The 56,126-nt window shown below is 58.0% G+C and carries 55 protein-coding genes, 1 other RNA gene and 1 other annotated feature (2 of these 57 running past the window's edge); of the genes, 22 read left to right on the forward strand and 34 right to left on the reverse strand.

All coding sequences use genetic code 11. The features are described from left to right. Nucleotides 1–331, forward strand: partial view of a pyruvate kinase PykF gene (gene pykF, locus AS136_RS13655; RefSeq protein WP_012541397.1) — the final stretch only. The gene continues 1,082 nt to the left of window position 1, outside the view; the window shows 331 of its 1,413 coding nt (coding positions 1,083–1,413); its start codon lies off the left edge, out of view; its stop codon occupies nt 329–331. A 312-nt stretch (nt 332–643) separates the two neighbouring features. Then, the gene (locus tag AS136_RS13660) at nt 644–880 is read left to right on the forward strand and encodes a major outer membrane lipoprotein (RefSeq protein WP_007374746.1); all 237 of its coding nucleotides are present in this window, start codon (nt 644–646) and stop codon (nt 878–880) included. A 61-nt stretch (nt 881–941) separates the two neighbouring features. Here AS136_RS13660 and ldtE read toward each other — a convergent pair whose 3' ends face one another. From ldtE to AS136_RS13700, 8 genes are all read right to left on the reverse strand, one after another. Further along, nucleotides 942–1,928, reverse strand: coding sequence for a L,D-transpeptidase LdtE (gene ldtE / locus AS136_RS13665; RefSeq protein ID WP_012541396.1), 987 nt, complete (start codon nt 1,926–1,928; stop codon nt 942–944). Nucleotides 1,929–2,028: 100 nt separating this feature from the next. Continuing rightward, on the reverse strand, nt 2,029–2,445 hold the full coding sequence (sufE, locus tag AS136_RS13670) for a cysteine desulfuration protein SufE (RefSeq protein WP_023322835.1): 417 nt from the start codon (nt 2,443–2,445) through the stop codon (nt 2,029–2,031). Between the two features lie 11 nt (nt 2,446–2,456). Next, nucleotides 2,457–3,677, reverse strand: coding sequence for a cysteine desulfurase SufS (gene sufS / locus AS136_RS13675; RefSeq protein WP_016161294.1), 1,221 nt, complete (start codon nt 3,675–3,677; stop codon nt 2,457–2,459). Beyond that, nucleotides 3,674–4,948: a Fe-S cluster assembly protein SufD gene (sufD, locus tag AS136_RS13680; RefSeq protein WP_016161295.1), complete on the reverse strand. Its 1,275-nt coding sequence runs from the start codon at nt 4,946–4,948 to the stop codon at nt 3,674–3,676. The genes sufS and sufD overlap by 4 nt, the downstream gene beginning before the upstream one ends. Further along, nucleotides 4,923–5,669, reverse strand: a complete 747-nt coding sequence (gene sufC, locus AS136_RS13685; RefSeq protein ID WP_004184415.1) for a Fe-S cluster assembly ATPase SufC — start codon at nt 5,667–5,669, stop codon at nt 4,923–4,925. The genes sufD and sufC overlap by 26 nt, the downstream gene beginning before the upstream one ends. Before the next feature lie 16 nt (nt 5,670–5,685). Beyond that, nucleotides 5,686–7,173, reverse strand: coding sequence for a Fe-S cluster assembly protein SufB (sufB, locus tag AS136_RS13690; RefSeq protein ID WP_016161296.1), 1,488 nt, complete (start codon nt 7,171–7,173; stop codon nt 5,686–5,688). A 2-nt stretch (nt 7,174–7,175) separates the two neighbouring features. Next, nucleotides 7,176–7,553 carry a Fe-S cluster assembly scaffold SufA gene (gene sufA / locus AS136_RS13695; protein ID WP_008804464.1) on the reverse strand — a complete coding sequence of 126 codons (378 nt, stop codon included), beginning with the start codon at nt 7,551–7,553 and terminating at the stop codon, nt 7,176–7,178. 473 nt (nt 7,554–8,026) lie between these two features. Continuing rightward, entirely contained in the window at nt 8,027–8,224 is a 198-nt protein-coding gene (locus AS136_RS13700; RefSeq protein ID WP_004203090.1) for a hypothetical protein, read from the reverse strand. 379 nt (nt 8,225–8,603) lie between these two features. Between AS136_RS13700 and lldD the strand changes: the two genes are divergently transcribed. Next, nucleotides 8,604–9,788 carry an FMN-dependent L-lactate dehydrogenase LldD gene (gene lldD / locus AS136_RS13705; RefSeq protein ID WP_032741146.1) on the forward strand — a complete coding sequence of 395 codons (1,185 nt, stop codon included), beginning with the start codon at nt 8,604–8,606 and terminating at the stop codon, nt 9,786–9,788. Nucleotides 9,789–9,843: 55 nt separating this feature from the next. On the opposite strand, the gene AS136_RS13710 is transcribed toward lldD, so the two are convergent. The 4 genes from AS136_RS13710 to AS136_RS13725 form a co-directional block, all read right to left on the reverse strand. Further along, the gene (locus AS136_RS13710; RefSeq protein WP_044612661.1) at nt 9,844–12,945 is read right to left on the reverse strand and encodes an efflux RND transporter permease subunit; all 3,102 of its coding nucleotides are present in this window, start codon (nt 12,943–12,945) and stop codon (nt 9,844–9,846) included. Next, nucleotides 12,942–14,051, reverse strand: a complete 1,110-nt coding sequence (locus AS136_RS13715; RefSeq protein WP_063266802.1) for an efflux RND transporter periplasmic adaptor subunit — start codon at nt 14,049–14,051, stop codon at nt 12,942–12,944. Before AS136_RS13715 ends, AS136_RS13710 begins: the two co-directional genes overlap by 4 nt. A 74-nt stretch (nt 14,052–14,125) precedes the next feature. Beyond that, nucleotides 14,126–14,740: a TetR/AcrR family transcriptional regulator gene (locus AS136_RS13720; protein ID WP_004143215.1), complete on the reverse strand. Its 615-nt coding sequence runs from the start codon at nt 14,738–14,740 to the stop codon at nt 14,126–14,128. Between the two features lie 95 nt (nt 14,741–14,835). Then, nucleotides 14,836–15,831 carry an NAD-dependent epimerase/dehydratase family protein gene (locus AS136_RS13725; protein ID WP_048330413.1) on the reverse strand — a complete coding sequence of 332 codons (996 nt, stop codon included), beginning with the start codon at nt 15,829–15,831 and terminating at the stop codon, nt 14,836–14,838. A 96-nt stretch (nt 15,832–15,927) separates the two neighbouring features. On the opposite strand from AS136_RS13725, the gene AS136_RS13730 reads away from it, so the two are divergent. From AS136_RS13730 to eitD, 5 genes are all read left to right on the forward strand, one after another. Then, nucleotides 15,928–16,839, forward strand: coding sequence for a LysR family transcriptional regulator (locus tag AS136_RS13730; protein WP_012541385.1), 912 nt, complete (start codon nt 15,928–15,930; stop codon nt 16,837–16,839). 158 nt (nt 16,840–16,997) lie between these two features. Beyond that, the gene (gene eitA, locus AS136_RS13735) at nt 16,998–17,996 is read left to right on the forward strand and encodes a siderophore ABC transporter substrate-binding protein EitA (protein ID WP_012541384.1); all 999 of its coding nucleotides are present in this window, start codon (nt 16,998–17,000) and stop codon (nt 17,994–17,996) included. Beyond that, nucleotides 17,996–19,033: a FecCD family ABC transporter permease gene (locus AS136_RS13740; protein WP_023322838.1), complete on the forward strand. Its 1,038-nt coding sequence runs from the start codon at nt 17,996–17,998 to the stop codon at nt 19,031–19,033. The genes eitA and AS136_RS13740 overlap by 1 nt, the downstream gene beginning before the upstream one ends. Continuing rightward, nucleotides 19,033–19,794 carry a siderophore ABC transporter ATP-binding protein EitC gene (eitC, locus tag AS136_RS13745; RefSeq protein ID WP_023322839.1) on the forward strand — a complete coding sequence of 254 codons (762 nt, stop codon included), beginning with the start codon at nt 19,033–19,035 and terminating at the stop codon, nt 19,792–19,794. The genes AS136_RS13740 and eitC overlap by 1 nt, the downstream gene beginning before the upstream one ends. Before the next feature lie 11 nt (nt 19,795–19,805). Next, the gene (gene eitD / locus AS136_RS13750; RefSeq protein WP_023322840.1) at nt 19,806–21,038 is read left to right on the forward strand and encodes an MFS transporter EitD; all 1,233 of its coding nucleotides are present in this window, start codon (nt 19,806–19,808) and stop codon (nt 21,036–21,038) included. Nucleotides 21,039–21,122: 84 nt separating this feature from the next. On the opposite strand, the gene AS136_RS13755 is transcribed toward eitD, so the two are convergent. Further along, entirely contained in the window at nt 21,123–22,154 is a 1,032-nt protein-coding gene (locus AS136_RS13755; RefSeq protein WP_063266803.1) for a methionine synthase, read from the reverse strand. Between the two features lie 23 nt (nt 22,155–22,177). Continuing rightward, complete coding sequence (locus tag AS136_RS13760; RefSeq protein WP_008804452.1) at nt 22,178–23,158, reverse strand: DUF1852 domain-containing protein; 981 nt, start codon at nt 23,156–23,158, stop codon at nt 22,178–22,180. Nucleotides 23,159–23,766: 608 nt separating this feature from the next. On the opposite strand from AS136_RS13760, the gene AS136_RS13765 reads away from it, so the two are divergent. Then, a complete protein-coding gene (locus AS136_RS13765) occupies nt 23,767–24,087 on the forward strand; it encodes a hypothetical protein (protein ID WP_023322843.1) in 321 nt (106 codons plus the stop codon). Between the two features lie 97 nt (nt 24,088–24,184). Here AS136_RS13765 and AS136_RS13770 read toward each other — a convergent pair whose 3' ends face one another. The 3 genes from AS136_RS13770 to ydiJ all read right to left on the reverse strand — a co-directional run bounded on the left by AS136_RS13770 (nt 24,185) and on the right by ydiJ (nt 28,100). Beyond that, on the reverse strand, nt 24,185–24,433 hold the full coding sequence (locus AS136_RS13770) for a GlsB/YeaQ/YmgE family stress response membrane protein (RefSeq protein WP_002909014.1): 249 nt from the start codon (nt 24,431–24,433) through the stop codon (nt 24,185–24,187). Nucleotides 24,434–24,636: 203 nt separating this feature from the next. Next, nucleotides 24,637–25,047, reverse strand: coding sequence for a 1,4-dihydroxy-2-naphthoyl-CoA hydrolase (gene menI, locus AS136_RS13775; RefSeq protein WP_008804450.1), 411 nt, complete (start codon nt 25,045–25,047; stop codon nt 24,637–24,639). Beyond that, nucleotides 25,044–28,100, reverse strand: a complete 3,057-nt coding sequence (ydiJ, locus tag AS136_RS13780) for a D-2-hydroxyglutarate dehydrogenase YdiJ (protein WP_012541378.1) — start codon at nt 28,098–28,100, stop codon at nt 25,044–25,046. The genes menI and ydiJ overlap by 4 nt, the downstream gene beginning before the upstream one ends. A gap of 218 nt (nt 28,101–28,318) precedes the next feature. Between ydiJ and ydiK the strand changes: the two genes are divergently transcribed. Then, nucleotides 28,319–29,431 carry an AI-2E family transporter YdiK gene (gene ydiK / locus AS136_RS13785; protein ID WP_023322844.1) on the forward strand — a complete coding sequence of 371 codons (1,113 nt, stop codon included), beginning with the start codon at nt 28,319–28,321 and terminating at the stop codon, nt 29,429–29,431. A gap of 189 nt (nt 29,432–29,620) precedes the next feature. Continuing rightward, an RNA gene (gene rprA / locus AS136_RS13790) (antisense sRNA RprA) lies at nt 29,621–29,728 on the forward strand. Nucleotides 29,729–29,814: 86 nt separating this feature from the next. Here the strand turns inward: rprA and ppsA are convergent. Further along, the gene (gene ppsA / locus AS136_RS13795) at nt 29,815–32,193 is read right to left on the reverse strand and encodes a phosphoenolpyruvate synthase (RefSeq protein WP_012541376.1); all 2,379 of its coding nucleotides are present in this window, start codon (nt 32,191–32,193) and stop codon (nt 29,815–29,817) included. 75 nt (nt 32,194–32,268) lie between these two features. On the opposite strand from ppsA, the gene AS136_RS28680 reads away from it, so the two are divergent. From AS136_RS28680 to hemP, 4 genes are all read left to right on the forward strand, one after another. Next, the gene (locus tag AS136_RS28680; protein WP_012541375.1) at nt 32,269–32,388 is read left to right on the forward strand and encodes a hypothetical protein; all 120 of its coding nucleotides are present in this window, start codon (nt 32,269–32,271) and stop codon (nt 32,386–32,388) included. Nucleotides 32,389–32,532: 144 nt separating this feature from the next. Next, nucleotides 32,533–33,366: a posphoenolpyruvate synthetase regulatory kinase/phosphorylase PpsR gene (gene ppsR, locus AS136_RS13800; RefSeq protein WP_002909061.1), complete on the forward strand. Its 834-nt coding sequence runs from the start codon at nt 32,533–32,535 to the stop codon at nt 33,364–33,366. A gap of 154 nt (nt 33,367–33,520) precedes the next feature. Beyond that, complete coding sequence (aroH, locus tag AS136_RS13805; RefSeq protein ID WP_023322845.1) at nt 33,521–34,567, forward strand: 3-deoxy-7-phosphoheptulonate synthase AroH; 1,047 nt, start codon at nt 33,521–33,523, stop codon at nt 34,565–34,567. 155 nt (nt 34,568–34,722) lie between these two features. Further along, nucleotides 34,723–34,902, forward strand: a complete 180-nt coding sequence (gene hemP, locus AS136_RS13810) for a hemin uptake protein HemP (RefSeq protein ID WP_012967843.1) — start codon at nt 34,723–34,725, stop codon at nt 34,900–34,902. 29 nt (nt 34,903–34,931) lie between these two features. Here hemP and selO read toward each other — a convergent pair whose 3' ends face one another. From selO to AS136_RS13830, 4 genes are all read right to left on the reverse strand, one after another. Beyond that, complete coding sequence (gene selO / locus AS136_RS13815; protein WP_023322846.1) at nt 34,932–36,374, reverse strand: protein adenylyltransferase SelO; 1,443 nt, start codon at nt 36,372–36,374, stop codon at nt 34,932–34,934. A 113-nt stretch (nt 36,375–36,487) separates the two neighbouring features. Next, a complete protein-coding gene (locus AS136_RS13820; protein WP_002909082.1) occupies nt 36,488–36,952 on the reverse strand; it encodes an NlpC/P60 family protein in 465 nt (154 codons plus the stop codon). Nucleotides 36,953–37,033: 81 nt separating this feature from the next. Next, on the reverse strand, nt 37,034–37,783 hold the full coding sequence (gene btuD / locus AS136_RS13825) for a vitamin B12 ABC transporter ATP-binding protein BtuD (protein WP_016161308.1): 750 nt from the start codon (nt 37,781–37,783) through the stop codon (nt 37,034–37,036). Beyond that, entirely contained in the window at nt 37,783–38,334 is a 552-nt protein-coding gene (locus AS136_RS13830) for a glutathione peroxidase (RefSeq protein ID WP_008804442.1), read from the reverse strand. The genes btuD and AS136_RS13830 overlap by 1 nt, the downstream gene beginning before the upstream one ends. Before the next feature lie 236 nt (nt 38,335–38,570). On the opposite strand from AS136_RS13830, the gene AS136_RS13835 reads away from it, so the two are divergent. Further along, on the forward strand, nt 38,571–39,371 hold the full coding sequence (locus AS136_RS13835) for a MetQ/NlpA family ABC transporter substrate-binding protein (RefSeq protein ID WP_002909085.1): 801 nt from the start codon (nt 38,571–38,573) through the stop codon (nt 39,369–39,371). A 36-nt stretch (nt 39,372–39,407) separates the two neighbouring features. On the opposite strand, the gene btuC is transcribed toward AS136_RS13835, so the two are convergent. Together btuC and AS136_RS13845 are read right to left on the reverse strand one after the other, a co-directional pair. Continuing rightward, a complete protein-coding gene (gene btuC, locus AS136_RS13840; RefSeq protein ID WP_008804441.1) occupies nt 39,408–40,394 on the reverse strand; it encodes a vitamin B12 ABC transporter permease BtuC in 987 nt (328 codons plus the stop codon). A 123-nt stretch (nt 40,395–40,517) separates the two neighbouring features. Next, nucleotides 40,518–41,951, reverse strand: coding sequence for a gluconate:proton symporter (locus AS136_RS13845; RefSeq protein WP_008804440.1), 1,434 nt, complete (start codon nt 41,949–41,951; stop codon nt 40,518–40,520). Between the two features lie 277 nt (nt 41,952–42,228). On the opposite strand from AS136_RS13845, the gene admX reads away from it, so the two are divergent. The 3 genes from admX to AS136_RS13860 are packed head-to-tail and all read left to right on the forward strand — an operon-like array spanning nt 42,229 to nt 44,796. Beyond that, the gene (gene admX, locus AS136_RS13850) at nt 42,229–43,143 is read left to right on the forward strand and encodes an HTH-type transcriptional regulator AdmX (protein WP_063266804.1); all 915 of its coding nucleotides are present in this window, start codon (nt 42,229–42,231) and stop codon (nt 43,141–43,143) included. Nucleotides 43,144–43,192: 49 nt separating this feature from the next. Further along, entirely contained in the window at nt 43,193–44,446 is a 1,254-nt protein-coding gene (locus tag AS136_RS13855; RefSeq protein WP_008804438.1) for a D-amino acid dehydrogenase, read from the forward strand. Further along, nucleotides 44,443–44,796, forward strand: a complete 354-nt coding sequence (locus AS136_RS13860) for a RidA family protein (protein ID WP_008804437.1) — start codon at nt 44,443–44,445, stop codon at nt 44,794–44,796. The genes AS136_RS13855 and AS136_RS13860 overlap by 4 nt, the downstream gene beginning before the upstream one ends. Before the next feature lie 52 nt (nt 44,797–44,848). On the opposite strand, the gene ihfA is transcribed toward AS136_RS13860, so the two are convergent. The 10 genes from ihfA to AS136_RS13905 form a co-directional block, all read right to left on the reverse strand. Continuing rightward, the gene (ihfA, locus tag AS136_RS13865) at nt 44,849–45,148 is read right to left on the reverse strand and encodes an integration host factor subunit alpha (protein WP_002909098.1); all 300 of its coding nucleotides are present in this window, start codon (nt 45,146–45,148) and stop codon (nt 44,849–44,851) included. A 4-nt stretch (nt 45,149–45,152) separates the two neighbouring features. Further along, the gene (pheT, locus tag AS136_RS13870) at nt 45,153–47,540 is read right to left on the reverse strand and encodes a phenylalanine--tRNA ligase subunit beta (RefSeq protein WP_023322847.1); all 2,388 of its coding nucleotides are present in this window, start codon (nt 47,538–47,540) and stop codon (nt 45,153–45,155) included. Nucleotides 47,541–47,555: 15 nt separating this feature from the next. After that, on the reverse strand, nt 47,556–48,539 hold the full coding sequence (pheS, locus tag AS136_RS13875; RefSeq protein WP_008804435.1) for a phenylalanine--tRNA ligase subunit alpha: 984 nt from the start codon (nt 48,537–48,539) through the stop codon (nt 47,556–47,558). A 63-nt stretch (nt 48,540–48,602) separates the two neighbouring features. Further along, nucleotides 48,603–48,727: a sequence feature (Phe leader region), on the reverse strand. Next, nucleotides 48,678–48,722: a pheST operon leader peptide PheM gene (gene pheM / locus AS136_RS28480; RefSeq protein ID WP_001386830.1), complete on the reverse strand. Its 45-nt coding sequence runs from the start codon at nt 48,720–48,722 to the stop codon at nt 48,678–48,680. Its footprint overlaps the feature before it by 45 nt. A gap of 118 nt (nt 48,728–48,845) precedes the next feature. After that, on the reverse strand, nt 48,846–49,202 hold the full coding sequence (gene rplT / locus AS136_RS13880; protein ID WP_000124850.1) for a 50S ribosomal protein L20: 357 nt from the start codon (nt 49,200–49,202) through the stop codon (nt 48,846–48,848). A 50-nt stretch (nt 49,203–49,252) separates the two neighbouring features. Next, nucleotides 49,253–49,450, reverse strand: a complete 198-nt coding sequence (gene rpmI, locus AS136_RS13885; protein ID WP_001124225.1) for a 50S ribosomal protein L35 — start codon at nt 49,448–49,450, stop codon at nt 49,253–49,255. Nucleotides 49,451–49,546: 96 nt separating this feature from the next. Then, nucleotides 49,547–50,089, reverse strand: coding sequence for a translation initiation factor IF-3 (gene infC / locus AS136_RS13890; RefSeq protein WP_012967832.1), 543 nt, complete (start codon nt 50,087–50,089; stop codon nt 49,547–49,549). A 3-nt stretch (nt 50,090–50,092) separates the two neighbouring features. Beyond that, nucleotides 50,093–52,021, reverse strand: coding sequence for a threonine--tRNA ligase (gene thrS / locus AS136_RS13895; RefSeq protein ID WP_008804433.1), 1,929 nt, complete (start codon nt 52,019–52,021; stop codon nt 50,093–50,095). A 432-nt stretch (nt 52,022–52,453) separates the two neighbouring features. Continuing rightward, entirely contained in the window at nt 52,454–52,687 is a 234-nt protein-coding gene (locus AS136_RS13900) for a YdgH/BhsA/McbA family protein (RefSeq protein WP_012541368.1), read from the reverse strand. A gap of 270 nt (nt 52,688–52,957) precedes the next feature. Beyond that, complete coding sequence (locus tag AS136_RS13905) at nt 52,958–53,716, reverse strand: DUF481 domain-containing protein (RefSeq protein ID WP_008804431.1); 759 nt, start codon at nt 53,714–53,716, stop codon at nt 52,958–52,960. Nucleotides 53,717–54,070: 354 nt separating this feature from the next. Here AS136_RS13905 and pfkB point away from each other — a divergent pair, with 354 nt between their 5' ends. From pfkB to AS136_RS13920, 3 genes are all read left to right on the forward strand, one after another. Continuing rightward, nucleotides 54,071–55,003: a 6-phosphofructokinase II gene (pfkB, locus tag AS136_RS13910; protein ID WP_008804430.1), complete on the forward strand. Its 933-nt coding sequence runs from the start codon at nt 54,071–54,073 to the stop codon at nt 55,001–55,003. Between the two features lie 92 nt (nt 55,004–55,095). Beyond that, nucleotides 55,096–55,380 carry a type V toxin-antitoxin system endoribonuclease antitoxin GhoS gene (ghoS, locus tag AS136_RS13915; RefSeq protein ID WP_008804429.1) on the forward strand — a complete coding sequence of 95 codons (285 nt, stop codon included), beginning with the start codon at nt 55,096–55,098 and terminating at the stop codon, nt 55,378–55,380. Nucleotides 55,381–55,485: 105 nt separating this feature from the next. Next, a protein-coding gene (locus tag AS136_RS13920) for a fructosamine kinase family protein (protein ID WP_012541366.1) crosses the window boundary here: on the forward strand, nt 55,486–56,126 show its 5' portion. Its footprint extends 232 nt past the window's final position; the window shows 641 of its 873 coding nt (coding positions 1–641); the start codon lies at nt 55,486–55,488; its stop codon lies off the right edge, out of view.

Here is a 56,126-nt window from a genome sequence, read left to right on the forward strand (position 1 = left end):
CGCGGTAGAAACCGCTGAGAAACTGGAAGCGCCGCTGATCGTTGTCGCCACCCAGGGCGGTAAATCCGCACGCGCTGTGCGTAAATACTTCCCGGACGCCACCATCCTGGCCCTGACCACCAACGAAACCACCGCTCGCCAGCTGGTGCTGAGCAAAGGCGTTGTGCCGCAGCTGGTGGAAGAGATCGCCTCTACCGATGACTTCTATCATCTGGGCAAAGATCTGGCGCTGAAAAGCGGCCTCGCGCGTAAAGGCGACGTGGTGGTGATGGTTTCCGGCGCATTAGTGCCGAGCGGTACCACTAATACGGCTTCCGTACACGTGCTGTAATAATTTACAGGTTAATTGGTTTTTTTTAATAAAGCGCCTCTCGGGGCGCTTTTTTTTATTCATTGATTAGCTCTTCCTATTAAAAATGCAAATCGGAATTTACTATTTAATAAGAGATTATCTAAGATGAATCCGATGGAAGCGCGCTGTTTTCACTCGCCTTTTTCAGCGATTTTGTCCAATTCGATGCTTCTTTGAGCGAACGATCAAAAATAAGTGCGTTCAGGTAAAAAAAATATTCTCATCCCAAAAAACTTTGTGTAATACTTGTAACGCTACATGGAGATTAACTCAATCTAGAGGGTATTAATAATGAATCGTACTAAACTGGTACTGGGCGCGGTAATCCTGGGTTCTACTCTGCTGGCTGGTTGCTCCAGCAATGCTAAAATCGATCAGCTGTCTTCTGACGTTCAGACTCTGAACGCTAAAGTTGACCAGCTGAGCAACGACGTGAACGCAATCCGTTCCGACGTTCAGGCTGCTAAAGACGACGCAGCTCGCGCTAACCAGCGTCTGGACAACCAGGCTCACTCTTACCGTAAGTAAGAGTTCTGGTAATAAAAATGGCGCACTCTGTGCGCCATTTTTTTTGCCCTCAGCATGAGGGCTACTGGGTAAGCAGGCTGTTGTCTGACGGCGTGTTCTGCGCCGACAGCGTAGCTGGCGCACTCCCCGTCCCCGTGGACACCACCACCGGATATCCCGCCCTTCTCGACATCGCTTTTTTCAGCTGTGCATCATCGACCGCTTTATCCTCTGCGAAGGCGTGAAACGCCGCAGGCAGCGTGTAGGCGATGGTCCGGGTGTTTTCCCCTTCCGTCTGCGAAAGCGGCCTGTGGACCTCGACATAGCGTTTACCATCCGGTTCGACGGCAAACTTCACCGGCTGATTGATAATCCGTACCGGCGTCCCGGTTTTCACCTGGTTGAACAGCGCTTTGATGTCATCGGCGTTCATTCGCATACAGCCTGAGCTGACGCGTAAACCGACGCTGTCCGGCGCGTTGGTGCCATGAATCAGATATTCGCCGTTGCCATAGGCCAGACGCAGCGCGTAGCGCCCCAGCGGATTGTACGGCCCGGCCGGGACCACCGCTGGTAACGTCACCCCTTTCTCCAGCGAACGCGCCCGAATGCCCGCGGTGGGCGTCCAGGTCGGGTTGGGGATCTTCTGCCCGATGCGGGTGGTCATCTCAGGCGTTTCCAGCCCTAACTGGCCGATACCCAGCGGATAGACCTGCACCTGATTCTCTCCCGGCGGGAAGTAATACAGCCGCAGTTCCGCAAGGTTGACGACAATCCCCTCTCGCGGTACGTCGGGGAGCAGCATCTGGGAGGGGATCAGGACCTGAGTACCTGGCTTCGGCTGCACCGGCGCGATGGTATCGTTGGCTTCGAGGATCAGCATCGCCGCGGTATCGAAATGGCGGGCGATCGCCTGCAGGTTGCGGTCTCCCTCCTGTACGGTCCAGTACTGGTTCTGGCCAATCAGCCGGCTGTTGGCGGGAGGAAGCGGGTAGTCGACGGCCCAGGCGGCCGAGGAGGCGCCAAGCGCGCTGAGAAGGGCTAAGGTGATCATCGTTTTGCGTTTCATACTGAGATTCCTTCTTTCGCTGATAAAACGCCAGGAGACTGAACGGCGGCAGGAGCAGAACCCCTACCGGACGTAACAGAATGAAATCTACCTGTTTATTCTAGCTAATATTTGCGGCTTTCGCGCGGATCGCACGGATCATGGCTTCAAGCCCTTGCGAGCGGGAAGGCGTCAGGTGTTGGGTGAGCGCCATTTTTTCAAACCACGGGCGCACATCGAACTCAGTGATGTCCTGGGCGGTCATCCGATCATAAAGGATAAACACCACCGCAATCAGCCCTTTGACGATCGCCGCATCGCTGTCACCGCGCAGGGTGATAACGCCGGAGGGGTCCTGCGCCATCACAATCCACACCTGGCTTTGGCAGCCCTGAATAATGTTCTGCACGCTATGTTCTTCCGGGCTTAGCGGCGCCAGCCGCTGGCCCAGCTCAATGATATAGAGATACTTCTCTTCCCAGTTGGCGCAACGGCTAAAATTGCGCAACAGTTTGTCTTTGTCTGGTAGTGTCGCCATCGTCACGTCCTTTACCCTAATAATTTGTGGATCCGCTGCAGGCCGGCCACCAGGCGGTCCACCTCTTCCGTGGTATTGTACATCGCCAGCGAGGCCCGACACATAGCCGGTACCTGATACCGGGCCATCAGCGGCATGGCGCAGTGGTGCCCGGTTCGCACGGCGATACCGTAGTTGTCGAGGAAGCTGCCGACGTCATAGGCGTGATGCTGGCCGAGGTTAAAGGCGATCACCCCTTTGCGCTGCGCCGGCCCGTAGAGGATCAGATCCGGCACGGCGCGCAGAGCCTCCAGCGCATAGCGCATCAGGGTCTGCTCGTACTCCGCGATCTGCGTCAGCCCCAGTTGGCTGACGTAGGTCAGCGCCGCGCCGAGGCCAATGATCCCCCCGGTATTCGGCGTACCGGCCTCAAAGCGCCACGGCGCCCGGTTCCAGGTGGTGCCTTCCGTCAGGCTGACGGTGGCGATCATCGACCCGCCGCCTTCCCATGGCGCCATCGCCTGCAGTAGCTCGGAACGGCCATAGAGCACGCCGATCCCGGTCGGGCCATACAGCTTGTGTCCGGAGAAGACGTAGAAATCGCACCCCAGCGCCTGCACATCTACCGGGTGGTGCATCACCGCCTGAGCGCCATCCACCAGCACTTTCGCGCCATGCTGATGCGCAAGGGCAATCAGCGCCGCCAGCGGGTTTTCCGTCCCCAGCACGTTGGAGACCTCGGTTATCGCCAGCAGGCGGGTGCGCGTGTCAAACAGTCCCGGGACAACATCCAGTTGCAGGGTGCCGTCCGGGTTCAGGGGGATCACCCGCAGCTCAGCCCCGACGCGGGCGCACAGCATCTGCCACGGCACAATGTTGGCGTGGTGCTCCATTTCGCTGATGATGATGTTATCCCCGGCGCCGACGTTGGCGTTTCCCCAGCTGTTGGCCACCAGGTTGATACCCTCGGTGGTGCCGCGGACGAACACCACTTCCTCCGCCGACCCGGCGTTAAGGAAGGTGGCCGCCTGCTGACGCACGGCTTCCATCCGCGCGGTGGCTTCCGCGCTGAGGGTATGGATGCCGCGGTGCACCGCCGCGTAGCCGTGGCGATAGAATTCCGCTTCGGCGCCGATCACCGCCTCCGGCTTCTGGGCACTGGCGGCGCTGTCGAGATAGGCCAGCGGCTGACCGTTGACCTCCCGGTTCAGTACCGGAAAATCGGCGCGAACCCGTTCTACTGAAAATGTCATACAGTGCCTCCCGGCAAACGCAGTCCAATCCGCGCCAGCACCTGCTCTCTGAGCGCATCGCTGCGGATAGCCTCGGTGAGCTCGGCGGCGAAGGCGTAGAGGATCATCTGCTGCGCCGCCTGCTGTTCGATACCGCGCGAGCGCAGATAGAACAGCTGTTCTTCATCAATGCGCCCGACGGTCGCCCCGTGGCTGCATTTCACGTCATCGGCGTAAATCTCCAGCTGCGGTTTGGTGTCGACCTCCGCCAGCCGCCCAAGCAGCAGATTGTTATTGGTCATCTGGCCGTCGGTTTTCAGCGCGTGCGGCGCGACGTTGATCAGCCCGTTAAACACCGCCCGCCCCTTATCGCTGACGATGGTTTTGTGCAGCTGGCGGCTGTTGCAGTAGCCAACCTGATGGTCGAGCCAGGTGCGGCTGTCGCAGACCTCATTTTTCACCGGCATCGCCAGCGAATTGAGGCGCAGATTGCTGTTTTCACCGCCCAGGCGGGTGCTGGTGTGATGACGCAGCACCTGCCCGCCGAGCAGGAAACTGCTGCTGAAAGCCGAGGCGTCGCGGCCCAGCAGCAGGTCGTTATGGGCGAAGTGGTAGCTGAGCGCGTTCTCAAACGCCAGCTTGATATGCTGGAGGTGCGCGTTATCGGCCACCGTCATGGTCAGTCGCCCGCCGGTGAAGTGCGGCTGCTCATTGAGGCTCAGGTAATGTTCGACCACGGTCGCCTCCGCCCCGCTTTCCAGCGCCAGGTGATGGCGATAGTGGGCGGTATTCAGCGCATCGCCGGCCAGACCGCGGGTGATATGCATCAGCAGCAGCGGCTTATCCAGGCGGCGGTTGCGCGGTACGCGAAGGCGGGTCACCGTCTGCGCCAGGCTTTCGGTCAGATGGAGAAACACCTCCGGATGCAAAGCATCCGGCAGATGCTGGCGTTGGTTATCGACGCTGACCTCCACGCCGCTGGCGGCGAGATCGTCGCTCAGCTCAGGATGATAGCGGCCATCGATAAACACCAGCCGCCAGGCGTCCAGCGGCAGCGCCAGCGCATCACGCTGTTCAGCGCTGAGCGATGCCCCCTCGTCGGCGACAAAGTGACCGTTCAGTAGCGCATCCAGCGGGGTGTATTTCCAGTCCTCGTGCTTACGTGTCGGCAGCCCCAGGCGCAGCAGCTGCTGCAGATGCTGGGTGGCCTCCGCCGTACGCTGGCCGCCCTGCGCTTCAAACAGGTGGTGCCATTGCTGCAGCGCGTTACTGCTGTTCGGTAAGCCAGCCATAGCCCTGCTCCTCCAGCTGTTTGACGAGGGTGAAATCCCCCGACTTCACGATCCGCCCCTGATACAGAACATGGACGTAGTCCGGCTTGATATAGTCAAGAATGCGCTGATAGTGGGTGACAATGATGAAGGCGCGTTTGCCGTCGCGTAGCGAGTTGACACCTTCCGAGACAATCTTCAGTGCATCAATATCCAGCCCGGAATCTGACTCATCAAGAATGCACAGCTCCGGCTCCAGCACCGCCATTTGCAGAATATCGTTACGCTTTTTCTCACCGCCGGAGAAGCCAACGTTCACCGAGCGGGTCAGCAGATCTGCCGGCATCTGCAGCAGCCTGATTTTCTCTTCCATCAGATCCTGGAAGTCGAAGCGATCCAGCGGCTCCTGGCCGCGATAGTTGCGCACGGCATTCAGCGCGGTCTGCAGGAAGAACTGGTTGCTGACGCCGGGAATTTCCACCGGATACTGGAAGGCCATAAAGATACCTTCTCCGGCGCGATCTTCCGGGGCAAGTTCCAGCAGGTCTTTACCCTTAAATTCGACGCGCCCGCCGGTCACCTCGTAATCCTCACGCCCGGCCAGGGTGGCCGAAAGCGTACTTTTCCCCGAGCCGTTTGGCCCCATAATGGCGTGGACCTCCCCCGGGCGCACCTCAAGGTTCAGCCCGCGCAGGATCGCTTTATCTTCGACGGCGACGTGTAAATCTTGAATACTTAACATCTTTTTTCCTTAATTATCAGCCGACGCTATGTTCAAGGCTAATGGCCAGCAATTTTTGCGCTTCGACGGCGAACTCCAGCGGCAGTTCGGAGAAGACGTCTTTACAGAAACCGTTGACGATCATCGAGATGGCATCGTCTTCGCTGATCCCACGCTGCAAACAGTAGAACAGCTGATCTTCGCCAATACGCGAAGTGGTCGCTTCATGTTCCAGCTGGGCGCTGTTGTTGCGGCATTCCACATACGGGAAGGTATGCGCCCCGCAGTCCGGGCCGATCAGCATCGAATCGCACTGGGTGTAGTTGCGGGCGTTAGTCGCGGTCGGCATGATTTTGACCAGCCCGCGATAGCTGTTCTGGCTGTGTCCGGCGGAGATCCCTTTCGAGATGATGGTCGAGCGGGTGTTCTTGCCGATATGGATCATTTTGGTGCCGGTGTCCGCCTGCTGGTGACCGCTGGTCAGCGCTACCGAGAAGAATTCGCCGATCGAGTTATCGCCGCGCAGGATGCAGCTGGGGTATTTCCAGGTGATGGCCGAGCCGGTTTCCGACTGGGTCCATGACATCTTGCTGTTCTCCCCTTCGCACAGCGCGCGCTTGGTGACGAAGTTGAGAATGCCGCCGGTGTTGTTGTCGCCGGGGAACCAGTTCTGCACCGTGGAGTATTTCACTTCCGCATCTTTATGAATGATGACTTCAACGACCGCCGCATGCAGCTGATAGCTGTCGCGCACCGGCGCCGAGCAGCCCTCAATATAGCTGACGTAGCTGCCTTCATCGGCCACCAGAATGGTGCGTTCAAACTGCCCGGTCTTTTCGGCGTTGATGCGGAAATAGGTCGACAGCTCCATCGGGCAGCGGACGCCCTTCGGCACATAGATAAAGGTGCCATCCGAAGCCACCGCGGCGTTCAGCGCGGCGAAGAAGTTGTCATTGCCTGGCACCACGGTACCCAGATACTTTTTCACCAGTTCCGGATGGTCGTGGATCGCCTCGCCGAAAGAACAGAAGATGATCCCCTGCTCCGCCAGCTTTTCGCGGTAGGTGGTCGCCACCGACACGGAGTCGAATATGGCGTCCACCGCCACCTCGCGCCCTTCACGTACCGGCACGCCCAGCTGGTTAAAGGCTTCTTCCACCTCGCTGGTCAGGAAGGTGTTGGCCCCGGTCTGCTGCACCGCGCCCGGCTCTGAAGCGCAGGTCTCATCGCAGTTGCCGCAGGAGGGGGCGGAATAGTAGCTGTAGTCCTGATAATTCAGCTTATCGTAATGCGCCTTCAGCCAGTGCGGCTCCTCCATCTCCAGCCATGCCCGGAAAGCATTGAGCCGAAACTCCAGCATCCACTGCGGCTCATTGCGACGGGCGGAAATGGCCCGGACCACCTCTTCATTAATCCCTTTGGCCAGCTCATCGGTCTGCAGCCGGGTGAAAAAGCCCTCTTTATAATTGAGCGGGCCGCCGGTCCAGGTTTTGACATCGTCAGTTGCTTCAGTATTACGCGACATAGTTACTCCGCCTGCACCCCAAAACTTTCGCCACAGCCGCACTCGTGCTGCGCTTTCGGGTTATGAAATTTAAAGATTTCATTTAAACCTTCCCGGACGTAATCGAGCTCCGTGCCGTCAATGAACGGCATCGCCTGCAGCGGCGCCCACAGTTTCGCCCCGTCATGTTCAAAGAGCAGATCGTCGGCTGCCGGCTCGGCAATCATTTCGAGCACATAGCCAAAACCGGCGCAGCCGCTGGTTTTTATCCCCAGCCGCAGCCCTTTTTTGTCCGGTTGCTTGCGCATCAGATCGCGAATATGCGCGGCAGCGGCCGGCGTCATGGTCAGTCCCTGCCAGCTAAAATCGGCGGGATTAAAGGTTCCTGCTTGTACTTCCATCGATAGACCTCCAGGTTGGCGCCATCAAGGCATACCGCCATGTTAGTGATAATGATTATCACTTCAACCCATCTGCAGCAGGGGTATTGCCCCATTTAGCGCTTTTTATAAGCATAGACCCTCGCCCGGGGATTATCAGGGTGTGCAGGGTGAACTTAATCTTTTGATTTATAATATGTTATTCTGAAATCGTTCTATATTCGCACGCAATGGTAAAGATGTATCGAAAATACCGATTTATGCAATAGCAGATGACCCGGTTCCTGTTTATCGCACAGCCTGGAGAAGGAAAAATGACAGTGTCACCTAAAGGCCAACAAGGCCGAGAAGGCGCAGGTCCGGTGGTCAGGATAAGAAAGCGCCAGTCCGTGACGCTTTCGGAAAGCAACAATCGCCGCTCGCCAGGCCGCGATCCAGGGAATGAAAACTGTGATGAAACGGGTAAATGGATTGCCAGGCAGGGTCGCGGTTGGCTAGGTGCCTTTTCTGACCAGCCGGGCGGCCTGAACAAAAACCTCATCTTCCACCCCGTCCCCCTTCTGTCTGCCCAGTCTCACCAGTTCATCCACGATACTCCCCTGATTAATCTGCTTCTGTGTAGCCACTAAGCTAATGACCGCCGCGCCGATGGCCATGCCAATCAATGCCGTTTGTTCATCTTTATCTTTCATGGTGTCGCTCCGTCTGTCCTCCAGAGAAAGGCTAGCAAAAGATACCACCAGCTCAATTTCAAATTCATCTTCTTTACACCTCCCGGAAAACGCAGGCGCCGCGCTGACCTCTCCTTCCCCCTGGTGGCGATGGCGCAAAGCGCTGTCGCCTCATACCGGGTCTTTATTTTGCCAGCTTCACGTTGCGCGGAAATAAATAAAAATAACGCGCGCGCCGAAGAGTAAAAAAAGGAAATAACAGCCTCAGCGATAAAACCAGATTATTCCAGCAGGGAATAGCTGGGATGCTAATATTTCATTTCCCCACCGGTTTTTAGAAGCCTATAGTTTTTTTGCCTGCAGAACATCCACTTAGGTTAAAAGACATAAGGACATAATAATGATTGTTTCAGCCCCCAGCGATTATCGCGAAGCCGCTCGTCGCCGTCTGCCCCGCTTCCTTTTTGATTATATTGACGGTGGCGCGGTGGCGGAAAATACCATGAACGCCAACGCCACCGAGCTTGCCTCGGTAGCCCTTCGCCAGCGCGTGCTGTGCGGGGCGGGCGAACCGACGCTGGCCACCACGATCCTTGATGCTTCATGGGCGATGCCCGTGGCGCTGGGGCCCGTCGGCGCCACCGGGATGTACGCCCGCCGCGGCGAAGTTCAGGCGGCCCGCGCCGCCTCCCGCGCCGGGATCCCGTACACCCTGTCCACGGTGTCGGTCTGCTCGATTGAAGAGGTGGCGAGCCAGGCCAGCGGCGCACTCTGGTCCCAGCTGTACGTGCTGAAAGATCGCGGCTACATGCGTAATGCGCTGGAGCGCGCGTGGGCCGCCGGCATGAAAACCCTGGTATTCACCGTCGATATGCCGATCCCCGGCTCGCGGTATCGGGATAATCGATCAGGCATGTCCGGGCCGCACGCCACCCTGCGACAGTATCTCCAGGCCTGTACTCATCCACGCTGGGCAATGAGCGTCGGGCTGGCGGGCAGGCCCCTGTCGTTCGGTAATATCGAAGCCTACACCGGCCACAAAATGACCATGGACGACTACATGGGGTTCATCAGCAACAACTTCGACCCGTCCATCGCCTGGCACGATCTGGAGTGGATCCGCGACAGCTGGCAAGGGAAATTAATCATCAAAGGGATCCTCGATGCCGACGATGCGCGCAATGCCGTGCGCCTCGGTGCCGATGGCATTGTGGTGTCGAATCATGGCGGCAGACAGCTCGATGGCGCCATCCCCACTGCCCGGGCGCTACCAAGGGTGGTGGATGCGGTCGGCGACGATCTGACGGTGCTTGCTGATTCCGGGGTGCGCTCCGGCGTGGACGTCATTCGCCTGCTCGCACTCGGCGCGAAGGGTGTGCTGCTCGGGCGGGCCTATATTTATGCCCTGGCCGCGGCGGGCGAAGCGGGCGTGGCGCATCTGCTGCGCTTATTTGCCGAGGATATGAAGGTCACCATGACCCTCACCGGCGCGACCTCGCCATCGGCCATCAGCCTCGATTGCCTTGACCGCCTCGAACAGGATCAACATCGCACTCATGCGGTGCCGGTATCCTTACCCGCCTGACGCTGCCCGGGGCCGGGCCTGACCGCGTTTATCGGCCAGGTCCGGCAAGAGGGAATTACCCCTGCGGGTGCAGCGCCGGCTGTTGCACTGCGTCAGCCGGGTGCTGAGGTCGGATGCGGAACCAGATCGCGTACATGGCCGGCAGGAAAATAAGGGTCATGATGGTTCCCCCCAGCGTCCCGCCAATCAGCGTATAGGCGAGCGTTCCCCAGAAGACCGAATGGGTGAGCGGAATGAACGCCAGGATCGCCGCCAGCGCGGTCAGCAGAACCGGGCGGGCGCGCTGCACCGTCGCCTCCACCACCGCGTGGAACGGATCGAGCCCTGCCTGTTCGTTGTGGTGGATTTGGCCAATCAGGATCAGCGTATTGCGCATCAGGATCCCCGACAGGGCGATCAGGCCCACAAGAGCATTGATGCCAAACGGCTGATTGAACAGCAGCAGTGTCGGCACCACGCCAATCAGCCCCAGCGGCGCGGTCAGGAAAACCATGACCATCGCCGACAGCGAACGCACCTGCAGGATAATGATCAGCAGCGTGAGGGCGATCATGATGGGAAATAACGGCACCATCGCCCGCGTGGCTTTGCCTGACTCCTCGATCGACCCCGCCGTCTCGATGCGATACCCCGGCGGCAGCGAGTCGATAATGGGCTGCAGCGATTTCATCAGCGCGGTGGAGACATCCGGCGGCTGCAGGGTATCCGCGACATCTCCGCGGACGGTGATGGTCGGCGTGCGATCGCGACGGCGAAGCAGCGGGTCCTCCATTCTGATCGACACGTCGCCAATCTGTGACAAGGGAACCCGCTGCCCGCCGCTGCCCACCAGGGTGAAGTCGGCGATTTTCGCCGGATCCAGACGGATATCGCCCGCCGCGCGGCCGATGACCTGCACGGCGCGAATATCTTCCCGAACAGTGGTGATGGGGATCCCTGACAGCAGGAACTGCAGCTGCTGGGCGACGGACTGGGAGCTGAGTCCGCTCGCCTGCAGCCGGTCCTGATTGAGGCTGAAATGCATCACCGGCACCCGCGAACCCCAGTCGCTATTGACGGTGCGCATCAGCGGACTGGCCTGCAGCACCGATTTAACCCGTTCGGCGATGTCGAGCAAGGTGTGCGGATCGGGCCCCATCACCCGCCAGGCAACCGGATAGGGCGAATAAGGGCCAAAGACCAGCTGAGTGACGCGCACCCGCGCTTCCGGCGCCAGGCCATTGGCCACCGCCTCCCGCAGCCGCCGCTTGAGCGCCTCGCGGGCGTCCTGACCGTCGGTCAACACCACCAGTTTGGCAAAGGAAGGATCGGGCAACTCCGGGGCCATCGCCAGGTAAAAGCGCGGCGCGCCCTGGCCGATATAGCTGGTGACAATCTTCGCCTCCGGCTGCTGCTGCAGCCAGTGCTCAATTTTCGCCGTCGCGGCGCTGGTCTGGATAATCGACGACCCGTAAGGCATCTGTACTTCAACCAGTACTTCCGGACGATCGGAGGTGGGGAAAAACTGCTTTTTCACCACGCTCATTCCCAGTATCGCCACCATAAACAGCACCACCACGCTGGCGGCCACGCGCCATTTGCGGGCGATAACCCGGGTCAGCAGCCGACGGAAACGCTGATAGCGTGGGGTGTCATACAGCGCGGCGTGGCCTGCCGCCGCGGGCTTTCTGTCCGGCAACAGGTGCACCCCCAGCCAGGGGGTAAAAATCACCGCCACGATCCAGGAGGCAATCAGCGCGATACCGACGATCCAGAACACGTTGCTGGCGTACTCCCCGGCGGTAGACTGCGCAAATCCATTGGGCATAAAGCCCACGGCCGTCACCAGGGTACCGGCCAGCATGGGCGCCGCGGTATGGCTCCAGGCATAGGCGGAGGCTTTGAGGCGGTCGTACCCCTCCTCCATTTTGACCACCATCATTTCGATGGCAATGATGGCATCATCCACCAGCAGGCCCAGGGCGAGGATCAGCGAGCCGAGAGTGATGCGGTCGAAGTTTTTGCCGGTCGCCTCCATCACCACAAACACCACGGCCAGAGTTAAAGGCACCGCCGCCGCGACCACCACCCCCACGCGCCACCCCATGCTGACAAAGCACACCGCCATCACCACCAGCAGGGCGACAAAGAATTTGATCATGAACTCATCGACTGCGGCGCTGATATTCACCGACTGATCGGTCACTTTGGTCAACGACATGCCGAGCGGCAGGCTCTGATTGATGCTGGCCGTTTCGGCGTCGAGCGCTTTCCCCAGCGCCAGACCATTCCAGCCCTCGCGCATCACCACCCCCAGCAGCAGCGCCGGTTCGCCCTGATTGCGGATCAGGAAGGTCGCGGGATCTTCATACCCTCGCTCAACCGTGGCGACATCGGCCAGTTTCAGCGTTCTGCCCCCGGCAATAATCGGCGTGTCGCGGATCTGCTGCAGGCGGTCGAACGCCCCGTCGAGGCGGATAAAGATCTGCCCGCCCCGGGTCTCAATGGCCCCGGCGGCGGTCAGCACATTCTGGCTGTTCAGCGCGGCAAAAATCGCCTCTGGCGAAAGGCCCAGGGTGGCGAGACGATCATGAGAAAAGGAGAGATAAATGCGCTCCGCCTGTTCGCCGAGGATATTCACTTTTTTCACTCCGGGTACATGCAGCAGCTGCTGGCGCAGGGCTTCAGCGTCACGCACCAGCTGCCGCGGCGGCTCTCCCCGCGCTTTCAGAGCAAAGAGGGCAAAGGTGACATCGGCGAATTCGTCATTCATCATCGGGCCGGAGACGCCGGCAGGCAGGTTTTTCGCCTCATCCCCGAGCTTTTTGCGCGCCTGATAAAACTGCTCCGGCACCTCGGACGGCGGGGTCTGATCCTGCAGCGATAACGTGATCAACGCCATACCAGGGCGGGTATAGGTCTCCGTGCGATCGTACCACTTCAGCTCCTGGAGCCGTTTTTCCAGCGGCTCGGCGACCTGATCCTGCATCTCCTGCGCGGTGGCGCCGGGCCAGACGGTAATGACCGTCATTTGCTTGACCGTGAAGGGCGGATCTTCCGCCCGCCCGAGTCCGAAGAACGCCACCAGCCCGGCGACGGAGATGAGGATAATCAAAAACAGGGTCACCGACCGCTCGCGGACGGCCAGCGCGGAGAGATTAAAACGCCCGGCGCTCATGGCTGGCTCCCGGCGGCATTATGCTCGCGTCGTTCCGCCAGACGCACCGCCTCGCCCTGGTGCAGAAGATGGGCGCCCAGGGCGACGATGGGCTCGCCGGGCTTCAGCGGGCCGGTCACCCGCGCCGTTTCATCATTCAGGCCGAGCACGGTCACCGGTTGCCAGGAGACGGTGGCCGGACGCGAGGCAATGCGCCAGACGCCAGGGCCGTTGCCCGGATCGTAGACCGACGCCAGAGGCACCTCCAGCACCTGGCCTGGCGCCTGGTCGCTGCCGATACGCAGGGTCACGGTAGACCCCAGCGGCGCATTCGCCAGCGCCCCGTTCAGCACATAGCGCGCTTCAAAGGTGCGGGTGGTGGCGTCAGCCGCGTCCGAAAGCAGTCGCAGGGTCGCCGTGACCGGCTGAGATTCGCTGCCATAGCGTGTCGCCAGCGCCTCGCTGCCGACCGCCGGGCGCAGCGTCTCCGGAAGCTGCACCCGCGCTTCGCGCTGCCCCGCCCGCGCCAGGCGGATCACCACCTGTCCGGCGCTGACCACCTGCCCCGGTTCGGCAAGCGTTTCCACCACCACGCCGTCAGCGTCCGCCAGCAGTCCGGCATAGCCGGTGGCGTTTTGCGCCACATTGGCCTGCGCCTGGGCCGCGCTGAGGTCGGCTCTCGCCGCCTCTGCCGCTGCGTTAACCTGGTCGAATTCCGCGGCCGAGACGGCGCCGCTCGCCACCAGGCCGCGATAGCGGGCCAGATCGTTGGTCGCCTTTTTGGCTCGCGCCCGCGCGGCATCCACGGCCCGCTGTTGAGACTGCGCCTGCAAGGTTAAATCAGCCGGATCCAGACGCAGCAGCAGTTGACCGCGCTTGACGCTCTGCCCGGTCTCCACCAGTCGGGCAAGGATTTTTCCCGATACCCGGAAGCCGAGATCGCTTTGGGTACGAGCGACCACCACGCCGGTAAAGGCCCGCGCGCTGGCCTCCGCGCGCTCGACGGTCGCCACCCGGACCAGCGGCGGCCGGGTGCGGGGATCGTCATGATCGGCAGGTTCGCCGCAGCCCGCGAGGGCCAGCGGCAGGAGGCAGACGGCAAGATGGACGGCATTGAGCCTGAGCATGGGTCACCTTAATGAAAAGACCGGACAGTGACCGCATTCTCAGACGAGTGACCAATAAAGTCAATAGTCACTAATCAGGGGGAGAGGCTTCTCAGGATCAGGGAGGCAAGCAGCACCGCCGCGGTGGGCGCAGTGTCGAGATTGTATTGCAGTTGCACCGGGTTGATGAAAGGACACATCACCATATAGACCGCCAGGGTTGCCTCATCCAGCGGGGTTTTGCGCTCGAACTCACCCGCCTGGCGGCCTTCGACAAGGATTTGACCAATCAGCTGCTGCAGATGACCGGCATACTGTTCCGTTGAAGGCCATTTATCGCGCGCTGCGACGGCGGCGATGTCGTACAGTTTGCGATCCTCGAAAAACAGTTCACTGCCGGCCTCGGTCAGTGCCCGGAACAGGCGGCGCAGTTTCTCGCTGGCGGACGGCGCATCGGCGATAGCCGCGCTGACGGCCACCATGATCTTCTCCAGCCGGCTGGCGCAAATCGCCTCGCCAATCGCCTGCTTGGAGTCAAAGAATTTATAGATATAGGCTTTGGAAAAGCCTATCGCTTTGGCGAGATCGGTGACCGTCGTTTTCTCATAGCCATAGCGACTAAAGTGCGCCATGGCCGCGTCAAGAATCTGGTCCCGAACGCTGTGGTCATGGGGACCACGGCTTGCAGGGGTGGGGGTATTTTTCGTCATCCGTTTAGCTTAATGCGATCGCTATCGTTTGACAACGAGTGACGTTATTATGATTTGGTCACAATAACACCCCGCTCTGTGATCCTCTTGCCGCGTTACGCCTCACCCGCCTCTTGGTTTATCGCGCCGGCGGGCAGACAACCCATGCCTTGCAGCGTCTGAAGCACCGCGCTGTCGAGTGGGGTATGCGGCTCCGCACCTAAAAAATCAACCAGTTTATCGTTGCGCAGGCGTACCGGCAGACGCCAGAGATAGTGCATCTCGACCATTTCCCGCAGGGTGGCGTTAAAGGGCGCCGCCAGCTTTACCAGCCACCAGGGAAAAGACTTCACTGCCGCTCGGCCGCCATAGCGGGCGACCACCCGCTGGATCGCCTGACTCATTTCGCTGCCGTCCGGGTCCCAGTGGCCCTGCATATGAAAACGAGCAAACGGCTCAAGCTCATGCCTGCGGGCCAGCAGCGCGGCGATGGTGTCGGCGACGTCGGGCAGATAAGCCCACTGATGCCCGACGCCGATCGCCCCCGGGCGGCTAATGACGCGGGGAAGCTGACCAGGCTTGACCAGCCCCTGAGAAAACCAGTTATTTCCGGCGCGTGGACCAAAAAAATCGCCCGCCCGAACAATCAACGCCCGGCCACCACGCTGCACGTAATCCTCCAGCGCCTGCTCCATCTCTACCCGAATAGCGCCTTTACGGGTCACCGGTTGCTGAGGGGCCGCTTCATCAATCAGCGGAAAGGCATCCGGTCCATAGTTGTAGACCGTGCCGGGCAGAACAACTAACGCCCGCTGTTGTTCGGCGGCCTGCAGGGTGTTGTGCAGCATGGGCAGTACCTGCTGCCGCCAGTGCCGGTAGCCCGGCGGATTGACCGCATGGACGATAACGTCGCAACCGGCAGCCGCCGCGGCAACCTGCCCGGCATTCAGCGCGTCGCCGGCTATCCACTGCATGCCATCTGCGGGACCGCGAATCTGAGCGCCGCGCTTCAGCGCCCGAACCTGCCAGTTGTCCGCCACCAGCCGGCGCGCCACTTCCCCGCCAATCCCCCCGCTTGCTCCCAGAATAAGTACTTTGCCGCTGCTGTTCATCCTCTTTCCCCGTTCGCTAATGGATGCTTGACAGCCTACCTGCCGCTCATATCAAATGAAATTGCATACCATCATCGAGCAGCTATACATTTTTGTATGAATACCTCTATTCCCTGGGAGTGGTACCGAACCTTTCTCGCCGTCCTGCAGGAAGGTTCCTTATCGGGCGCATCACGCACCCTGAACATCACCCAGCCGACGGCGGGGCGCCATATTGCCGGGCTGGAGGCCGCGCTCGGCCAGGCCTTATTTACCCGCTCGCAGACCGGCCTGCTGGCGACCGACGCGGCGCTGGCGCTGCGGGTGCACGCCGAGGCGATGGACAATACCGCCCGGGCGCTGGAACGCACGGCGGCTAACTTTAGTCGCGACCGAACCGAACTGCGTGGCGTGGTGCGGGTGGCCGCCAGCGAGGTGGTCGGCGCCGAGGTGCTGCCGCCGCTGGTTGCCCGGCTCAGGCAGGCGTGCCCGAATATCGTCATCGAACTGATGCTCTCCAATCGGTTTCAGGATCTGCTTCACCGGGAGGCGGATATTGCGGTGCGGATGGTCGCCCCGCAGCAGGAGCAGCTTATCGCCCGCCGTCTCGGCAGGATCGAGCTTGGGTTACATGCCACCGCCGCCTACCTGACGCGCCAGGGCCTGCCCGCTACCCTCGACGATCTGGCCAGCCACGCGCTAATTGGTTTCGATAGCGCCACCCCACTTGTTCGCCGGGCCCTGCAGGCTTACCCCCGTTTTCAGCGCGAAGCCTTCGCGATGCGGACCGATAGCGACCTCGCCCAGTTGAGCCTGATCCGCGCCGGGGCGGGGATCGGCATCTGCCAGGTGCCCCTTGCGGATGGCATTATTCCCCTGCAGCGAGTACTGGCGGCCGACTTTTCCCTGAATCTCGATACCTGGCTGGTAATGCATGAGGATCTGCGCCACAGCCCTGCCTGTAAGCGGGTATTTGATTTTCTCGCCCAGGGGTTGCAGGCGTATATTCGTGGCCCACTGGCGAGCTGACCCGCCCCATCGCGCGGGCATTTCATTGCCTGCCGAAATAGTCACTCATTGACACTGTAAATATGGCATTGTATAAAACCCCGCCCCAATAATGAGTTTCATTTGCATTACTCCCATTTGCTGGTCATCCACTCGCCTGTTTACAAGGATAGCGTTTAATGAAGAAGGTCCTCTGCGCGTTAGGCTTGATGTTCACCGCCGTCAGTTCCGCGCTGGCAACAACCTACCCCCTGACGATTGAAAACTGTGGCTATCAGGAGACCTTCACCCGGCCGCCGGAGCGCGTGGTCGCGCTGGGGCAAAATACGGTCGAAATTCTGCTGCTGCTCGGGCTGCAAAAGCAGGTGGTCGCCAGCGCCTTCTGGCCGACCAGCGTTTTACCGCAGCTGGCTGAGCAAAACGCGAAGATTAAAACCCTGACGGTGGAAATTCCGAGCCTGGAATCCGTGCTGGCGCAAAATCCCGATTTCGTTCCCGCCCAGTTGCCGCTGCTGCTGGGGCCGGAAAGCAAAGTCGCCAGGCGTGAAGATCTCGCTACCGTCGGCGTAAACAGCTACGTCTCACCGGGGATGTGCGCCACCAAAAAGGCCACCGGCGATATGTACGGCAGCCGGCAAAAGCTGTGGGATATGACCTGGCTGTATCAGGAAATTAGCGATTTTGCCCGCATTTTCAACGTCGAAGATCGTGGTCAGGCGCTGATTGCCGATTTCAAAAAACGTGAAGCCGACCTGCGCCAGGAGTTTGGTAAAAGCAAAAAGGATCTCTCCTTCGTCTTCTGGTTCTCCAGCGCCTCACCTTCGGCCGATGCCTATGTTGGCGGCAAAAACAGCGCCTCCGGATTTATCGCCAGTGTGCTGGGCGGACATAATGCGATTACCTCCGAAACCGAGTGGCCCACGGTGAGCTGGGAGAGCATTATTGCCGCCAACCCGGATGTGATCGTGGTCTCCAGCCTGGATCGTAACCGCTGGGCGCTGGATAAGGCCGAGGAGAAGATCAAATTCCTCAAAAGCGATCCCGCCGTCAGCCAGCTGGAGGCCGTGAAAAAAGGCCATATCGTGGTCATGGACGGTCAGGCGATGAACCCGACCATCCGCACGCTTTATGGCGCGGAACAGGTGGGCGAACAGCTGAGAAAAATGGGGCTGAACTGATGAGCGTCGCCGTGCTTCAGACGCGCCGCAGCATGCTGCTCACCGGCTGGTGTTTACTGGCCGTGATCGTGCTGGCGCTGGTGATAGCGGTGGGCGTCAGCGTCGGCGAGCTGGCCATCCCGCTGCAGAATGTCTTTTACGCTATCAGCAACAGAACCGGCTTAACCGCTGAGCCTCTCAACCGTATCTATGAGAGCGTGATCTGGGATTTCCGCCTCAGCCGCGCGCTGGTCGCCGCCTGCTGCGGCGCAGGCCTCGCTATCTGCGGCGTCGTGCTGCAAAGCCTGCTGAAAAATGCCCTCGCGGAACCCTACGTCCTCGGCGTCTCCGCCGGGGCCTCCACCGGCGCGGTGTCGATCGTGGTGCTGGGCCTTGGCGCTGGCGCGATTTCCCTCTCGGCTGGGGCCTTTGCCGGGGCCTTCGCCGCCTTCGCCTTTGTCGCCTTGCTGACTAACGGCGCGCGCGGCGGCAATGAGCGTACGATTCTGGCGGGCGTTGCCGCATCGCAGTTATTTAACGCCATCACGGCTTACACCATCAGCACCTCCGCCAGCGCGCAGCAGGCGCGCGATGTGATGTTCTGGCTGCTGGGCAGCTTCAGCGGCGTCCGCTGGCCCGAATTCCAGCTGGTCATCGTGGTGGTGCTCGCGGGCCTGGCGGTCTGTCTGTGGTATGCCCGGGCGCTGGATGCATTCACCTTCGGCGATGATGCCGCCGCCTCGCTGGGGATTGCCGTGCCACAGGTACGCCTGATCCTCTTCACCACCGCGGCGCTGATCACCGCCACCATCGTCAGTATGGCCGGCTCGATCGGCTTTGTCGGCCTGGTGGTGCCGCACGTGATGCGCTTCTTCTTTGGCCCGCTACACCGGACGTTGCTGATCGCCAGCGCGCTGGCAGGGGCGATCCTGATGGTGCTGGCGGACATTGCGTCGCGCCTGCTGATTGCCCCGCAGAGTCTGCCCGTTGGGGTGGTAACCGCCCTGTTTGGGGTGCCTTTCTTTGCCGTGATTATCTACCGCTCAAGGAATAAGTGATGAGTATTTGCGCTGAAAATATCACCTGGAAGGCAGGCAAAAAGGTCATCGTCAATAATGTCTCGCTGCGGGTGTCGCGCGGCGAAACGGTCGGACTGCTGGGGCCCAACGGCTGCGGCAAATCCTCGCTGCTGCGCGTTCTGGCGGGCCTGCGCCGCCCGGATGCGGGTCGCGTCACCCTCGACGGCCAGGACATCACCCGGATGGCGAAAAAGCAGCTCGCCCGCCGCGTGGCTTTCGTCGAGCAACACGGCATGACCGAGGCCAATATGCGGGTGCGCGACGTCGTGCGCCTGGGGCGCATTCCCTACCACTCCCCGTTTTCAAACTGGAGCGCTCAGGATGATGAGGCGATCACCGCCGCGCTGCAGCGGGTGGCGATGCTGGAAAAAAGCGAGCAGGGATGGTTAAGCCTCTCCGGCGGCGAGCGGCAGCGGGTGCATATCGCCCGCGCGCTGGCGCAGAGCCCGAGCGAAATCCTGCTGGATGAGCCTACCAACCATCTGGATATACACCATCAGATGCAGTTAATGCAGTTGATCAGCGAGCTGCCGGTGACCAGCATTGTGGCCATTCACGATCTTAACCATGCCGCGATGTTCTGCGATTCGCTGATCGTGATGCAGCAGGGGCAGATCCTCGCCAGCGGGACGCCGGAGGAGATTTTGTCCGAAGCGCTGCTGTGGGACGTTTTCCGGGTGAAAACCAAAATCGAGATCTCCCCTTACCACGGTAAAAAACACATTCATTTCATCGTTTAGGTTGGGCGGATATGCCTCTCTTCTCCCTGCGCCCTGCGGCAACCCTCTGGCCTCCCGTGTTACTGGGAAGTCAGTTCGTTTTTAATATTGGCTTTTACGCGGTCGTTCCTTTCCTCGCCCTCTTCCTGCGCGACGACATGCTGCTCTCGGGGGGACTTATCGGCCTGATCCTCGGGCTGCGCACCTTCTCTCAGCAGGGCATGTTTATCATCGGCGGGACGCTGGCCGACCGCTATGGCGCTAAGGCCATCATCCTCGCCGGCTGCGTCGTTCGCGTCGCCGGTTATCTGCTGCTGGCGTGCGCTACGTCGCTGTGGCCCATTATCCTCGGCGCCTGCCTGACCGGCGTCGGCGGCGCTCTGTTTTCCCCGTCGATCGAGGCCCTGCTGGCGCGGACCGGTACCCACAGCCAGGCCAACGGGAAACGCAGCCGCGCCGAGTGGTTTGCGCTGTTTGCGGTGTGCGGTGAGCTGGGGGCGGTTATCGGCCCGGTGGCCGGAGGGCTGCTGAGCGGGATCGGCTTTCGGCATATCGCCCTCGCCGGCGCGGGAATCTTTCTCCTGGCGCTGCTGGTGCTCTTTTTCTGTCTGCCCGCCGACGGGCACACGACAACAACGCGCAGACGAGTCCCATGGTGGACGCCTTTGCGCCAGCCGCGCTTTGTCGCGTTTATTCTCGCCTACAGCTCCTGGCTGTTGAGCTACAACCAGCTGTACCTCGCCCTGCCGGTGGAGATCCAACGTTCCGGCGGTCGTGAGCAGGATCTGGCGCCGCTCTTTATGCTGGCCTCGCTGTTGATTATCACCCTGCAGCTCCCTCTCGCCCGCTTCGCCCGACGAATTGGCGCCGTGCGCATCCTGCCGGTGGGCTTTCTGCTGCTGTCGGCTTCTTTTGTCAGCGTGGCGTTATTTGCCGCCACCCCGCCCGCCGAAGGCTGGCTGCGATTATTGCCGTCGGCCTGCTTTGTCACGCTGCTCACCCTCGGCCAGATGTTGCTGGTGCCCTCAGCCAAGGATCTGATCCCGCTGTTCGCTGAGGAGTCGACGCTGGGCGCCCACTACGGGGCGCTCGCCACCGCGGGGGGTTGCGCGGTGTTAGCCGGAAATTTACTGCTCGGTCATTTGCTTGACCAGGCGCTCACCCCCTCGCCGCAGGCGGTTTATCCCTGGCTTCTGCTGGCGCTGTTTCCGCTGTGCAGTGCCGTCGCCCTGCGGACGATCTGCCGCCCGCTGGCGGCAACATGACGCTGAGCGGGCAACAGCCCGCTCAGGAGGTGAACCGGCGATGAGTGACACCGCCAGAGGAAGATAACGGGAATGCGCCCCGCCTTACTTTGCCGCCAGCTCGCGGCGAACGATCTCGGCGCCGGCGCTCAGGGCATGCAGTTTGCCGGTCGCGACATGGCGCGGCAGCGGCGCCATACCGCAGTTGGTGGACGGGTAGAATTTGTCGGCATCGACGAACGCCAGCGCCTTGCGCAGGGTTTCAGCCACCTCTTCCGGGGTTTCGATAGCATGACTGGCGACATCGATCGCCCCGACCATCACCTTTTTACCGCGGATCAGTTCCAGCAGATCCATCGGCACCCGCGAGTTGTGGCACTCGAGAGAGATAATATCGAGGGAGGATTTCTGCAGCTGCGGGAAGGCCTCCTCATACTGTCGCCACTCAGAACCCAGCGTTTTTTTCCAGTCGGTATTCGCCTTGATGCCGTAGCCGTAGCAGATATGCACCGCCGTTTCACACTTCAGCCCTTCGGTCGCTCTTTCTAAGGCGGCGATCCCCCAGTCGTTGACTTCATCAAAGAAGACGTTGAAGGCCGGCTCATCGAACTGAATAATATCGACTCCGGCGGCCTCTAACTCTTTCGCTTCCTGATTAAGGATTTTGGCGAACTGCCAGGCCAGCTTTTCCCGGCTTTTATAGTGGTTGTCATACAGCGTGTCGATCATGGTCATTGGGCCTGGCAGCGCCCATTTGATCGGCTGACTAGTGAGCTGACGCAGATAGCGCGCGTCCTCCACGAAGACCGGTTTCTGGCGCTCCACGGCGCCCACCACGGTTGGAACACTGGCCTCATAGCGGTTACGAATTTTCACGATCTCGCGTTTGGCAAAATCAACGCCGCTGAGGTGCTCAATAAAGGTGGTGACAAAGTGCTGCCGCGTTTGCTCGCCGTCGCTGACAATATCGATCCCGGCACGCAGCTGGTCGTCGAGGGACAAACGCAGGGCATCGCGCTTGCCGGCCAGTAATTCCTCGCTGGACAGTTTCCAGGGCGACCACAGGGTCTCTGGCTGCGCCAGCCAGGACGGTTTCGGTAAACTGCCGGCGGTCGATGTCGGAAGCCATGTTTTCATAATAAGTAGCCTTTTATTTTGGTTTAGCAAAGCGCGAAGTTAGCAGACCATTGCTCAAGCAACGTCTTGTGCGGGTTGATAAAATGTTGTTGTGTAAATTTACCCTGCTCTATCGCCAACAGGCTGCGCTCTTCCCGGTCATAAACAATTTTTGTTAATGAATGATCCAGGTGGTTGAGATTGGGTTGATAGTATTGCCCCGCCGCGGAATTGGCATTGTAGATCTCCGGGCGGTATATTTTCTGGAACGTCTCCATCGTGCTGATGGTCGCGATCAGCTCCAGGCTGGTGTAATCGCTGAGCAGATCGCCGGTAAAATAAAAGGCTAACGGCGCGACACTGTGCTTCGGCATAAAATAGCGCACCTGCAGGCCCATTTTGCTGAAATAGCGCTCCGTCAGCGACACGCCTTCCTGAGCATATTCAATGCCGAGGACCGGATGTTCATTACCGGTACGCCGGTAAACATCTTTGCTGGAGACGCTCAGGCAAATCACCGGCGCCTTGCTGAAGCTGGCCTTATAGGCGCTGGATTGCACGAAATCCTTAAAGATATTGCCATGCAGCTCGCCAAAGTTATCGGGCACGCTAAAGCTACCCCGGTTTTTATTATGTTCCAGCAGCAGCACGCTAAAATCATAATCCCGCACATAGGAGGAGAAGTTATTACCGGCGATACCGGCATGGCGCTCTCCGCTCTTTTTATCGACAATATGCGTTTGCAGGATCTCTATCACCGGGAAGCTGGCGCCATCCTGAGCAATATTCATCTCGACAGAAATAATATCCAGTTCCACCGCATAGCGATCGTTATGAGGATTATCCCAGTGCGCCAGGGTATTAAACCGGTTATTCATCATGATTAACGTATTGCGCAGATTTTCCTGACGGTTCTCCCCTCTGGCTAAATTGGCAAAGTTGGTGGTAATACGCGTATTTTCCGCGGGGTTATAGTTTTCATCAAAACGACTGCGCTTAATCGTATAGGTAAATTCGTTAGTCATGGCGATTGTCCATTCTGGTGTTGGGTATGAAGCTGAATGAGCAGATTGCCATTCCACAAGCAACGCGGGGTCAGGCCTGGCGCGCTTCAACCGATAAATGTTGTTGATTCGTTAATGAGTCTATTTTTGCCAGAGTCGGCGGTGGAGGGAAAGCGACTTAAATTCATTGCAACATGAGCCATCCTCATGTTGCTCCGCTGAGCGCTGGTTGCAAGGTGTGGAACCGGTCGTGGTGATGGCGCTATGGTCAGGCGCGGGCAACTCAGGCAACATCTGGCGAATAATCATTTGTCCAGTGAATATATGCCAGGGTACAATCTTTAACCACTATAATACGTGCTTTGACGTCGCCGCCGTGCCGTACCCGTTTGCTGGAGCTTTTGTCGTAAAGAATGATTGTTGATATCAGTATTATGTCGATGTGCATGGCCGTGCTGCTGATTATGAGCGTACTGCTGAACTAAAATGCTTCCCCAATGACACAAGCTCTCATCTGACCTTCACATTCGCGAAGAAAAAAGGAGATTCAGAGGATTCGCGTCGCATGGGATTGTCCCGCCTGCCGCCGCCCTCTACTCTTTTGGTACTTGCTAATCGAGGAATACCAGATGAAAAAAGCTATGACTGCCCTGTTCGCCATCGCCGCGGTTGCCGCCGCCAGCGCCTTTGCGGCCGATAAAACCGACGTCCCGGCGCCCGCCGTTGATAACGGGGCCCGCCCCCCGCTGGAGATGGGCCGTGGCCCCCTGCCGCCGTTCCCGCCGCAGCTTCCGCCGCACAGACCGATGCTGTTTTCGGCCACGGTAGCGACCGATACGCCGGCAGAAACCATTAACAAACTGACCGCGCTGATCCCGGCCAGCCCGGCGAAGCACTACGAAGTTCACGTTGAGGTGGTGCCCGTTACCGGGGATGCCGACGGGCAATAGCCCTTGCGCGGGTCGCCTGACCTGGGCACTGCAATAAAAAAAGCTGCCGCTTATCGCGGCAGCTTTGTTAACGAGAATGAAACAGAATGGCAGAGAATTAACTGCGCACTTTCCGGTAGATAAACAGCACGACCAGCGCGCCGATTACCGCAACCACAAAGCTGCCGAAATTAAACCCGTCGACCTTGCCAAAACCAAACAGGGTACTGATCCAGCCGCCGACCACGGCGCCGATGATCCCCAGAATAACGGTGACAATAAACCCGCCGCCGTCTTTCCCCGGCATAATCCACTTGGCTAAAATACCGGCAATAAGTCCAAAAATGATCCAGGAAAGAATACCCATGGTTAACCGTCCTCTTGTTACCTTTAAGCATTTAGTATTGAAAAGAGTAGCATATATAACGAGAGTGGATCGGCAATAATATATTTATTAGATAATTCCTTGCCGCTGCAGGGTGGTCCGTGCGACAAAATCTCTGGTCCTGACAAACCCGTTACCGTTTATTACCCTGAAAAAAGGGAGGCTATTCGCCTCCCGGTCACGGCTTATATTACTGCGGTGGTTAGCCGCGATGAACAGCATAATCGCGACTGTTCGTCGAAGATTTCGATTTGCCAGACCTGATGACGAGTGCCGACATGCAGCGCTTTACAGACCCCCCGCACCCGGCCCCCGCGCGCCGAACGAATGTGGTTGGCGTTAACCTCCAGCCCCACCACCTTCTGTTCGCCTTCGCTGCACAGATAACCCGCTACCGACCCCAGGGTCTCCGCCAGCACCACCGAGGCCCCGCCGTGCAGCAGGCCAAACGGCTGCTGCGTACGGCTATCCACCGGCATCGTGGCCTCCAGCGTATCGTCGGTAAAGGTCTCAAAGCGAATATCGAGCAGCCCTACCATGTTTCCCTCACCGAGCCGGTTGAGCTGCTCCAGCGTGGCCTGACGTTTCCAAATCATCCTATTATCTCCAGTAACGCCTGCAGCGGATGGCGAACGCCGCTGCCTTCAATGCGCTTCACCTGACTGCGGCAGGAGTAGCCCGTCACCAGACAGCGGTTACGCGGCAGCCGCTGCATCGCCTGCTGCCAGGAGAGCGCGTAAATGGCCAGCGAGTTGGCATGGTTTTTCACTTCATGGCCATAGGTCCCTGCCATCCCGCAACACCCAACGCTGACGTTTTCCAGTTTCGCGCCAAAGTGGGCAAAAATCTCTGCCCACTGTTTTGTCGCCGCCGGTAGCGCAGTCACTTCCGTACAGTGACCGAACAGGTACCAGGGCTCGCCTCCCTGTTCGGGACGGGCGGCGGTCGTCAACGCCTTCGGCAACCACTCATGGACTAACAGCACCTGGAAATCGCCGCGCTTATCGCCAAGGGTTTGCTTATACTCATCGCGGTAGCAGAGCACCAGCGCCGGATCGACGCCGACCAGCGGCATGCCAAGCTGCGCCACGCGATTGAGGAAGTCAGCCGTCTTCTGCGCGGTGCGCGCAAAGCGGGTGAGGAATCCTTTAATATGCTGCGCCTTACCGTTCGGCGAGAACGGCAGCAGCACCGGCTGATAGCCTAGCGCTTCGACGAGGCGAATAAAGTCGGCCACCACCTGGGCGTCGTAATAGCTGGTGAAGGGATCCTGTACCACCAGCACCATCTTCGCTTTCTGCTCAGCGCTCAGCGCTTCGAGCTGCTCCAGCGTCATGTTGGCAGAGCGGTGGCCGGCCATCTGCTGCTTCAGCGACGGCGCCGAAAGCAGCGGCAGATCGACCATCCCGATGTGCTTCTCCGACAGCTTTTTCAGCCACGGCTGGTTAATAAAAAAGTTAAAGGTCTTCGGCGCCTGCGCCATCAGCGGCGCATAGGATTCGACCGAGGCCACCAGATGGTCGCGTACCGGGCGCAGGTAGCGGCTGTGATACAGCTGCAGGAAGCGCGAACGGAACTCGGGCACATCGATTTTGATCGGGCACTGGGTCGAACAGGCTTTGCAGGCCAGACAGCCGGACATCGCCTCTTTGACCTCGTGCGAGAAGTCATATTCCCCTTTACGCGCATGCCAGCTGTTCCGCGTGCGCGCCACCAGCGAACGCAGGCTGACGCCCTGCTCCGGCAGCGCCTTCTCCAGCTGGTTGGGATCGACGCCGCGGTCGGCCAGCAGGCGCAGCCATTCACGCACCAGCGTCGCGCGCCCTTTCGGCGAGTGGATGCGCTGGTTGCTGACTTTCATCGACGGACACATCGGACTCTTGACGTCAAAGTTGAAGCACAACCCGTTGCCATTACACTCCATCGCCCCGCGCCAGCTGCTGCGCACCGCGATGGGGATCTGCCGATCCCAGGTGCCGCGCTTCACCGCATCGACTTTCATCATCGGCGCGTCGACCCCTTCCGGAGGACAGATTTTCCCTGGGTTCAGGCGGTTATCGGGATCGAAGACTGCTTTGATCTTCCTAAGTTCGCCGTACAGCGCCTCGCCAAAGAAGGCCGGGCTGTACTCCGCGCGGAAGCCTTTGCCGTGTTCGCCCCACAGCAGGCCGCCATACTTCGCCGTCAGCGCCACCACGTCATCGGAGATCTGCTTCATCAGCACCTCCTGCTGCGGATCGCACATATCCAGCGCCGGGCGCACGTGCAGCACCCCGGCATCAACGTGGCCAAACATGCCGTAGCTCAGGCCGTGGCTGTCGAGCAGCGCGCGGAACTCGACGATATAATCCGCCAGATGCTCAGGCGGTACGCAGGTGTCTTCAGCGAAAGGAATAGGCTTGGCGGCGCCTTTGGCATTGCCCAACAGGCCGACGGCCTTCTTGCGCATGGCGTAGATCCGCTCTACGCCATCGAGATCGTGACAGACCTGCCAGCCGATGACGCCCGCCTCGCTGCCGGCCATCAGCTCATCCAGCCGCTGGCACAGGGTAGTGACCTGCTGGTCAATCAGCGTAGCGTCATCCCCGGCGAATTCGACGATATTGAGCCCGAGCATCTCTTTATCCGGCACGTCGGTGATCAGTTCGCTTACCGAGTGCCAGACGATATCCTCGCGCGCCAGATTCAGTACCTTGGAGTCGACAGTCTCCACCGACAGCGCTTTCGCCTGCACCATAAATGGCGCATTACGCAACGCGGAGTCAAAGGAGTCATATTTGACGTTGACCAGACGGCGCACCTTCGGCAGGCGGGTGATATCCAGCCGCGCTTCGGTAATAAACGCCAGCGTGCCTTCCGAACCGGTTAAAATACGGGTCAGATCGAACTCGCTCATCTCATCGTTAAAGACATGGCGCAGATCGTACCCGGTGAGGAAGCGGTTAAGTTTAGGAAACTTATCAATGATCAGTTCACGCTGCGTCTTGCAGCGCTGGTAGACCGTGTTATAGATCCGGCCAATCGTCGATGGGGTGTTGCCCAGCGTCTCCGCCAGCGCTACTGGCACCGCCTGGGTGTCGAGGATATCGCCGCCCATCAGCACCGCTCGCAGACCGAGCACGTGATCCGACGTTTTACCGTACACCAGCGATCCCTGTCCGGACGCGTCGGTGTTTATCATCCCGCCCAGCGTGGCGCGGTTGCTGGTGGAAAGCTCAGGTGCAAAGAAGTAACCATAGGGTTTAAGAAACTGGTTCAGCTGATCTTTGATGACCCCGGCTTCAACTCGCACCCAGCCCTCTTCGGGGTTAATCTCAATGATGCGATTCATATAGCGGGACATATCGACAATAATCCCGCCGTTCAGCGCCTGGCCGTTGGTGCCGGTGCCGCCGCCGCGCGGCGTGAAGACCAGCGATGTAAAGCGCGGTTCGGCGGCGACGCGCGCCAGCAAGGCCACGTCCGCCGTAGAACGCGGGAAAAGGACCGCATCCGGCAGCAGCTGATAGACGCTGTTGTCGGTGGCCATCGTCAGCCTGTCGGCATAGCTGGTGGCGGTATCGCCGGTAAAACCCTGTTGCTCCAGTACCTGCAAAAAATTCAGCACCAGCTGAACTACCCCTGGTGCCTGAGAAATTTGTGGGATCATCACACTTGACCCTGCCTGACTATGTTGTGTTTGAAAATATTGTGTTGGTGCTAACTAAACGTTTGCGTAGCGCATTCAACTTTTTATCACATTTTTTTCATATGCGCCCACGTGTTTTCTGTGCAAAATCAGCCCGGCAATATTATTGATATTATTATCAGTACATGGATTTACGCGGCGCCAGCTTTTTGGCGCGACTGGAAAGGTAAAATTTCTCTATGATAAACCCCCATCAGCCTCGGGACATTCCGCAAATACTGCTGTCGGTGCTGTTCCTGGCCCTGATTATCATATCCTGCCTGTGGGTTGTGCAGCCGTTTATTCTGTCCTTCGCCTGGGCCGGTACGGTGGTGATCGCCACCTGGCCGGTGCTGCTGCGTCTGCAGCGCGTGCTGTTTGGCAAACGACTGCTGGCGGTGCTGGCGATGACCTTGCTGCTGTTTTTGCTATTCGTTATTCCTATCGCTCTGCTGGTCAACAGCCTGGTGGATAACAGCGTCCCGCTGATCAAACTTATCAGCAGTGGAAATGTGACGCTGCCGGATTTCGCCTGGCTGAACAGCGTGCCGCTGGTCGGCGATAAGCTGTACTCCGCCTGGCATGGTCTGCTGGATATGGGCGGCTCGGCGATTATGGCCAAGGTTCGCCCCTATATTGGCACTACCACCAGCTGGTTTGTCGGGCAAGCGGCGCACATCGGCAAGCTGCTGGTCTACTGCGGTCTGATGCTGTTGTTCAGCGCGCTGCTCTACTGGCGCGGCGAGCAGGTGGCCTATGGTTTCCGCTACTTCGCTACACGCCTCGCAGCCAAACGCGGCGATGCGGCGGTGCTGCTGGCCGGCCAGGCCGTGCGCGCCGTGGCGCTGGGCGTGGTGGTGACGGCCCTTACTCAGGCGGTGCTGGGCGGGATCGGCCTTGCCATCTCCGGCGTGCCCTACGCCGCTCTGCTGACCGTGGTGATGATCTTTACCTGTCTGGTCCAGCTCGGCCCTTTGCTGGTTCTGGTGCCGTCGATTATCTGGCTTTACTGGAGCGGGGACACCACCTGGGGGACCGTGCTGCTGGTGTGGAGCTGCGTGGTTGGCACCATGGACAACGTCATTCGTCCGGTGCTTATCCGTATGGGCGCCGACCTGCCGATGATCCTCATCCTTACCGGCGTCATTGGCGGACTGATCGCCTTCGGCATGATCGGTCTGTTTATCGGTCCAGTGCTGCTGGCCGTCTCCTGGCGTCTGTATGACGCCTGGGTACACGAAGTGCCGCCGCCGCCGAAAGACCCCGATGTCGTCCTCGAAGAGCTTAGCGAGCTGGAGGCTGGGCGCAAGTAATGCCCTGGCAGGCGGGGAGACCCGCCTGTTTCCTTGCCCGCCTATTGTTAAGCAAAATTTATCGATCGCCGGCAACGCGCTGGCCCTGAGCGCCATTCCCCTCGCTTTCCTCCCCCGGTCCTTCACAACAATTTAACTATTGAGAGGAATCTGATCGACGGCAAAGGCCTCGCTGCCTACTATTAGCTCACGGTTATAAATCAACACCTTGATTTATAAGCATGGAAATCCCCTGAGTGAAACAACGAATTGCTGTGTGTAGTCTTTGCCCATCTCCCACGATGGGCTTTTTTTTGTCCTGCGCATCGCCACACCGGACAGCCTGCAACAGGCAAAAAAAATCCCCGGCATCGCTGCCGGGGATCGGTGCTGTCAGGGCGAACTTATTTTTTCAGTTCCGCCAGACCTAACCAGGTTTGCACCACGGTATCCGGGTTGAGGGACAGACTGTCGATCCCTTCTTCCATCAGCCAGGCGGCAAAATCTTCATGGTCAGACGGCCCCTGGCCGCAGATGCCGACGTATTTTCCCTGTTTTTTCGCTGCGCGGATCGCCATCGACAGCAGGGCTTTCACCGCGTCGTTGCGCTCATCAAACAGCTCAGAGACCACGCCGGAGTCGCGATCCAGACCGAGCGCCAGCTGGGTCATGTCGTTCGAACCGATGGAGAAGCCGTCGAAGTACTCGAGGAACTGCTCGGCCAGCAAGGCGTTCGATGGGATCTCACACATCATAATGATCTTCAGCCCGTTCTCGCCGCGCTTCAGCCCCTGACGCTCCAGCTCTTCGACCACCGCTTTCGCCTGGGCGACGGTACGCACAAACGGCACCATCACTTCAACGTTGGTCAGCCCCATGTCGTTACGCACGCGCTTCATCGCTTCACACTCCAGCGCGAAGCAGTCGCGGAAGCTTTCGGAAACGTAGCGTCCGGCGCCGCGGAAGCCGAGCATCGGGTTCTCTTCTTCCGGCTCATAGCGCTCGCCGCCCACCAGGTTGGCGTACTCATTCGATTTGAAGTCCGACAAACGCACGATGACGCGTTTCGGGTAGAAGGCGGCGCCAAGGGTAGCGATCCCTTCGGTCAGACGGCCGACGTAGAACTCTCTCGGCGAATCGTAGCCTTTCATCAGCTCGCGGATTTCGTTCTGCAGGCCCGGCTCCTGGTCGTCAAACTCCAGCAGCGCGCGCGGGTGAACGCCAATCATGCGGTTGATGATAAATTCCAGCCGCGCCAGACCCACGCCTTCGTTCGGCAGGCAGGCAAAGTCAAACGCACGATCCGGGTTGCCGACGTTCATCATCACCTTCAGCGGCAGATCCGGCATCTCGCCAACGCTGGAGCTCTTGACGCTGAAGTCCAGCAGCTCGGCGTAAACGTAGCCGGTGTCGCCTTCGGCGCAGGAGACGGTCACGTTCTGGTTTTCCTGAATGCGATCGGTGGCATCGCCGCAACCGACCACCGCCGGGATCCCCAGCTCACGGGCGATAATCGCCGCGTGGCAGGTACGTCCGCCGCGGTTGGTGACGATCGCCGAGGCTTTCTTCATGATCGGTTCCCAGTCCGGGTCGGTCATGTCGGTGACCAGCACGTCGCCAGGTTCGATGCGGTTCATCTCGCTGATATCGTGGATCACCTTCACCGGGCCGGCGCCAATGCGGTGGCCGATGGCGCGCCCTTCGGCGATGATCTGCCCCTGAGCGTGGAGGGTATAACGCTCCATCACCTGGCCGCGGGAACGCACGGTTTCCGGACGCGCCTGAACGATAAACAGCTTACCGGTGTGGCCATCTTTCGCCCACTCGATATCCATCGGACGGCCGTAGTGCTTCTCGATCTGCACCGCCTGCTTCGCCAGCTCCTGCACCTCCTCGTTGGTTAACGAGAAAACATCGCGCTGCGCCTGCGGCACATCTTCGATACGCACCTGCTTGCCGTGCTCCTGAGTCGGCGCGTATACCATGCGGATCTTTTTCGACCCCATGGTGCGGCGCACGATGGCCGGGCGGCCAGCGGCCAGCGTCGGCTTGTGGACGTAGAATTCATCCGGGTTCACCGCGCCCTGCACCACCATCTCGCCGAGGCCCCACGCCGAGGTGATAAACACCACCTGGTCAAAACCGGACTCGGTATCGATAGAGAACATGACGCCGGAGGAGGCCAGATCGGAGCGGACCATCCTCTGCACCCCGGCGGAAAGCGCCACGCCGCGGTGATCGTAACCCTGATGCACGCGATAGGAGATCGCGCGATCGTTAAACAGTGAGGCAAACACGTGCTTCACGGCAACGAGCACGGCGTCAAAGCCCTGCACGTTGAGGAATGTCTCTTGCTGCCCGGCGAAGGAGGCGTCCGGCATATCTTCCGCAGTAGCGGAAGAGCGCACGGCAAATGAGGCCTCGGCGTCATCGGCGGACAGCAGGTCATAAGCATCGCGAATCGCGTTTTCCAGTTCGCTCTGGAAAGGGGTGTCGATGATCCACTGACGGATCTGCGCGCCCGCTTTCGCTAATGCGGAAACGTCGTCAATGTCGGTTTCATCCAGCAGTGCATAAATGCGCTGGTTAACACCGCTTTGGTCCAGGAACTGATCAAAAGCATCAGCGGTGGTGGCAAACCCGTTAGGCACGGAAACACCCATACCGGACAGGTTTGTAATCATTTCACCAAGGGAGGCATTTTTGCCCCCAACTCTGTCTACATCATTCATGCCGAGTTGGTTATACCAAAGCACCAGCGGTGACGAGCCATTGTTGGACATCGAGACAATCCTTTTGTGATTTAATACCAGTGAAAAAAATTTCACGATCGACTGCAGGATTATCCTGACATATTTATGGGGCTGAAAAAAACGGTGAATCGTTCAAGCAAATTATTTTTTCATTTTTCGGACTGTTCCCGCGATATTGCTAACTTGATGATTTTTAGGAATTATGACGAAAAACGCTGGAAATAACGACAAAAATAAGAAAATGAACCACCCTTTTCATAAAAAACAAAAATAGCGTTTCAATTTTAACAAGAGACAAATCAAACAGGGATATGCTTAAATTTAATATCCGTATTCAGGCAATTAAACTCATTATACCGGATGGTCAAAATGGAAAGTGCTGTAGATCGCCACGTATTTTATATTTCTGACGGTACCGCCATTACGGCAGAAGTGCTGGGGCATGCCGTGATGTCGCAATTCCCGGTTGCCATCAGCAGCGTGACTCTGCCGTTTGTCGAAAACATCAGCCGCGCGCGGGCGGTAAAGGAGCAGATCGACGCCATCTACCAGCAAACGGGTATTCGCCCGCTGGTGTTCTATTCCATCGTGATCCCGGAAATCCGCGACATTATTCTGCAAAGTGAAGGTTTTTGTCAGGACATCGTGCAGGCGCTGGTGGCCCCGCTGCAGCAGGAGCTCAACCTCGACCCGACGCCAGTGGCCCACCGTACTCACGGCCTGAACCCCGGGAACCTGATCAAATACGATGCGCGTATCGCCGCCATCGATTACACCCTCGCCCACGACGATGGCATCTCCCTGCGTAACCTCGATCAGGCCCAGGTGATCCTCCTCGGTGTGTCGCGCTGCGGCAAGACGCCCACCAGTCTGTACCTCGCCATGCAGTACGGCATTCGCGCCGCCAACTATCCGTTTATCGCCGACGATATGGACAATCTGGTGCTGCCGGCGTCGCTGAAGCCCCTGCAACATAAGATGTTCGGCCTGACCATCAACCCCGAACGGCTGGCGGCCATCCGCGAAGAGCGTCGTGAAAACAGCCGCTACGCCTCTCTGCGTCAGTGTCGGATGGAGGTGACCGAAGTGGAGGCCCTGTATCGCAAAAATAAAATCCCGTGCCTGAACAGTACCAATTATTCTGTTGAGGAAATTGCCACCAAAATCATGGACATCATGGGGCTGAATCGCAGAATGTACTAACACACTAGTACATTATTAAAAATTTGTTTATGCTATCACCCGTGGCCTATACAGGATCATGCCCTGCTCTTGCAATAAGCAGGGATTGGTTTATCGTGATGCGCATCACTTCCCGGCATTTTCGCCGCGGAAGAAACAGATTTTTGAGACCCCAATGAATAAAACAGACGAATTGCGTACCGCGCGCATTGAAAGCCTGGTAACGCCCGCGGAACTGGCCCAGCGCCATCCCGTCACGGCCGACGTGGCCGCCCACGTTTCGGCCTCCCGCCGCCGAATTGAAAAAATCCTCAACGGCGAAGACCGCCGCCTGCTGGTGATTATCGGCCCCTGCTCCATTCACGATACCGACGCGGCGCTGGAGTATGCCCGCCTCCTGCAGGGCATGCGCGAGCGCTACCAGCCGCAGCTGGAGATCGTGATGCGCACCTACTTTGAAAAACCGCGTACCGTGGTGGGCTGGAAAGGCTTAATCTCCGATCCGGACCTCAACGGCAGCTACCGGGTCAACCACGGAATTGAGCTGGCGCGGCGCCTGCTGCTGCAGGTTAATGAGCTGGGGGTACCGACGGCCACCGAGTTTCTCGATATGGTGACCGGTCAGTTTATCGCCGATCTCATCAGCTGGGGTGCCATCGGGGCGCGCACCACAGAAAGCCAGATCCACCGTGAGATGGCCTCAGCGCTCTCCTGCCCGGTCGGGTTTAAAAACGGCACCGATGGCAATACGCGCATCGCGGTGGACGCCATCCGCGCCTCCCGCGCCAGCCATATGTTCCTCTCCCCGGACAAGCAGGGGCAGATGACGATTTACCAGACCAGCGGCAACCCGTACGGGCATATCATTATGCGCGGCGGCAAACAGCCAAACTATCATGCCGAGGATATCGCTGCCGCCGGCGAGGCGCTGCGTGAATTCGATCTGCCGGAACAGCTGGTCGTTGATTTCAGCCATGGCAACTGCCAGAAGCAGCACCGCCGTCAGCTGGAGGTGTGCGCCGATATCTGTCAGCAAATTCGCGCGGGCTCCACCGCCATCGCCGGGATTATGGCAGAGAGCTTCCTGCAGGAAGGCACCCAGAAAGTGGTCCCCGGCCAGCCGCTGACCTGGGGCCAGTCGATCACCGACCCCTGCCTGAGCTGGGATGACAGCGAAAGGTTATTGAGCGAGCTGGCCGCCGCCACCGCTACCCGTCTGTAACCGCTCCGCCCGTCGCGCCTGCGGCGGGCTATTTCCTTCGGTGACTCCCCTACCAAATCCGGTAACACGATAAATAACGCTTGCCGTCAAAAACAACATTATTGATAATGATTATCATTGTTGCTTTGATTTTTATTTTGAGAGCTATGACGCGTATGGATAACACTGCCACAGCTGAAAAACCAAAAGACAATGCCCCCTATCCCGTGGCGACGGACAGGCAGATTAGCAGTCGGGTGCTGTTAGGTAGCGAAGGACGGGTAGTCATTGAACATGGCGGCCAGCGCTATCTGCTGCGCCAGACCAACGCCGGGAAGTTAATTCTGACCAAGTAAGCGCCCCGCTGAGCGCGGGGCGAGGCGAGTTAGCTCGAGCAGCTGACTTCCAGACGTTTCCCCCAGTCCGGTGGGCGGCGGACGTAGTCGTCCTCGCGATCGGTAAAGGGGTCTGCCAGCGCGGCATGCAGGCGCTCCAGCTCGCCCATATCGCCCGCCTCGGCCTGCTCTATCGCCCGCTGCGCCAGCCAGTTGCGTAACACCAGCGCCGGATTTACGCCCTGCATCCGCTGCTGGCGCTGCGCGTCATCCACCTGTTCATCACGCAGGCGCGCACGATACCCGGCAAACCAGATGTCGAAAGCCGCCCGATCGATAAACTCGTCGCGCAGCGGCGAGGCGGCGCTGAGCTGTTCGCTGTGGCTCAGCAGGCGGAACGTTCGGGTATAGTCGCTCTTCTCACGGATCATCAGGGCAAACAGCCCGTCCAGCAGGTCGTTATCCCCTTTCTGCTGGCTGAACAGGCCGAGTTTATCGCGCATCCGCTGGCCATAAGCGGTCAGCAAGGCGTGCTGATACTCATCCAGCGCCGCGTTTAACGCTTCAGCGCTGATAAACGGCGACAGCGATTGGGCGAGACGCTGCAGATTCCACAGCCCCACCGCCGGCTGGTTTTCAAAACTGTAGCGCCCCTGATAATCGGAGTGGTTGCAGATGAAGTCCGGTTGAAAATCGTCAAGGAAGCCATACGGGCCGTAGTCGATGGTCAGACCGAGAATCGACATGTTGTCGGTATTCATCACCCCATGGGCAAAGCCCACGGTTTGCCAGCTGGCGATGGTCTGCGCGGTGCGCGTGACAACGTCACGGAACCATAACAGATACTTGTCTGCCTCATCCTGCAGCTGCGGCCAGTGGTGGCGAATAACATAGTCGGCCAATTGCTGGACCTTCTGCGGCTCACGGCGATAGTAAAAATGTTCGAAATGGCCGAAGCGGACATGACTCTCGGCCACCCGCATCAGCATCGCGCCAGGCTCCACGCGCTCGCGGTAGATCGGGGTATCGCTGGTCACCATCGCCAGGGCGCGCGTCGTCGGGATCCCCAGGGCGTGCATCGCCTCCGACGCCAGACTTTCCCGGATCGTCGAGCGCAGTACAGCGCGCCCGTCCCCCATCCGCGAATAGGGGGTCAGGCCGGCGCCTTTCAGATGCCAGTCGTAACGGCGACCATCCGCAAGCTGCTGCTCACCGAGCAGGATCCCGCGTCCGTCGCCCAGCTGGCCGGCCCAGGCGCCAAACTGATGGCCGCTGTATACTTGCGCCAGCGGCGACATGCCCGGAAGCAGCGCTTCGCCGCCCCAGACACCGGCTCCATTTTCAGGCGCGAACAGGGCGTCGGGCACCCCCAACTGTTGCGCCAGCGGGGCGTTACGCCAGATGAGTCGGGCGTTATCCAGCGGCGTCGGTAACAGGGAAGTGTAAAAATCCGGCAGTTCATCCCGCCAGTGGGTGGTAAAAGAAAGGGTCATGGTTCCTCCTTCCTTCAGTGTAGTGCCTCAAACAGCGGATTAACACGGGCGGAGTGCAGGGTTATCGGCATAAAAAAGGGAAGCGCTCGCTTCCCTCTTGCTTCTGAATGACGTCAGATACGCCGCGCCTGCCAGAACTTTTTGTTCCAGTAGACGTTATCCAGCGAGGAACGGGTGACGCCCTGGCTGGTGGAGGCATGGATAAACTGGTTGTCGGTATCGTAGATGCCAACGTGCAAACCGCTCTCCCCTGAGCCGGTTTTGAAGAACACCAGATCGCCGGGCAGCAGATCGCGCTTATCGATACGGGTGCCGATTTCCGCCTGCTCGCGGGTTTCACGCGGCAGCTGGAGGGCAAATTTATCGCGAAACGTGCGCACCACGAAGCCGGAGCAGTCGACGCCGCGCGGCGTCATGCCGCCGTAGCGATACGGTGCGCCACGCCAGCTACGCAACTGCTCGTTCAGATTCGCCACCACCGTGATGGAGTCAGCCAGCCGTGGATTCGGCGGCGGTGCCCGATGGCTGCTGCAGCCGGCTAAAATTAACGCCGCCGCCAACATGAACCAGAAGCGCATTTCAGATGATCCCTCTGTCCCTAGTCTCTTTATCGCAATAATTTAGCTTGTTTATCAATATAGTGACAAGATAACTGCGTGCTACTGTGACGCGATGAGCATAATATGACCGGCCACCTCCACGCGCTGGAACGGGATCGCATAGGCAGCGGTTAAATTTTCCTCATTCAGCACCTCGGCGGTCTCTCCGCAGGCGATGGCTTCGCCCTGGCAGAGTAGCCAGCTTTGTCCGGCATGGCGCAGGGTATGGTTGAGATCGTGGCTGCTCATCACCACCGCAATCCCCGCCGCGCTCAGCTCACGTAACAGCCGATCCAGCGCCGCCTGCTGGGCCACATCCAGACTGTTCATCGGCTCATCCAGCAGCAGCAGTTGACCCGTGGGATGACTCAAGGGATCGATCTGCAGGATCACTGCCGCCAGCCGCACGCGCTGCCACTCACCGCCCGAAAGCTGATTAACCTGACGGTCCAGCTTATTGTCAAGACCAAGCCTGGCCGCGATATCGCTCAGACGGGCGCTATCGCCCTGCTGCTGCATATGCAGCGTCAGGTAGTGCCACACCGGCATGGCGAACGGCGGGGTCTGGTGTTGACACAGATATCCGCGACGGCGCGCCAGCTCCGTCGCCGGCCACTCGTCAAGCCGCCGTCCGTTAAAATGAACCGTGCCGGGGCCGTCGGACAGCCCCGCCATGCGGGCCAGCAGCGTGCTCTTCCCTGCGCCGTTCGGCCCCACCAGGTGGACAATCTCCCCGGCGCGAAAGGCCGCAGAAAACGGGGCCAGACGCCCCGCCGCTTCTACATCCTGTAGCTGCATCAGAAACGCCATTATTTCGCCAGCGCTCCTTTAATCGCCGCCACCAGCTGCGGATCGTCCGGCGTCATATCCGGAGAGAAGCGCTCAATAACGTTGCCCTGGCGATCGACGAGGAATTTTTCGAAATTCCACAGAATGTCGTCCACATACAGCGGCGCCCGGCCTTTGCTGGCCATCCGCTCATAAAAACCGCTGCCTTCCGGGGCCACCGCTTTCGGCGCGGCGGCAATCAGTTTTTGATACAGCGGCGCGCGATGTTCACCGTTGACGTCAATTTTGCTGAACAGCGGGAAGGTGACGCCGTAGGTGGTGCTGCAGAAGGTCTTAATCTCTTCTTCACTGCCCGGCTCCTGGCCGAGGAACTGGTTGCAGGGGAACCCCAGTACGCTAAAGCCCTCGCCGGCAAATTGCTTTTGCAGATCCTCGAGTTGCTCATACTGCGGCGTCAGGCCGCATTTCGAGGCCACATTGACGATCAACAGCACCTTGCCGGCAAAGGATGCCAGGGTGGTTTTCTCGCCATCAATGGTCGTCACTTCGGTATTCAGAATGTCATGTTGCATAGCCTGTCCTCAATGGATAAACCGGTTTCCGGTGAAGGTGATCCCTATCTACTGTAGCGGATTCAGCGGCCGCCATTCTACTGCCAATCCCCCCGAGTTGTCGCATGATGTAACAGCGCTTCGCTGGCCGCCGGCAACATGAAATCCTCTCAATTGGGCAGTCGACCATTTCCGTGTACAGTGTCCCGGTAATGTAATATGGTTTCGTTACTTGTTAATTTAAGAGAGTTTTATTGATGAAGAAGTTGTTTAGCCTGGCGTTAATCGCCACCTCTGTCGCCCTGCTGAGCGCCTGCTCTCCGGATGAAGATAATAAAGTGAAAGTCGCTATCAATACCGGGCCGGACGAAGCCATCTGGAAAGTGGTGGAGCAGGTTGCGAAGGATAAATATCATCTCGACGTCGAAGTGGTCTCCTTCAATGATTATGTGCTGCCCAACGAAGCACTGAACAACAAAGATGTGGATGCCAACGCCTTCCAGACCCTGCCGTACCTTGAGGCGCAGTCGAAAGAGCGCGGCTATAAATTTGCGGTGGTCGGTAAAACCTTTGTCTTCCCTATCGCCGCCTATTCTCACCGGATCAAAAACATCAGCGAACTGCCCGAAGGGGCGACGGTGACCATTTCTAATGAAACCACCACCCTGGGCCGCAGCCTGCTGCTGCTCCAGGCGCAGGGGTTACTCAAGCTGAAGCCGGGCGTCGGCTATTTACCGACCACGCTGGATATCATCGACAACCCGAAACAGCTGAAAATTGTTGAAGTGGATACCCCACAGCTGACCCGTACCCTTGATGATCCGAACGTTAGCTTGTCAATCATTAACACCAACTTCTCCGCCCAGGCGGGCCTGTCGGCCGCCCGCGACGGTCTGTTTATGGAGGGGCCGGATTCTCCTTACGTGAATGCGATTGTCGCCCGCGAGGATAATAAGGACAGCAAGAAAATTCAGGAGCTGAAAGCCGCCTTCCAGACCAGCGAAGTCGCGGAAAAAGCGAAGGAAGTCTACAAAGGCGACGCGATCAAAGGCTGGTAAGCCTGAACCGGCGCCGTCCCTGCCGACGGCGCCGCGCTATCCCCGCCCCCGCGAACGCAGCAGCAACCAGATAAAGACCGGCGCGCCCAGCGTCGCCGTCACCACGCCAATCGGCAGCTCTGCGGCGGAAAGCGCCAGTCGGGCAATGATATCCGCCCCCAGCAAGGCGCTCGCCCCGGCCAGCATGCAGGCTGGGAGCAACACCCGGTGATCGCTTAAACCACATAGCCGCAGAATGTGCGGGATCACCAGGCCGATAAAGCCAATTGCTCCCGCCAGCGCGACGCTAACGCCGACCAACCAGCCGGTCGCCACCACCAGCAGCTTGCGCCATAGCCACAGCGGCAGCCCGAGCTGACGAGCGGAGACTTCGCCCAGCGCCAGTAAATTCAGGGGTTGCGACTGCAGACAAACCCAGCAAAGCACCGGCAGGAGGGCTATCATCAGCCACAGCTGCTGCCAGTCGACGCCGCCAAACCCGCCCATCATCCAGTACATCAGCTGACGCAGGTCAAAAGAGGTGGAGAAGTAGACCGCCCAGGTCATCAGGGCACTGCAGATGATCCCCAGCGCCACCCCCGCCAGCAGCAGACGGCTGGTAGAGAGATGGCGGCGGGCAAAACGCAGCAAAATAAAGGTGATCAGCAGCGCGCCGAGGATCGCGCACAGGCCGAGCGCCCAGCCGGGCAAGACTCCTTTGCCCAGCAGGACGGCGGCAATCAGCCCGACGCCCGCCCCGTTGGAGACGCCCAGCAGACCCGGCTCCGCCAGCGGATTTTCAAACAGCGCCTGCATAATCGCCCCGGAGAGCGCCAGCGCCGCCCCCACCAGCACCACCGCCAGGGTTCGCGGCAGGCGGATCTGCCAGATGAACAACTGGCCTTTCGCGCTCAGCCATTCCCCAGGCGGGATCCATTGATCGCCCGCGCACAGGCTGATCAGTAGCGTAACCAGGAGCAACAGCGTTAATCCAAAGAGCCAACGCCGGCTGCGGCGCTGTTGAAGATGGGCGAGAGTCAGCATAGATTCCATTACGCAGTGGGAACAAGAGGCTGATTTTACGGTGGGTGTCGCGGTGAGAAAAGGAAAACCTCGCGGCCGTTCGTCGACGCGGAGGAAGACCTCCCCCGCGTCTGCGTTCGTTCGTTACACCAGGATCTGAAACAGTAGCGCAAAGAGAATGATATTCGCCACCACGATTGCCCAGCCGTTATAGAGCATATATTTCAGATGCGTGGACTGCGCCAGCCCCATCTGGCCGAACATGTCCGATGAGGGAAACGGACCGAACCAGTCCACCTGAGAAGAGGCGAGCAGCACCGCGGTGGTCCCCTGCGGCGGCACGCCGGCGGCCATCAGCATCGGGCCAAAGATTTTATGGGTAAACGTCATTTGCGCCACCGCCGCACCGGGCACATGGCCGATAATATTGAACGCGAAGATGCTAAAGCACAGCCAGGCCGGGGAGATCCCCTCGAGCAGCGGTTGGGTATACTCCAGCAGCCCCTGATAGGCATGCAGACCATCCATCAGTTCAAGGATTGGGTTATACAGCCAGTAGAGGATAAACATCCACACCAGACGGCCGCAGCCGTGATACAGCGCCTGCAGGATCTGCGTCGGTCGCAGGCCGCCTACCAGCCCGGTCATCAGCGCCACCAGCAGCATCACGATAATCGCAAAGCTGAAGCCAGCTTTGATCACCACGCCAACGACCGCCATCACAATGATCGTCGCGGCGAAGGCCAGCGCGCTTAATTTACGCCGACGCTGCTGCGCGGCGCTGAGATCGTCTTTTGGCTTCTCCGAAAGATCGACGTCATAGCGCAGTTTGCCTTCAGTCATCTTCTGGATCCGCCCCGCCATTATCCAGCCGGCCAGCAGCGTCACCGCACTCATCGGCAGACCGACGTACAGCAGATAATCCGGATAGCTCAACCCGCCGAGGCTGAGGATTGTCACGGTGCTGGGGGTGAAGGGCCCGGTAAAGAGCCCAACGGAGCCGGCGGTCATCATCAGCGCGGCGACCGTCGGCGGCGTTAAGCGTACCGCTGCCGCCACCGGAATGATCACGGCCACGATAATGGCGTTACCACCGGCCATGGTGCCCAGCGAACCACAAATTAAAATCGATGACACCACAATGCCGAACTTAACCCGCGTCTGGCTCGACAGCCCAATACGATGAACCACGAATTTCACCAGCTCAACCGCTGCGCCGGTGCGGGTGGCCACTTCCCCCACGCCGGCGCCGAGCATAATGATAAGCCCTACCGTGGCGATAAATGACCCGGTGGATTTCGCCAGCATCGTGCCCATTTCCGGCAGGCCGGTCGAGGTCATTATCATGGCGATAATAATCGAGGAGATCACCGCCAGCACAATATCAACGCCGATCAGCGATAATATCGCTAGTGCCACCAGCGGCGTAAATCCCAGCAGGCCAAGCTCACTGCCCGGTCGACCGTGGCACCACAGCGCGATCAACACGAACAGCAGCAATAACAGACCAGTAATAACGTTTTTCCGCGTGATATTTCGTCTGACAGGCGCATTGCCTGTGAGCGTTGAGTCACTCATAACACTCCTTAATGCCAATCAATCCGACCGTAAGGGTCAGGAGGTGTATTGGGACCTGCTCAGAAAACATCCCCCCTCTTTTTCATTATTGGCCGCGAGCCTGAGGGTGCGTTTGGGTACAAAGGAATAGATTCTGAGAGCGTAATATTCCGCCATCAGGCGGGGTCTACAGCACAATATGTAACCGGAGCGCTGATTGGAGATTAAATTTATGTTAACTTTGTGTTAGTGGATAATGACTTTTTATCGGTAGGCTATAACCCTGAGTTAACTGTTCATGAAACTGCGTCATCTGGAAATCTTTCACGCCGTAATGACCTGCGGCTCGCTGTCACGGGCGGCGGAAGCGCTCAATATCTCTCAGCCAGCGGCCAGCAAAGCGCTAAAAAGCGCCGAGATGAAACTGGGTTTTACCCTCTTTCAGCGGGTGCGCGGCAAGCTGCTGCCGACCAGCGAGGCGATCACACTTTTCGAAAAAGCGCAGAGCATTTATCAGGACCTCGATAACCTGCGCCTGTTGGCCGACAATCTGGCCCGCGATCCGCGCGCCAAAATCACCTTAGGCTGCCTGCCGAGTCTGGGATTAAGCCTGGTGCCAGAGCTGGTGACCGACTTTTATCAGCAAAACTGCAACCTGGTGATGACGCTCACCACCGAGCACACCGAGACGCTGGTCAAAAAACTGGATTTGCGCGAGATAGATTTGGCGCTGACGCTACAGCCGGTGCAGCAGGGAGAGATCCTGACCACCCTGATTGCCGAAGTACCGCTGGTGTACATCGACCGTCATTATCGTCAGGGGGCGGTGGACATCAGCCAGATCGATCAGCAGCGCTGGATCTCGCCAGGGCCGCACTCGCTCTCTGCGGCCATCGCCACCCGTCGCGACTTTTCCACCACCCGGCTTAACGTTCAGACCTACTATATGGCTACCGAGTTCGTGAAGCGCGGCATGGGCTGCAGCATCACAGATATCTTTTCCGCCCAGCACAACCTGGCTCCAGAGATGATCCACCCCATTACGCCGCCGATTGCCATCAACCTCTGCCTGCTGCGCCGGGCCGATGTTTCGCTGAGTCCAATGGCGCAAAAGTTCGTCGATTTTCTCTGCCAGCGTCTGCGCCAGCAACTCAAGGAGATTAACCTGCGGTTATACCCTGACCATAAAAAGTCAATTGCGCCGCTGGGGTAAATGCTTTGACATAACCCGATAAATTGATTAGCGGTGGATATATCGGGTTATGAACAAACGCATTGTCATTATCGGCGGCGGCGTGGTCGGTCTGGCCACGGCCTGGGAACTGATTAAGCGCGGCCATCAGGTGCAATTACTGGAGCGCAATGCTGAACCGGGCAGTGCCACCAGTTTTGCTAACGGCGGACAATTAAGTTATCGCTACGTTGCCCCCCTTGCCGATAGCGGCGTTCCCCTGCAGGGGATTAAATGGATGGGCAAAGCCGATTCGCCGCTGAATATGCGTCTTAAGATGTCTTTCCAGCAGTGGCGCTGGCTGCTGCAGTTCCTGCGTGCCTGTAATAGCCAGACCAATAAAATGAACGGCGATCATATTTTGCGCCTGTCGTTGCTCAGCCGTCAGGTCATGCAGTCGTGGCTGGATGAGGATAATCTTGCCGATTTTCACTGGCGGCGCAGCGGTAAATTAATTATCCATCGCCGCGAATATGATTTTAATAAAGCGGCAAAAGGGATAGATCCTCAGTATCAACAAGCGCTGAATGCTGACGCCTGTCTGCAGCTGGAGCCGGCACTCAGACATATCAGCCCTTCGCTGCAGGGCGGAATTTATTCGCCGGGCGATGAAACGGCAGATTGCCATCAGTTCTGCCTTGCCCTGCTCGACAAGCTCAATGCCAGCAACGACTTTAGCCTGCTGACGCACTGTGAGGTGCAGCAGCTCAATAAGCGCGGCGGACGCATCAGCGCCCTGGAGACCAACCGGGGAACCATCACCGGCGATGATTATGTCGTTGCCGCCGGTAACGGCAGTGGTCCTCTGCTTGGGCATCTGGGCGTTCGCGTGCCGCTGTGCGCCCTGAAGGGGTACAGCCTGACCCTGCCCTATCCTGAAAAAGCAGGTATTGCCCCTGACATCAGCGTCACCGACTACGGGCACAAAATCGTTTATGCCCGCCTTGGCCAACAACTGCGCATCGCGGCGATGGTGGACATCGGCTACGACGGCGACCAACTGCGCGAGAGCCGCATTCAGGCGCTGAAAAACATCGTCGCCCGTAGCTTTCCCGAACTCGAAGGGCTGGACAAGGCCGAAGCCTGGACCGGCATGCGCCCGTCAACACCAGCAGGCCCGCCGATGCTGGGTCGCGCCGGATACCCCAATCTGTGGATGAACCTCGGCCAGGGTAGTCTCGGCTTTACCCTCGCCGCCGGCAGCGCGGTGGTGCTGGGCGCGTTAATCGACAATCAGGCACCCACTATTTCTTTAGAAGGTCTCACATGGAAACAAACCGCATGACCATTATTCGCAATAATCCACAACCTCGCCTTTCCGCCAGCGTTGCGTATGGCAATCTGTTGTTCCTCTCCGGGCAGACGCCAAAAAGCAGCGAAGACGATATCGTTTTACAAACCCGTGAAGTGCTGGAGAAGATCGACGCCCTGCTGGCGGCTGCCGGGAGCGATAAGCGGCAAATTCTCTCCGCGCAGATCTGGCTGAAAGATATCGAACGTGATTTTGTCGCATTCAATGACGTGTGGGTACAGTGGATGCCGGAAGGCCAGAGCCCGGCGCGAGCAGCAGTACAGGCGGAGATGGCGCGACCGGATATCCTGGTGGAGATCATGCTCACCGCCGTCAAAGCGTAAGGACGTGTAGAAAAGAAAAAGGCCGCAATGCGGCCTTTTTAATTAGTTCAGATTATTTGTCTTTCGGCGACGCGTTTTCGACACGGCTTTTCAGCTTCTGACCGGGTCTGAAGGTCACCACGCGCCGGGCTGTAATGGGAATATCCTCCCCCGTCTTCGGGTTACGTCCCGGGCGTTGGTTTTTATCCCGCAAATCGAAGTTGCCGAACCCGGAGAGTTTGACCTGTTCTCCGTTTTCCAGAGCACGACGGATCTCTTCGAAAAACAACTCGACCAGTTCTTTGGCATCCCGCTTGCTAAGCCCAAGCTTATCAAACAGATATTCTGACATTTCAGCTTTTGTAAGCGCCATAGGTTCAATCCCTCAATGATGCCTGGAATCGCTCTTTTAATGCCTCTACACATCTGGCAACGGTAGCGGCAATCTCCTCTTCTTCGAGTGTACGGCTGGTATCCTGCAGGATCAGGCTAATCGCAAGGCTCTTATACCCTTCCGCCACACCTTTACCACGGTACACGTCAAATAAGTTTACGCCAACTACCTGATTTACGCCAACTTTCTTACATTCGGCTAAAACATCGGCAGCAGCCACGTTTTCCGCGACCAGTACCGCGATGTCGCGACGGTTCGCCGGGAAGCGGGAAATATCGCGCGCCTGAGGCACCACGCGGTCTGCGAGCTTGTCCCACTCCAGTTCGAACACCAGAGTGCGACCGTTCAAATCCAGTTTACGTTCCAGTTCCGGATGAACAACCCCAATGAAACCAATGCGTTCACCTTTAAGATAAATCGCTGCGGATTGGCCTGGATGCAGCGCGGCGATCGCTTCGCCACGGAACTCGATGTCGGCCAATTTACCGGTTAAATCCAGTACGGATTCCAGATCGCCCTTCAGATCATAGAAATCGACCGTCTCTTTCGCCAGCGTCCAGTGCTCTTCGTAGCGGTTACCGCAGATCGCCCCGGCCAGCATCACATCCTGACGAATGCCCAGCGGCGCCTGAGTATCCGGCACGAAGCGCAGGCCACTCTCAAAGATGCGCACGCGGCTCTGCTGACGGTTCTGGTTGTAGACCACGGTACCCAGCAGGCCGGTCCACAGCGACAGACGCATCGCCGACATTTCGCTGGAGATCGGGCTTGGCAGGATCAGCGCCTCTTCCCCGGCGTGGATCAGCTGCTGGATTTTCGGGTCAACAAAGCTGTAGGTGATCACTTCCTGATAGCCTTTGTCGTTCAGCAGCGTTTTTACGCGCTTCAGCGACAGGTCGGCTTCACGATGGGTACCCATGATCAGACCCGCCTGTACTGGCGCATCAGGAATGTTGTTGTAGCCATAAACGCGAGCCACTTCTTCGACCAGATCTTCTTCGATCTCCATGTCGAAACGCCAGCTCGGGGCGACTGCCTGCCATTCACCCTGACCTACCGTCACTTCGCAGCCGAGGCGCTGCAGAATGTCGGTGACCTGCGCGTCATCGATATGGTGGCCAATCAGGCGATCCAGTTTGCTACGACGCAGGGTAATGGTGGCGCGTTTTGGCAAGGTCTCTTCGTTTGTCACGTCGATCACCGGGCCGGCTTCACCGCCGCAGAGGTCGATCAGCAGACGCGTGGCACGCTCCAGCGCTTTATACTGCAGCGCCGGATCGACGCCGCGCTCATAGCGATGAGAGGCATCGGTGTGCAGGCCATGACGGCGCGCGCGGCCGGTAATGGACAGCGGGCTGAAGAACGCGCATTCCAGCAGCACGTTCTGGGTTTCGTCGTTAACGCCGGAGTGTTCCCCGCCGAAGATCCCGCCCATCGCCAGCGCTTTGTTATGGTCAGCAATAACCAGGGTGTCACTGTCGAGCTTCGCTTCAGAGCCATCGAGCAGCACCAGGGTTTCACCCTCTTTCGCCATGCGCACCACGATCCCGCCTTCGATACGGTCGCGGTCAAAGGCGTGCATCGGCTGGCCCAGCTCAAGCAGGACATAGTTAGTCACGTCAACCACCGCGTCGATGGAGCGGATCCCGCAGCGGCGCAGCTTCTCTTTCATCCACAGCGGGGTCGGCGCTTTGACGTTGATGCCTTTCACCACGCGGCCCAGATAGCGCGGGCACGCCTGCGGCGCGTCAACCTGAATCGGCAGCACGTCGTCAATGGTCGCGGCAACCGGCGTAATTTCCGGCGCGTTCAGCGGCGCTTTGTTCAGCACAGCGACATCGCGCGCCACACCGATGATACCCAGGCAGTCGGCACGGTTTGGCGTGACGCTGATTTCGATAGTGTTATCGTCAAGCTTGAGGTATTCACGAATATCAGTGCCGATCGGCGCATCCGCCGGCAGTTCGATGATACCGCTATGGTCGTCGGAAATACCCAGCTCGGAGAAAGAGCACAGCATCCCTTCTGACGGTTCGCCGCGCAGCTTCGCCGCTTTAATTTTAAAATCGCCCGGCAGCACGGCGCCGATGGTCGCCACGGCGACTTTCAGCCCCTGACGGCAGTTTGGCGCGCCGCAGACGATGTCCAGCAGGCGTTCACCGCCCACGTTGACTTTGGTGACGCGCAGTTTGTCAGCATTTGGATGCTGGCCGCACTCCACCACTTCACCGACCACTACGCCGTTGAAGCTGCCGGCAACCGGCTCAACGCCGTCGACCTCGAGGCCCGCCATGGTGATCTGATCGGAAAGCGCTTCGCTGTCGATCGCCGGGTTAACCCACTCGCGTAACCACAGTTCACTGAATTTCATTGTTCTGTCCTGCCCTTATTTAAACTGTTTGAGGAAACGCAGATCGTTTTCGAAGAACGCGCGCAGATCGGTCACGCCATAACGCAGCATGGTCAGACGCTCCATCCCCATACCGAAGGCGAAGCCGGAGTAAACTTCCGGATCGATACCGACGTTACGCAGCACGTTCGGGTGTACCATCCCGCAGCCCAGCACTTCCAGCCATTTGCCGTTTTTACCCATCACGTCAACTTCTGCGGACGGCTCGGTGAACGGGAAGTAGGACGGACGGAAGCGCACCTGCAGGTCTTCTTCAAAGAAGTTGTTCAGGAAGTCGTGCAGCGTCCCTTTCAGGTTGGTGAAGCTGATGTTTTTATCAACAATCAGACCTTCCATCTGGTGGAACATCGGGGTATGGGTCTGGTCGTAGTCGTTACGATAGACGCGGCCCGGCGCGATAATGCGGATGGGCGGCTGCTGGTTTTCCATGGTGCGGATCTGCACGCCGGAGGTCTGAGTACGCAGCAGGCGAGTGGCATCGAACCAGAAAGTGTCGTGGTCAGCGCGCGCCGGATGATGACCCGGAATATTCAGCGCATCGAAGTTGTGGTAATCATCTTCGATTTCCGGGCCAGTCGCCACGGTAAAGCCGAGCTCACCGAAGAAACTTTCAATACGGTCGATGGTGCGAGTGACCGGATGCAGGCCGCCATTTTCAATGCGGCGTCCCGGCAGCGAGACGTCAATGGTCTCTGCGGCCAGACGCGCATTCAGCGCTGCGCCTTCCAGATCAGCTTTGCGCGCGTTCAGCGCCTGCTGCACCTGCTCTTTCGCTTCGTTGATGACCGCGCCGGCTGCCGGACGCTCTTCCGGCGGTAACTCACGCAGGGTGGTCATTTGCAGGGTCAGATGCCCTTTTTTACCCAGGTATTCCACGCGGACGTTGTCCAGCGCAGCAACATCTGATGCCTCGTTAATGGCTGCCTTGGCACTGGCAACCAGCTCTGCGAGATGTGACATGGTTTTCCTCATTATGTCGGTGCAGACACCGGTTATAGTGAAATTAATATCCCGAATCCATATACGAAAAAAGCCTCCACAGGGGAGGCTTTCTGGCGCTGTTTTCCGTTTCTTCTTTCACGCGCTAGCCTCCTGAGTTCAGGTGCTAAAGTAAAAAAAGAAGCGGAAAATAGCAGCATTCATGCTTGCATTACCTTGTCTGGTAAGAAACGTCAGACCTGTATTGAAAAGCCTGCGCCGATAAAAGTCAATGTATTGATGGTGTTGAAACGAAAAGAGGGAGACAAGCTCCCTCTTTCAACTGGCTTATGCCAGAGCTGCTTTCGCTTTTTCGACCAGAGCGGTGAACGCTACTTTGTCGAATACGGCGATGTCAGCCAGGATCTTACGGTCGATTTCAACAGAGGCTTTTTTCAGGCCATTGATGAATTTGCTGTAAGAAATACCGTTCTGACGTGCTGCTGCGTTGATACGTGCAATCCACAGTTGACGGAACTGACGTTTACGTTGACGACGGTCACGGTAAGCGTACTGACCAGCTTTGATAACAGCCTGGAAGGCAACGCGGTATACGCGAGAACGCGCACCGTAGTAGCCTTTAGCTTGTTTCAAAATTTTCTTGTGACGTGCACGTGCAATTACACCACGTTTTACGCGAGCCATGTGTGCTCTCCTGTATCTATTCTAAGTTAAAAAAGTTAAACGTTAACGACTTATGCGTACGGCAGGCACGCGATAACTAGGCCCAGATCGCCTTTGGAAACCATGGCTTTCGGACGCAGGTGACGTTTACGCTTGGTAGCTTTTTTAGTCAGAATGTGACGCAGGTTAGCGTGCTTGTGCTTAAAACCACCTTTACCGGTTTTTTTGAAGCGCTTAGCAGCACCGCGTACGGTCTTAATTTTTGGCATCTTAATAACTTCCACTTCGCATTGTTAATAAACGAAACATAGGCGAACAACATCAGTGAAGCCCTAAGGCTCCACTGACATCGCTACTTGAAGGCCTTACTGTTTCTTCTTAGGAGCGAGCACCATGATCATCTGGCGGCCTTCGATCTTCGTAGGGAAGGATTCGACTACTGCCAGTTCACTCAGATCGTCACGGACGCGCGTAAGCACTTCCATACCGATCTGCTGGTGGGCCATCTCACGACCGCGGAAACGCAGTGTGATCTTAGCCTTATCGCCATCTTCGAGAAAGCGAACCAGGCTGCGGAGTTTTACCTGGTAATCACCATCATCGGTCCCAGGACGGAATTTAATTTCCTTAACCTGGATAACTTTTTGCTTTTTCTTCTGTTCCTTAGAAGACTTACTCTTTTCATAAAGGAACTTGCCGTAGTCCATGATACGACAAACTGGCGGTTCGGCGTTAGGGCTGATTTCAACTAAATCTACTCCGGCCTCTTCAGCCTTTTCGAGAGCTTCTCTCAGACTCACAATACCCAAAGCTTCGCCTTCCAGACCTGTCAAGCGAACTTCCAGGGCGCGAATCTCGCCATTGATACGATTCGGACGTGCCGTTTGAACTCGTTTTCCGCCTTTAATACCTTATTCCTCCAGTTGTTGAAGACTGCGGCTGCGAATCTCTTGTTGCAGCTTCTCAATCACTTCACTTACGTCCATGCTGCCGAGGTCTTTCCCGCGACGGGTGCGCACGGCCACTTTGCCGGCTTCGACTTCTTTGTCGCCACAGACCAACATATACGGGACACGACGTAAAGTGTGCTCGCGGATTTTAAAGCCAATCTTCTCATTTCTCAAGTCTGCTTTTACACGAATGCCCGCATTTTGTAGTTTACGCGTCAATTCGTTAACGTATTCAGCCTGAGAATCGGTAATATTCATGACCACTACCTGCACTGGTGCAATCCAGGTTGGGAAGAAGCCAGCGAACTCTTCGGTCAGGATGCCAATGAAGCGCTCCAGGGAACCGAGAATCGCACGGTGAATCATGACCGGTACCTGACGCTCGTTATTTTCGCCCACATAAGAGGCGCTTAAACGCTGCGGCAGAGAGAAGTCCAGCTGTACCGTTCCGCACTGCCATGCGCGATCGAGGCAGTCATACAGGGTAAATTCAATTTTCGGGCCGTAGAACGCCCCTTCTCCCAGTTGATACTCAAATGGGATGTTATTTTCTTCCAGCGCCACCGCCAGATCCGCTTCCGCGCGATCCCAGGTCTCATCGCTACCGATACGTTTTTCCGGGCGAGTTGACAGTTTGACGACGATCTTCTCGAAGCCAAAGGTGCTGTACATATCGTAGACCATACGAATACAGGCGTTCACTTCATCGCGAACCTGATCTTCAGTACAGAAGATATGCGCATCATCCTGGGTAAAGCCGCGAACGCGCATCAGACCGTGCAGCGCGCCAGACGGTTCGTTACGGTGGCAGCTACCGAATTCCGCCATACGCAGCGGCAGATCGCGGTAGGATTTCAATCCCTGGTTGAAGATCTGCACGTGACCCGGGCAGTTCATCGGCTTGATGCAGTATTCACGGTTCTCGGAAGAGGTGGTGAACATCGCATCTTTGTAGTTGTCCCAGTGGCCGGTTTTTTCCCACAGCACACGGTCCATCATGAACGGACCTTTGACTTCCTGATACTGGTACTCTTTCAGTTTAGAACGAACAAAGGTTTCCAGTTCACGGAAGATAGTCCAGCCGTCGTTGTGCCAGAACACCATCCCCGGCGCCTCTTCCTGCATATGATACAGGTCAAGCTGCTTGCCAATTTTACGGTGGTCACGCTTGGCGGCTTCTTCAAGACGCTGCAGATAGGCATTCAGCGCTTTTTTATCTGCCCACGCGGTACCGTAGATACGCTGCAACATTTTATTGTTGCTGTCGCCGCGCCAGTAGGCACCGGCGGTTTTCATCAGCTTGAAGTGATGACAGAAGCGCATATTCGGTACGTGCGGGCCGCGGCACATATCGATATATTCTTCATGATGATACAGACCCGGCTTATCATCATGAGCAATGTTTTCGTCAAGAATAGAAACTTTATAGGTTTCGCCGCGCTTCACGAAGGTTTCACGCGCTTCGTGCCAGCTGACTTTCTTCTTGATGACATCGTAGTTTTTCTCGGCGAGCTCATGCATACGTTTTTCGAGCGCGTCGATATCTTCCTGAGTCAGGGTGTGGTCGAGGTCTACGTCATAGTAGAAGCCATTATCAACAACCGGACCGATAGCCATTTTGGTGTTGGGCCACAGCTGTTTAATGGCATGGCCTAACAGGTGCGCACAGGAGTGACGAATGATCTCCAGCCCTTCTTCATCTTTCGCAGTGATAATAGAGAGAGTGGAATCGGTTTCGATCGGGTCGCAGGCGTCTACCAGTTCACCGTTTACCCGCCCGGCAATGGTGGCTTTCGCCAGGCCTGGACCGATATCCAGCGCAACATCCATGGGGCTAACAGCGTGGTCAAAATGGCGTTGACTGCCATCAGGAAGCGTAATTACAGGCATTTTATGTCCTTATTTGCAGTGGTGCCCCACACGAAAGAGCACATACAAAACTATATAATCATAATTATCATCAGGTTAAGGCGCAGTTCCCGCTTCACTCTGCGAAAATAGGAGGACGACCGGATAGACCGTTCCCGCCTGCCACCGCCTGCTGATAACACCGGGGAGTAGTTTACACATCATTGGTACGTGATTAAAGCCGCAAGCGTATAAATGATGGCGGAATGTGGAGAAAACAAGAGAGATTGAGATAAAAAGACGAATATCCTGCTACTGCAGGCAAGAATAATCCCCGGCAAAGCCGGATAATATTATTCGGACGTGATAGAAGAGACGCAATGATATTGCATACTTAATCTTTAACGCAGCGCGTTAAACCGGTACCGCTTCACCCGGCTTAATTGACGTACGGCGAAATAAAGGTCTGGTATATTATGACCACTCGCCGGCCACCAGCGTATGCACATTAAAGGCATCGCTCATGGATTGTCCGGTAGTTCGGGAACCGGGGGCGATATTCGAGCCAGCCTCAACGTCAGTCGCTTTGGCGATGCCAACCTGAGTATGGTCCTGGTTGCCTGATGGCGGAACGGGCGTGGCAGCGGATGCGCCAAAAGAAAGCACGCACAGCGCCAGGGCTGCGATGGTAAATGAAGTGTTTTTCATGATATTCATTCTCTTATTACGGAAGACAGACCGCGCGATTTCTCCGCCCGGACAGTGCATATCATTATAGATCCAGATCACATATTTGTCCGTCGAATATTTAGCTTTTCGTGTCAAATAGAATGAATATTTGTCAACAAACCGGGAATAATGGAGAAAAGATGGAGGGCTATTTCTTTTTATAAAAACTAAAACGAAAGGCCAGAAAAAATAATGGCACTCATTGCTAAATTTAAAACGAACAGGCCGGGGAAACCCGGCCTGAAAATATTACATTTTATACCCAAGGGACAGCGACGTCCGGCGATCGGTATGCTCCGGCGCAGAGGAAGGCGGTGCCGAGTTCCAGGTCACGTTGTAGGCGACCTTCAGCGCGAAATGGGCGTTAATCGCCACGTTTAACGCGCTCTCAGAGTTGACGGTGGTGTCCTCAGCGCCAAACACCGAGACCCCTTGCGTAAATTTGGCGTTATCGGTCATCTGCCAGGCCCAGGTGCCGGAGGCGTAACCCAGCGGCTGAGTATCGGTTTCTCCATCGGTAAACTCGTCATAGCGAACGCCAGGACCGAATTCAAACCGCAGGCTGTGCACCGGACCGTTGAGGATCTGACGACCATAACCCGCCGTCAGGACATCACGCTGCTGATAGCCATTATAGCGGTCGGTCAGCCAGCTGCCCTGACCAAAGATATAGTTCATATCGGTCAGGTTGTAGCGGCTACGCCCACCGACTGCATATTTTTCTGAGGATCGCTCATCGTTGGAAGAGGTGTTGCTGGCATTCCCCCACAGCGACCAGGCGGTGGTATTACCATACCAGGTCAAGGTGGAATCTGCCGTCATCGAGGAGTTTTTGGTGTTGCCGGACTGCGCCAGGTAGCCTGCGTTAACCACACCTTCGAAAGGTTTTTTAGCAGCGGAAGGGTCATCCATGACGGTAAATACAGAATCATCGGCCATTGCGCCAACAGACGCAAAAAGCCCCCCCGCCAGCATAACCGCTGCGGGTACTGTCTTTAAAAGCTTCATTATAACTCTCTAAAATACATTTTTTAGGACAGTACAAATGATGAACAGACACAACCTGCCCGCTCATTGAATTTAGCGTCCGTACAACATAAAAGAGACCTGAGGGTCCCGGAAACTTTCGCGAGGATCGCGGTGTGCAGGTCCTAAGAAAGGTAGCAAATTATAAAAAAGCACGAATAACATAGCAATCACTTACTCTTTCGTTTTTTGAATAAGACAGCTCCGGAAACAATCTTTATTTCATAATGAAAATACAGGCTTCTTTGCAAATCTCTCAGGAACATCACTTTCCCTCCCGGAGCCATCGTGCCATGCTTAAATAAAGCACAGTCGCCGTATTAAGGAGGAGAAGGAATGACCAAAATTTATACGTTAACGCTGGCCCCCTCGCTGGATAGCGCCACGCAGACCCCACAGATTTATCCCGAAGGTAAACTCCGCTGCAGCGCGCCAGTATTTGAGCCCGGCGGCGGCGGGATCAACGTTGCCCGTGCCGTGACCTTTCTTGGCGGCAAAGCCACCGCCATTTTCCCGGTTGGCGGCGCCACCGGCGAGCACTTAGCAGCCCTGCTGGCCGATGAGCAGGTGCCGGTCGAGACCGTCGAAACCCGCGACTGGACGCGGCAAAACCTGCACGTTCACGTGGCCGCCAGCGGCGAACAATATCGTTTTGTCATGCCCGGCGCAGCGTTGACGGATGATGAGTTCCGTCGGCTGGAAGAGAAAGTCCTGACTATCGAACCCGGCTCACTGCTGGTGGTAAGCGGCAGCCTGCCGCCAGGTATCAGCGTCGAAAACCTGATGCAACTGGTGAAAAATGCGCAACAGCAGGGACTGCGCTGCATTATCGACAGTTCCGGCGACGCGCTGGCTGCGGCGCTGGACGTCGGCAATATTGAGCTGGTGAAGCCGAACCAGAAAGAGCTCAGCGCCCTCGTACAGCGCGATCTGAGCCAACCCGATGACGTACGCCTTGCCGCCCAGTCGTTGATCCAGTCCGGTAAAGTACGCCGGGTGGTGGTTTCGCTCGGGCCGCAGGGGGCGTTAGGCGTTGACGCCAGCGGCAGCGTTCAGGTGGTGCCGCCTCCGATGAAAAGCCAGAGCACCGTCGGCGCCGGCGACAGCATGGTGGGCGCCATGACCCTGCGTCTGGCGGAAAACGCCGGGCTGGAAGATATGGTTCGCTTTGGCGTCGCTGCCGGTAGCGCCGCGACAATCAATCAGGGCACCCGTCTCTGCTCGCAGGCCAATACGCAAAAAATCTACGATTATCTCTGCGGTCGCTGATCTTCCCTGCCCCTCCGCGCTGGCGGAGGGAGCCACGATATTGGCTGGATGGTCTATGCTGGAAAGGCTATGGATAACAATGGGGTGTAGAGATGAGCAATGAGATAACCGCCTGGGTCGTCAGCGTCACCTTTCACGAACAGGCGCTGACGGAGATCAACGAGGTCAGCAACCACTTTACCCGCGCCGGGTTCGTACTGACGCTCAATGATGAAGACGGCAATCCCCATGAGCTGGGGACCAACACTTTTGGCCTGCTCAGCGCCCAGGATGCTGATGAAGTTAAGGCCCTCAGCGCAGGGCTGGCGGAATCGGCTCTGGGCCGCCCGGCAGAGATTACGGTCAGCACATTCGCCGAGTGGTTAAAAGCTCAATAAGTGCGTTTAACGCAACGGAAAGCGTCAGTTGTGCGTCAGTTCCAGGTTTACCCGGTAGCAGTGCGCTAACCTTATGATATGGTGGAAAACATGGGGAGAGACAGCATGTGGCAAGCAATCAGTACACTTTTACGCGATTGGCATTCCGAAAACGCTGAAATCGAACTGAAAACCGAGCTGCCCGGTGGGGAAATCCATTCGGCCTGGCATTTACGCTTCGGCGGGAAAGATTACTTCGTGAAATGCGACGAACGTGAGCTTCTGCCCATCTTCACCGCCGAGGCCGATCAGCTGGAACTGCTGTCGCGAAGCAAAACCGTTCGCGTGCCGCAGGTCTATGCGGTCGGCAGCGACCGTGACTACAGTTTTGTGGTCATGGAATACCTCCCTCCCCGTCCGCTGGATGCGCATAATGCCTTCCTGCTCGGCCAGCAGTTAGCGCATCTGCATCAGTGGAGCGATCAGCCGCAGTTTGGTCTGGATTTCGACAACGATCTTTCCACCACGCCGCAGCCCAACGCCTGGCAGCGTCGCTGGTCGGTGTTCTTTGCCGAGCAGCGTATCGGCTGGCAACTGGAGCTGGCGGCGGAGAAAGGGCTGCACTTTGGCGATATCGATACCTTAGTCGATGTGGTTCAGCAGCGGCTGGCCAACCATCAGCCGCAACCTTCACTGCTCCATGGTGACCTGTGGTCCGGTAACTGCGCCTTAGGACCAGATGGCCCCTATATCTTCGATCCGGCCTG

This window comes from Klebsiella sp. D5A, from assembly GCF_001620885.1.
Classification (GTDB): Bacteria; Pseudomonadota; Gammaproteobacteria; order Enterobacterales; family Enterobacteriaceae; genus Klebsiella; species Klebsiella variicola.

What these genes read in the sequence shown, in the direction of transcription:
- AS136_RS13660 (WP_007374746.1), top strand. Translation starts at nt 644, where the DNA reads ATGAATCGTACTAAACTGGTACTGGGCGCGGTAATCCTGGGTTCTACT.
- ldtE (WP_012541396.1), bottom strand. Translation starts at nt 1,928, where the DNA reads ATGAAACGCAAAACGATGATCACCTTAGCCCTTCTCAGCGCGCTTGGC.
- sufE (WP_023322835.1), bottom strand. Translation starts at nt 2,445, where the DNA reads ATGGCGACACTACCAGACAAAGACAAACTGTTGCGCAATTTTAGCCGT.
- sufS (WP_016161294.1), bottom strand. Translation starts at nt 3,677, where the DNA reads ATGACATTTTCAGTAGAACGGGTTCGCGCCGATTTTCCGGTACTGAAC.
- sufD (WP_016161295.1), bottom strand. Translation starts at nt 4,948, where the DNA reads ATGGCTGGCTTACCGAACAGCAGTAACGCGCTGCAGCAATGGCACCAC.
- sufC (WP_004184415.1), bottom strand. Translation starts at nt 5,669, where the DNA reads ATGTTAAGTATTCAAGATTTACACGTCGCCGTCGAAGATAAAGCGATC.
- sufB (WP_016161296.1), bottom strand. Translation starts at nt 7,173, where the DNA reads ATGTCGCGTAATACTGAAGCAACTGACGATGTCAAAACCTGGACCGGC.
- sufA (WP_008804464.1), bottom strand. Translation starts at nt 7,553, where the DNA reads ATGGAAGTACAAGCAGGAACCTTTAATCCCGCCGATTTTAGCTGGCAG.
- AS136_RS13700 (WP_004203090.1), bottom strand. Translation starts at nt 8,224, where the DNA reads ATGAAAGATAAAGATGAACAAACGGCATTGATTGGCATGGCCATCGGC.
- lldD (WP_032741146.1), top strand. Translation starts at nt 8,604, where the DNA reads ATGATTGTTTCAGCCCCCAGCGATTATCGCGAAGCCGCTCGTCGCCGT.
- AS136_RS13710 (WP_044612661.1), bottom strand. Translation starts at nt 12,945, where the DNA reads ATGAGCGCCGGGCGTTTTAATCTCTCCGCGCTGGCCGTCCGCGAGCGG.
- AS136_RS13715 (WP_063266802.1), bottom strand. Translation starts at nt 14,051, where the DNA reads ATGCTCAGGCTCAATGCCGTCCATCTTGCCGTCTGCCTCCTGCCGCTG.
- AS136_RS13720 (WP_004143215.1), bottom strand. Translation starts at nt 14,740, where the DNA reads ATGACGAAAAATACCCCCACCCCTGCAAGCCGTGGTCCCCATGACCAC.
- AS136_RS13725 (WP_048330413.1), bottom strand. Translation starts at nt 15,831, where the DNA reads ATGAACAGCAGCGGCAAAGTACTTATTCTGGGAGCAAGCGGGGGGATT.
- AS136_RS13730 (WP_012541385.1), top strand. Translation starts at nt 15,928, where the DNA reads ATGAATACCTCTATTCCCTGGGAGTGGTACCGAACCTTTCTCGCCGTC.
- eitA (WP_012541384.1), top strand. Translation starts at nt 16,998, where the DNA reads ATGAAGAAGGTCCTCTGCGCGTTAGGCTTGATGTTCACCGCCGTCAGT.
- AS136_RS13740 (WP_023322838.1), top strand. Translation starts at nt 17,996, where the DNA reads ATGAGCGTCGCCGTGCTTCAGACGCGCCGCAGCATGCTGCTCACCGGC.
- eitC (WP_023322839.1), top strand. Translation starts at nt 19,033, where the DNA reads ATGAGTATTTGCGCTGAAAATATCACCTGGAAGGCAGGCAAAAAGGTC.
- eitD (WP_023322840.1), top strand. Translation starts at nt 19,806, where the DNA reads ATGCCTCTCTTCTCCCTGCGCCCTGCGGCAACCCTCTGGCCTCCCGTG.
- AS136_RS13755 (WP_063266803.1), bottom strand. Translation starts at nt 22,154, where the DNA reads ATGAAAACATGGCTTCCGACATCGACCGCCGGCAGTTTACCGAAACCG.
- AS136_RS13760 (WP_008804452.1), bottom strand. Translation starts at nt 23,158, where the DNA reads ATGACTAACGAATTTACCTATACGATTAAGCGCAGTCGTTTTGATGAA.
- AS136_RS13765 (WP_023322843.1), top strand. Translation starts at nt 23,767, where the DNA reads ATGAAAAAAGCTATGACTGCCCTGTTCGCCATCGCCGCGGTTGCCGCC.
- AS136_RS13770 (WP_002909014.1), bottom strand. Translation starts at nt 24,433, where the DNA reads ATGGGTATTCTTTCCTGGATCATTTTTGGACTTATTGCCGGTATTTTA.
- menI (WP_008804450.1), bottom strand. Translation starts at nt 25,047, where the DNA reads ATGATTTGGAAACGTCAGGCCACGCTGGAGCAGCTCAACCGGCTCGGT.
- ydiJ (WP_012541378.1), bottom strand. Translation starts at nt 28,100, where the DNA reads ATGATCCCACAAATTTCTCAGGCACCAGGGGTAGTTCAGCTGGTGCTG.
- ydiK (WP_023322844.1), top strand. Translation starts at nt 28,319, where the DNA reads ATGATAAACCCCCATCAGCCTCGGGACATTCCGCAAATACTGCTGTCG.
- ppsA (WP_012541376.1), bottom strand. Translation starts at nt 32,193, where the DNA reads ATGTCCAACAATGGCTCGTCACCGCTGGTGCTTTGGTATAACCAACTC.
- AS136_RS28680 (WP_012541375.1), top strand. Translation starts at nt 32,269, where the DNA reads ATGGGGCTGAAAAAAACGGTGAATCGTTCAAGCAAATTATTTTTTCAT.
- ppsR (WP_002909061.1), top strand. Translation starts at nt 32,533, where the DNA reads ATGGAAAGTGCTGTAGATCGCCACGTATTTTATATTTCTGACGGTACC.
- aroH (WP_023322845.1), top strand. Translation starts at nt 33,521, where the DNA reads ATGAATAAAACAGACGAATTGCGTACCGCGCGCATTGAAAGCCTGGTA.
- hemP (WP_012967843.1), top strand. Translation starts at nt 34,723, where the DNA reads ATGGATAACACTGCCACAGCTGAAAAACCAAAAGACAATGCCCCCTAT.
- selO (WP_023322846.1), bottom strand. Translation starts at nt 36,374, where the DNA reads ATGACCCTTTCTTTTACCACCCACTGGCGGGATGAACTGCCGGATTTT.
- AS136_RS13820 (WP_002909082.1), bottom strand. Translation starts at nt 36,952, where the DNA reads ATGCGCTTCTGGTTCATGTTGGCGGCGGCGTTAATTTTAGCCGGCTGC.
- btuD (WP_016161308.1), bottom strand. Translation starts at nt 37,783, where the DNA reads ATGGCGTTTCTGATGCAGCTACAGGATGTAGAAGCGGCGGGGCGTCTG.
- AS136_RS13830 (WP_008804442.1), bottom strand. Translation starts at nt 38,334, where the DNA reads ATGCAACATGACATTCTGAATACCGAAGTGACGACCATTGATGGCGAG.
- AS136_RS13835 (WP_002909085.1), top strand. Translation starts at nt 38,571, where the DNA reads ATGAAGAAGTTGTTTAGCCTGGCGTTAATCGCCACCTCTGTCGCCCTG.
- btuC (WP_008804441.1), bottom strand. Translation starts at nt 40,394, where the DNA reads ATGCTGACTCTCGCCCATCTTCAACAGCGCCGCAGCCGGCGTTGGCTC.
- AS136_RS13845 (WP_008804440.1), bottom strand. Translation starts at nt 41,951, where the DNA reads ATGAGTGACTCAACGCTCACAGGCAATGCGCCTGTCAGACGAAATATC.
- admX (WP_063266804.1), top strand. Translation starts at nt 42,229, where the DNA reads ATGAAACTGCGTCATCTGGAAATCTTTCACGCCGTAATGACCTGCGGC.
- AS136_RS13855 (WP_008804438.1), top strand. Translation starts at nt 43,193, where the DNA reads ATGAACAAACGCATTGTCATTATCGGCGGCGGCGTGGTCGGTCTGGCC.
- AS136_RS13860 (WP_008804437.1), top strand. Translation starts at nt 44,443, where the DNA reads ATGACCATTATTCGCAATAATCCACAACCTCGCCTTTCCGCCAGCGTT.
- ihfA (WP_002909098.1), bottom strand. Translation starts at nt 45,148, where the DNA reads ATGGCGCTTACAAAAGCTGAAATGTCAGAATATCTGTTTGATAAGCTT.
- pheT (WP_023322847.1), bottom strand. Translation starts at nt 47,540, where the DNA reads ATGAAATTCAGTGAACTGTGGTTACGCGAGTGGGTTAACCCGGCGATC.
- pheS (WP_008804435.1), bottom strand. Translation starts at nt 48,539, where the DNA reads ATGTCACATCTCGCAGAGCTGGTTGCCAGTGCCAAGGCAGCCATTAAC.
- rplT (WP_000124850.1), bottom strand. Translation starts at nt 49,202, where the DNA reads ATGGCTCGCGTAAAACGTGGTGTAATTGCACGTGCACGTCACAAGAAA.
- rpmI (WP_001124225.1), bottom strand. Translation starts at nt 49,450, where the DNA reads ATGCCAAAAATTAAGACCGTACGCGGTGCTGCTAAGCGCTTCAAAAAA.
- thrS (WP_008804433.1), bottom strand. Translation starts at nt 52,021, where the DNA reads ATGCCTGTAATTACGCTTCCTGATGGCAGTCAACGCCATTTTGACCAC.
- AS136_RS13900 (WP_012541368.1), bottom strand. Translation starts at nt 52,687, where the DNA reads ATGAAAAACACTTCATTTACCATCGCAGCCCTGGCGCTGTGCGTGCTT.
- AS136_RS13905 (WP_008804431.1), bottom strand. Translation starts at nt 53,716, where the DNA reads ATGAAGCTTTTAAAGACAGTACCCGCAGCGGTTATGCTGGCGGGGGGG.
- pfkB (WP_008804430.1), top strand. Translation starts at nt 54,071, where the DNA reads ATGACCAAAATTTATACGTTAACGCTGGCCCCCTCGCTGGATAGCGCC.
- ghoS (WP_008804429.1), top strand. Translation starts at nt 55,096, where the DNA reads ATGAGCAATGAGATAACCGCCTGGGTCGTCAGCGTCACCTTTCACGAA.